Raw genomic sequence first — 55,802 nt, forward strand, 5'->3', positions numbered from 1 at the left:
TCAGGACTTTAATGCGCCATGTCCAGCTCACCACGCCCTTGCGCCAGTTGTCCGCTGGCGCGTTGTTCAGCCGCAGACCGAGGTGATCGAGAATGATCTGCTCACCGTGGCTCTGTTTTGGCGGCTCATCAAACTGTGGGTCAGGGTTCAGTGACAGTTGCAGGACGCCTTCGTTACGGCCGCGAAACATCGCCAGCGCGCGGTGAGAAGGCACGCCGGAAATGGGTTCGTGATGATCGAAATAATCGCGGAATTTCGCGCCTTCCTCTTCCTTGCCGCTGACCACAGTGGCAACCAGATGCGCGTTTTTCCACAGATAATCGCGCACTTTTGCCAGCAGCGCCGCGTCTTCCGCGAACCGTTCCATCAGAATGTAGCGCGCGCCGTCAAGGGCGGCTTTGCTGTCGGCAACGCCTTTGTCGGCGTCGATAAATTTCGCCGCTTCCGTGTCAGGATCGTGCGATGGATCGTTCCACAGCAGATCCGCCAGCGGCTCAAGACCCGCTTCAATGGCGATCTGACCGCGGGTGCGGCGTTTGGGTTTGTAGGGGAGATACAGGTCTTCCAGCTCGGTCTTACTTAACGTGCCGTTGATGGCGTTAGCCAGCTCATCGGTCAGCTTGCCTTGCTCAGAAATGGACTTAAGAATGGCCTGGCGGCGCTCTTCCAGTTCACGCAGATAGCCCAGTCGGGTTTCCAGATTACGCAGTTGTGTATCATCCAGACCGCCGGTGATTTCCTTACGATAACGTGCGATAAACGGCACAGTGTTCCCTTCATCAAGCAGGCGAACGGCAGCTTCAACCTGTTCGGCGCGTGCCTGAATTTCACCCGCAATAATGCGGCAGAAAGAATTGTTCATCATGGATAGGCTTCATCTTTAGGATCAAAAATCAGGGGATAGTTATACGGACTGGCACGATAAAATGCCAGTCGCGGAGGGCGCTCTCGGATTATTTTACGTACTCGATGGCGTTGACGTACCAGCTGGCTTCTCCGCCGGGCGTATTGACCACAGCAAGGTCGCCGATCTCTTTTTTCAGCAACGCGCGCGCCATCGGCGAGTCAATCGAGATGTAATCCTTACGGCCGAAAATTTCATCGTAGCCGACAATACGAAAGCGGCGGATATCGCCGTCGTCATTTTCAATCTCCACCCACGCGCCGAAAAACACTTTGCCTTCCTGCTGCGGTGAATAGTCGACGATTTTTAAATTTTCCATGCATTTCGTAAGATAACGAACCCGACGGTCGATTTCACGCAGGCGCTTTTTATTATACTGGTAGTCGGCATTCTCGCTGCGGTCGCCAAGGCTCGCGGCCCAGGTCACCTTTTTCGTGACTTCCGGGCGCTCTTCACGCCAGAGATAATTCAGCTCTTGTTTCAGTTTCTCGTACCCTTCCCGGGTGATCAGGGGCGTTTTCATCTTATTGAATACCTTTAAGTCTGTGACGATGCGCACAAATCGTATTACGTTACCCTGCTAACAGAATAAATAATGTGCCGCACGTTTCATTGTATACTTAAGCTGCTGTTAAATATGCTTTGTAACAATTTAGCCTGGAATTCATACCAGAATTCGCTGGTGACGAACGTAAGCTTTTTTAAGAATACATACCTTCAATTGTTGCGAACCTTTGGGAGTACAAACAATGCAAGAGAACTATAAAATTCTGGTGGTGGATGACGACATGCGTCTGCGTGCGCTGCTGGAGCGTTATCTTACCGAGCAGGGCTTCCAGGTTCGAAGCGTCGCGAACGCTGAGCAAATGGATCGTCTGCTGACCCGTGAATCTTTTCACCTTATGGTACTGGATCTCATGCTGCCGGGTGAAGATGGTCTGTCAATTTGCCGCCGCCTGCGCAGCCAGAGCAACCCGATGCCGATCATCATGGTGACGGCGAAAGGGGAAGAAGTTGACCGCATCGTCGGCCTGGAAATCGGCGCCGATGATTACATCCCGAAACCGTTTAACCCACGTGAACTGCTGGCGCGTATTCGCGCGGTGCTGCGCCGTCAGGCCAACGAGCTGCCGGGCGCGCCTTCCCAGGAAGAAGCGGTCATTGCCTTTGGTAAGTTCAAACTGAACCTCGGCACCCGCGAAATGTTCCGTGAAGATGAGCCGATGCCGCTCACCAGCGGAGAGTTCGCGGTGCTGAAAGCGCTGGTGAGCCACCCGCGTGAACCGCTTTCCCGCGATAAGCTGATGAACCTGGCGCGTGGTCGCGAGTATTCCGCGATGGAACGTTCCATTGACGTGCAGATTTCCCGTCTGCGCCGCATGGTGGAAGAGGATCCGGCGCATCCGCGCTACATTCAGACCGTGTGGGGTCTGGGCTACGTTTTCGTGCCGGACGGTTCTAAAGCATGAGGCGAATGCGCTTCTCGCCACGAAGTTCATTTGCCCGCACGCTGTTGCTCATCGTCACGTTGCTGTTTGTCAGCCTGGTGACGACCTATCTGGTGGTGCTGAACTTTGCGATTCTGCCGAGCCTCCAGCAGTTTAACAAGGTGCTGGCGTACGAAGTGCGTATGCTGATGACCGACAAGCTGCAACTGGAGGACGGTACGCAACTGGTGGTGCCCCCCGCTTTTCGACGGGAAATTTACCGTGAGCTGGGAATTTCTCTCTATTCCAACGAGGCCGCCGAAGAGGCAGGGCTGCGTTGGGCGCAACATTATGAGTTTTTAAGCCATCAGATGGCGCAGCAGCTGGGCGGCCCGACGGAAGTGCGCGTTGAGGTTAACAAGAGTTCGCCTGTCGTCTGGCTGAAAACCTGGCTGTCACCCAATATCTGGGTGCGCGTACCCTTAACGGAAATTCATCAGGGCGATTTCTCGCCGCTGTTTCGCTATACGCTGGCGATTATGCTGCTGGCGATAGGCGGGGCGTGGCTGTTTATCCGAATCCAGAACCGACCGTTAGTGGATCTTGAACATGCCGCATTACAGGTCGGTAAAGGGATTATTCCGCCGCCGCTGCGTGAGTACGGCGCGTCCGAAGTGCGCTCGGTAACTCGCGCCTTCAACCATATGGCGGCCGGGGTGAAGCAGCTTGCCGACGACCGTACGCTGCTCATGGCTGGCGTCAGCCACGATCTTCGCACCCCGCTGACGCGCATTCGTCTGGCCACGGAGATGATGGGGGAGCAGGATGGTTATCTTGCGGAGTCGATCAACAAAGATATCGAAGAGTGTAACGCGATCATTGAGCAGTTCATCGACTACCTGCGTACCGGCCAGGAGATGCCGATGGAAATGGCCGATCTCAATGCGGTGCTCGGCGAGGTTGTGGCGGCGGAGAGCGGCTACGAGCGTGAAATTGAAACCGCGCTACAGCCAGGCAGCATTCAACTGAAAATGCACCCGCTCTCTATCAAGCGCGCGCTCGCCAATATGGTGGTGAACGCCGCCCGCTACGGAAACGGTTGGATTAAGGTTAGCAGCGGTACGGAACAGCATCGGGCGTGGTTTCAGGTGGAAGACGACGGGCCGGGCATCAAGCCCGAACAGCGGAAATACCTGTTCCAGCCGTTTGTGCGCGGCGACAGCGCGCGCAGCACCAGCGGCACCGGACTCGGATTGGCGATCGTGCAACGCATTGTTGACAACCATAACGGTATGCTGGAAATCGGCACCAGCGAGCGCGGCGGCCTTTCTATCCGCGCCTGGCTGCCCGTTCCCGTGGCGCGTGTCCAGGGAACCACGAAAGAGGCATAAAAAGGGGAGGCATTTAGCCTCCCCTTTGTTGTGGTAACAGCCGGTAACGCTGTACCGTATGCCGTCATCCGGTCATGTCAGTTACAGCTTCGGACCTGCGCTGACCAACGCGGCGCCTGCAGGCGTATCGGTGTACTTCTCGAAGTTCTCAATGAACAGTTTCGCCAGCGCGGTGGCTTTTTCCTGCCACTGTTCCGGCGACGCGTAGGTATTACGCGGGTCGAGAATGCGCGTATCCACCCCCGGCAGTTCGGTCGGGATCGCCAGATCGAACATCGGCAGGCTGAAGGTTTCCGCATCGTCCAGCGAACCGTTCAGGATGGCGTCGATGATGGCGCGGGTATCCTTGATCGAGATACGTTTGCCGGTGCCGTTCCAGCCGGTGTTGACCAGGTACGCCTGCGCGCCTGCGGCCTGCATGCGTTTTACCAGCACTTCCGCATACTGGGTCGGATGCAGCGACAGGAACGCTGCGCCGAAGCAGGCAGAGAAGGTTGGCGTCGGTTCGGTTACGCCGCGTTCGGTACCGGCCAGTTTGGCGGTAAAGCCAGACAGGAAATGGTACTGCGTCTGGTTAGCCGTCAGGCGAGAAACCGGCGGCAGCACGCCAAACGCGTCGGCGGTCAGGAAGATCACCTTCGTGGCATGACCCGCTTTAGAGATCGGTTTGACGATGTTCTCGATGTGATAGATAGGATAAGAAACGCGGGTGTTCTCTGTTTTCGAACCGTCATCAAAATCAATCGAACCGTCGGCACGAACGGTAACGTTCTCCAGCAGCGCATCGCGGCGGATCGCGTTGTAAATCTCGGGTTCAGCCTCTTTCGACAGCTTGATGGTTTTCGCGTAGCAGCCGCCTTCGAAGTTAAACACGCCGTCGTCGTCCCAGCCGTGCTCATCATCGCCAATCAGGCGACGTTTCGGGTCGGTGGAAAGGGTGGTTTTCCCGGTGCCGGACAGGCCGAAGAAGACTGCCACGTCACCTTTCTCGCCGACGTTGGCGGAGCAGTGCATAGACGCGATGCCTTTCAGCGGCAGCAGGTAGTTCATCACCGAGAACATCCCTTTCTTCATTTCGCCGCCGTACCAGGTTCCGCCGATCAGTTGGATCCGCTCGGTCAGGTTGAACGCCACGAAGTTCTCGGAGTTCAGACCCTGCTCTTTCCACTGCGGGTTGGTGCATTTCGCACCGTTCATTACGATAAAGTCAGGCTCGAAGCCTTCCAGTTCTTCATCGCTCGGGCGGATAAACATGTTCTTCACGAAATGTGCCTGCCAGGCCACCTCGGTAATGAAGCGAACGGAAAGACGGGTGTCGGCGTTCGCGCCACAGAAGGCATCAACGATAAACAGGCGTTTACCGGAGAGCTGCTGCGTTACCAGCCCTTTCAGGTGCTGCCAGGTTTCCTGGGAAAGCGGTTTGTTGTCGTTCTTGCCTTTTCCTTTGTCGGACCACCAGAGCGTGTCACGCGTGGTGTCATCACGGACAATGTACTTATCCTTTGGTGAACGTCCGGTGAAAATACCGGTATCAACGGCAACGGCGCCGAGGTCCGTCAGAACGCCACGCTCGTAGCCTTCCAGAGAAGGGTCAAGCTCCTCCTGGTAGAGCGTTTCGTAGCTGGGGTTGTAAACGATATCCTGAACGTCGTTGATACCATAAGCCTTGAGATCTTGCGGGGTTAATCGTTTCACGCGCATATCACTGCTCCTTAGCCAATATGTATTACCTGGAATAGTAAGGTTTTTTGAGGGTCGTTAACCGCGACAAGGCTCATAGATTTACTTATCTGGACAAAATCACGATTGACTGAAAACGCTGTGACTCCTGTCACGAAGCGGCGGTTATTATGGCAGGAAAGGACTTTTTGTTGTGGAAAATGTTCCTAAAACGTTAAAACAGAGTGTTTTTGACGGAAATGTTGTGAGTGTAATCGCATTCACGTAAGAAATTTACGTAAGTCTTACATACGAAATATCGATTCATCACGAAATAAAAAATCAGGCATTTGTCGAAAGGACCGGATGGGGCGTCAGGCCGCCATCCGGTTTTTCAGAAAGGAGGATTAATGCACCTGCGGATCGGCAGGGGAGGCGTTGTTACGGATTTCCGCAATATCCATCGCGTTGAACAGATAATGGCTGCCGCAATAGTCGCAGTGCATGTCGATCTCGCCTTCTTCCGCCAGTATGCTATCCACTTCCGCGTCCGGCAGGGTTTTCAGCGCGCCCGCGCAGCGTTCACGCGAACAGGTGCATTTGAATTCCACGTCCTGCGGATCGTAGAGGGTCACCTCTTCTTCGTGGTACAAACGCCACAGTACATCGTTAGCCGGCAGGGTCAGCAGCTCTTCTGCCTTGATGGTTTCTGTCAGCGTCGCCAGATGATCAAAATCATCCGCCTGAGCGTTTTGCGCAGGCATCACCTGCAGCAGCATACCGCCTGCGGCGGCTTTACCGTCAACATCGCCAGTGCGAATAAACAGGCGGGTCGGTAACTGCTCGGAGCGCAGGAAGTAATCTTCCAGGCAGGCCGCCAGAGTGTCGCCTTCCAGCCCGACCACGCCCTGATAGCGCTCGCCTTCTTCCGGCGTAATCGTGATCACCAGATAGCCGTTCCCCACCAGCGTTTTCAGATCGGCGTTTTCCGGCACATCGCCCTGCACACGCGCGACGCCGCGCATCTGCTGGTTATTGTTGCCGTTGATCACCGCCAGGCTCAGCGGGCCGTCGCCCTGCAGTTGCACGGTGATATCACCGGCAAACTTCAGCGTCGCGGTCAGCAGGCTGGTGGCGACCAGCAGCTCAGCCAGCACCGTTTTTACCGGCTGCGGGTAGCTGTGGTTTTCCAGGATCTGTTGCAGGGTTTCCGATACGGTCACCAGCTCGCCGCGCACGGCAAAGTTTTCGAACAGATAGCGGTGTAATTGGTCATGTTGCGGCATAATCATATCTCTTGCAGACGACAGTCACTCACTGTCGCCGTGTTTAAATCGTAACAGGTTGCGGCGCTCTTTTTTGTCCGGACGTCGGTCCGGATGCGGCATCGTCAGTGCGTTAAGTTTACGCGCCAGCGCCATTTTTTCGCGTTTCTCGACGCTTTCCGTTGTTTCTTCATACAGGGCGACGGCCTCACTGGCCGGCCGACGCTGCTCAGTGATCCCTTTGATCACCACCGTACGTTCGTCATTGCCCTGGCGTAACGTCAGGGTCGCGTTCAGTTCGACTATCTTGCCCGGCTTACTGCGCTGCCCGTTATAGTGAACTTTGCCGCCTTCAATCATTTCGCGAGCCAGCGCGCGGGTTTTGTAAAAACGCGCGGCCCATAGCCATTTGTCCAGTCTGACCTCAGTTGAGGGCTTCTCTTTCATGGCGTCTCCTTCACAACAGTGAGGGGATCAGCCGGCGGTAGTCATTCAATGACGGATGACGGAGATACTGTTTTTCCGCTACGCCAGAATCGGGGTTCGTCACGCCGAGGCAATAACGAATGCCAAACGTCGCCGCTGCGTCGAGAATCGGTTCGCTATCGTCGATAAACAGCGTTTTTTCGGCGTCCAGTCCCGTTTCTTCGGCAACAGCGCGCCATAACCGCTGATCCTCTTTGGGATAACCAAATGTGTGGGTGGAAAGTAATAAATCAAGGTGCGAGGCCAGGCCGGTATGCTCCAGCTTCACCGCCAGATTATGTGGATGCGCGTTGGTCAGCAAAATACGACGCTTGCCGCAGGCTTTTAAAGCCTCTAAAAAAGGCACTGTATCGTCGCGCAGGACGGCGCGTGGCCCCATCGCCGTCGTCATCGCGCAGATATCCAGCCCCAGACGCTCGCTCCAGTAATCAAGACAGTACCAGTTTAGCGTATGCTGAACCGCATGGTACTCCTGACGGATATGGGCCTGCGCTTCCTGCGGCGAGATCCCTTGCTGTGCGCCGTAGGTTTCGGGCACCAGTTTTTGCCAAAAGAAGGTATCAAATGCCAGATCGAGCAGTGTGCCGTCCATGTCTAACAGAACGGTATCGACGTCCTGCCAGGCAATATTCATATGCATGGGAACTCTCCAGAGTGAAACGCGTTGCGCGACAGGGTAGCACATCCCGTCGCGCAGACAGGGTATCAGATGAGGCTATCCGGAGAGGCAATGAGCTTGGGATTCAGACAGCTTTCATAATACGCCTGAATTTCCATCATGCGGGTGCGGTGACGCTGATAGCGACGGAAAGCCTGCACGCCATTATAGACGGCGCTGACCAGCATCGTCAGCATCAGTAACGTGGTGCCGAGATAGCGCCATAGTCCGGAGCGATCCGGAATACGGTGCAGGCCGATGTGTTGCGTGCCGTTGGCGTCAGTATAGATATTGGTGACGATCCCCTCGGCGCTAAACGGCGTTTTCATCAGCATTTGCGCCAGACGCTGGAAGGCGTTCCACTGCTCCTGCGGCGGGTAATCGTACAGCGAAACAGCAGGCCACGGCTGATCGACGAGATCGCTGCCTTCGTCACTGACGATCAGAAATCCGCCCGGCGCGGGGCTGTTCAGCGACTGGGCGGCGCGGGCAGTCTCGCGGGCGATAAAGGGCGCCGTTGAGGTGGCGACCAGATTATCAAGCGACTCCGCGCTGACCGGACGCAGCAGAACGTTTACGCCATCCAGCTTACCGGTGTTGGCCCGTTTAACCAGCGCGCTCCAGTCTTTGCTGTTCCCCAGATTTACCAGCGCGTTTTTCAAACGCACACATTCATCTTCTGCCGCGCACAAATCTGCGGTTTTCAACACGATATCGCCAAAGTCATCAATCAACACCATCCCTGATTTCTGAATCGCCGAACGTAACGCCGCGCTGACGCGGGATTCATCTTCCGGCTTAGGATGCAGTTGACGGTTAACCGCCTGCGACAGCGCCGTGGCCTTGTTGACCAGATCGGACTCCGGTAACGGCAGCGCAGCCGCGTCGTTCCAGATGATTTGCGAGCAGTCGAACGGCATAAACGGCGAATTCGTCTGGGCGCTCCAGGTGCCATTGGCATGAATATTACACATTCCCGTACCGCGAATATTCAGCGTGTCGCCCACGCGCACGCCCGCGTCTGCAAGCTGCTTTACGCTGGTTGCCTCAACGGTTTGCGCGCCTTTCATCCAGGATAGCGTGAACTTGATTGGCATATCCAGCGGGATGCAGAACAGCAGCATGATCAGCACCAGCAAAGAGCCACCGGCGATAACGGTACTGCGCACCCAGTGCTGGAGCGGGAAGTTTTTTACTTCATCGTGCAGGGATAAAAAACGCCCCTGGCGCACGACGTGGCGATCAAGATAAATATCAATATCCGTTTGCTGGCCTAAGTCCTGCGTTATCCACGGCTGCCAGTGCGGTGGATAAACCAGGTCGATAATGCCGAGCGAAATATTGTTAATTTGCTCTTGGTTATTTTCGCCAAACAGTCCCCAGCGACGGGGGGTACCGCGCAGACAGTGAATCTCCCGGAGCGCTGATTTCGACGGCGGGGCGTACAGTCCCCACAAGCCAGCGACCAGCAGCAAAACGGCACCGCCAACCATCCACGGCACAAAAACGTCTGGGGTGATCAGGCAGAAAAAGAACAGCAGGAAAGAGGCGACAATCAGTAGCGCTTCACGGAATCCCGCAGGGCGGCTCAGTGCGTACTCTTCGTGGGTTTCCTGACGAATATTCAGCAGTTCGATCTGCTCGCTTTCTTCGCCACGGATCGACGCTTGCGTTGAACTGGCTGGCTGTAGCGCATAGCCGCGCGCCTCCTGCATATACTCTTGCAGCGTATGGCCGTTCAGGGAGATCACCAGCGGCAAGGTATCGGTATGGATCAGCTCGACGTTATTTTCGTCATTAATGTATTGTTCCCAGAACGGCGGCAGATGGACCTCGACGGAATCGAGGTAATAGCGCCATTTATTGGGATCGTCGGTGGTAATGCCGTAACGGGTGATCGAGTGCGTCAGAATAATGACGTTTTGGCTTTCAGCATTCAGCGTCAGGGAGACCGGCGCCGCGCTGGCGCCTGTCGGGCCGGGAACCCGTTGGATTTGGCTCAGGCTTTCCAGATAGTTTTCCACGGCGCTGCGTTCGTCCGCCGTGAGCTTGCGGGTCGCCGCGTCAGAGAACGCATGGCTCCACGGCAGCTTACGCCGCCTGGCGCGCACAGTGAACCGCCACCAGACCAGCAACAGGCCGACCAGTAACGCCGCTAAAAAAATCAGAATGGTGCTCATGCTTTCCCCATCTTACTTAATCTGTCAGGCGTGGTCAGTCGCACCCTGTCACAATAAACGTGATTCTGTGGTTGGCTATCGGCAAGCATGGAGTTGAACTTGAGCATTTTTCAGCGCATCCCAGTGAATGCTGATGATAGCAAAACCAGCAAAAGCGGAATATCAGCAAATTCCTGGACGTATTTCAACCTATTGACTTTTAATTTGAAATAGGAATTATATTTTTATTAGGTTACAAAGATGTAAATAAACGGCAATTCACATTGCCGAAACCGTGTTGCGTATCGCACAATGACGGTAGATTCCACGGCAAAGATTCTCACGATGAGCAAATCATTACAAAAACCCACCATTCTGCATGTCGAAACAGTCGCGCAATCGCGGCTTTTTAGCGTGGAAAGTGTGGATCTCGAATTCAGTAACGGCGTGCGCCGCGTTTATGAGCGGATGCGTCCTACCAATCGTGAAGCGGTTATGATTGTGCCGATTGTTGACGATCATGTGATTCTGATTCGCGAATACGCAGTGGGAACCGAATCCTACGAGTTGGGTTTTTCCAAAGGGTTGATCGACCCGGGCGAGAGCGTGTTCGAGGCTGCAAACCGGGAGCTTAAAGAAGAAGTCGGTTTTGGCGCGAAGGATCTGACGTTTTTGAAAAAGCTCAGCATGGCCCCCTCCTATTTCTCCAGCAAAATGAACATCGTGGTGGCAGAAGGTCTGTATCCGGAGTCGTTGGAAGGAGATGAGCCGGAACCGCTGCCGCAGGTGCGCTGGCCGCTGGCGCATCTGATGGATCTGCTGGAAGATCCTGATTTTACCGAAGCGCGTAACGTGAGCGCGCTATTTCTGGTGCGTGAATGGCTGAAAGGACAGGGAAGGCTCTGATACGCGCTTTCCCGCAAAAATGGCTAACACGGTGTTCAGAACGGGTCATCGGCAACAATAAAAAAGGCGCCGGAGCGCCTTTTTTGATCAGAACAGTTCGTGCGTTTCGCCATTGTCGATAATGGTGGTGCCCACCTCATGCACCGCCTGTTGCGTTGGCTGGGTGCCTTCAATGAAATATTCCGCCCGGCTGTTGCCGCCGTTAGCCAACTGCCCGGTGCTGCGATCGATATTCACCGTCACAATGCCCGGCGGCGGGGTTAGCGGCTCTTCAGGCACGCCTTCCAGTACCGCTTTCATGTAAGCATCCCACGCCGGTTGCGCGCTCTTTGCGCCGCCTTCGTAGCCGGAGATCTGATCTTTTATCGCGCCGGAAGCGGTGGTACGTCCGAGATCGCGACGGTGGTCATCGAACCCAATCCATACCGACGTCACCACGCCCGGGCCGTAGCCGGAGAACCATGCGTCTTTCGAACTGTTGGTGGTTCCGGTTTTCCCGCCGATATCGTGACGCTTAAGATCGCGGCCCGCGCGCCAGCCGGTCCCCATCCAGCCGGGTTCACCGAAGATATTGGTGTTCAGCGCGCTTTTGATCAGGAAAGCCAGCGGGGTGTTAATGACGTGCGGCGCATATTCCTGCGCGCCCGTCTGCGCCACCAGCGCCTGGTTTGCCTGCTCCAGTTTTGGCATTGGCACAGCGGCATTTTGCTGCTCGCCTGAGACCGCGACATCTTCCACGTTGCTGTTTTCCAGAACGTTCGATTTCTGCGTATCGCCGTAAATCACCGGGATATCACATTCCGGGCAGGCAATTTTGGGCTTCGCCTCAAAAATTACGCCGTTCTGGTCGGTTTCAATCTTGCTGATGAAATACGGATCGACCAGGAAGCCGCCATTCGCCATCACCGCATAGCCGCGCGCCACCTGTAACGGCGTAAAGGAGGCCGAACCCAGCGCCAGCGATTCGGTATGCACAATGTTCTGTGCCGGGAACCCGAAGCGCTGTAAGTATTCTGCCGCGTAATCCACGCCCATCGCACGCATCGCGCGCACCATTACCACGTTTTTCGACTGTCCCAGACCCTGACGCAGACGGATCGGACCGGCATACTGCGGCGGGGAATTTTTCGGACGCCAGTCGGAACCGGCGCCGGCATCCCAGCGAGAAATCGGCACATCGTTCAGCATGCTCGCCAGCGTCAGGCCTTTATCCATCGCCGCAGTATAGAGAAACGGCTTAATGTTGGAACCGACCTGACGCAGTGCCTGAGTCGCGCGGTTGAACTTGCTCTGGTTGAAGTCAAAACCGCCCACCAGCGCCAGTACCGCGCCATCTTTAGGATTGATCGACACCAGCGCCGAGTTCACGTCCGGCACCTGCGCCAGCCACCAGGCATCGCCCATCTTGCGTACCCAGATTTGCTGGCCCGTCTGGATAACGTCGGTGACTTTACGCGGCGTCGGCCCCTGCTGGGTATCCGAACGGTACGGGCGCGCCCAACGAATGCCTTCCATACGTAGCGCAACCGATGAGCCATCCGCCAGCGCCGCAGTGGCTTCCTGCGGATTCGCGCTGGTGACCACGGCGGGGAGCAGCGGGCCGTAGGTTGGCAGGGCTTTCAGCGTGTCGGTGATTTTCTTACTGTCCCACGCCGTTTCGCCCACTTTCCACAGCACGCTCGCCGGACCGCGGTAGCCGTGGCGCATGTCATAGTCCAGCACGTTATTGCGTACCGCCTGCTGGGCGGCCTGCTGCACTTTGCGGGTGATCGTGGTGTAAATGCGATATCCGTCTTCATAGGCGTTTTCGCCGTAACGGGCGTACATTTCCTGACGCACCATTTCGGACAGATACGGGGCGGAGAAGGCGATTTCCGGGGCGTGGTAATTGGCGTCGATCGGCTCATCACGCGCCTGGTCGTACTGCGCCTGGGTGATGTAGCCTTCGCTCAACATGCGTGACAGCACTACGTTGCGGCGCGCTGTCGCGCGATCCATCGAATAGAGCGGGTTGAACGTTGAAGGCGCTTTCGGTAGACCGGCAATCACCGCCATTTCGCTTAAGGTGAGTTGATCGATAGACTTACCAAAGTAAACCTGCGCCGCCGCACCGACGCCGTAGGCGCGGTATCCCAGATAGATCTTGTTCAGATAAAGCTCAAGAATTTCGTCCTTGTTCAGCATTTGCTCAATGCGGATGGCGAGGAACACTTCCTTGATCTTACGTATCAGCGTGCGCTCCGGACTCAGGAAAAAGTTTCTCGCGAGCTGCTGAGTAATGGTACTCGCTCCCTGCGACGCATGGCCGGAAAACAGCGCGACGCTGGCCGCACGGAAGATCCCCACCGGGTCCACTCCGTGATGCTCATAGAAACGACTGTCTTCCGTCGCGATAAACGCTTTCACCATTTCCGGCGGGATCTGGTTCAGCGTGACCGGAATACGACGCTTCTCGCCATATTGGGCGATCAGCTCGCCGTCCGCGCTGTACACCTGCATCGGAATCTGCAGGCGTACATCTTTGAGCGTCGCGACGTCAGGCAATTGCGGCTCAATATAACGATACAGACCATAAATCGAGCCTGCTCCCAGCAGGATGCAACATACTGCAAGGATCAATAAATACTTTACGAACTTCACTGGAGATTTCCCATTTAGTTTCATTTGGGCAGTTTATAAACAACCGCGCGGTAGTATAAAGGCAAGCCTGACGCATTGATATACCCGTAAGAGCGACGGGTGATAAGGAGATCATCAGCGATGGCTTTTAAAATCTGGCAAATTGGCTTGCATATTCAACAACGTGAAGCGCTGGCGGTGGCCGTTGTGCGCGGCGCGTCGGGGTGGTCGCTTCAGCGCTGGTGGCGTATCCCATTGGCGCAATCCACCTTGCAGGAAGGGCACATGCACGACCCGGAACCGCTTGCCGCGGCGCTCCACGCCTGGAGCCGTGAACTGCCGCAGCGACATCAGGTTCATCTCTCGTTTCCCGCCAGCCGTACGCGGCAAAAGACATTTCCCCGACCGTCGATGTCCTTACGCGAACGAGAGCAAACAGCGTGGCTGACGGGCTCGCTGGCGCGCGAACTGGATATGGACCCGGACGCCCTGCGTTTTGACTACAGCGAAGATGCGCTGGCCCCCGCGTTTACGGTAACAGCCGCCCAGGACAAAGAAGTCTCCACCTTGTTAACGCTCGCGCAAACGCTCCGGATCCAGGTCGCGGCTATCACACCAGATGCTTGCGCGCTGCAACGACTGCTGCCTTTTCTTCCTCCCACGCAATCCTGCGTGGCCTGGCGCGATGAGACGCAGTGGCTTTGGGCGACGCGGTACGCCTGGGGGCGCAAAACGGTGGCGGAGGTGGCGTCTGTCGATGGGCTTTCCGCGTCTCTTTCCCTTACGCCAGACGCCGTGGCGCTGTGTGCGAAAGCGCAGTTTGATCCGTGGCAGGCGATTTCAGTTCGCCAGCCTCCTGTCCCTGAAGAAGGCCACGCCTTCGCCGTCGCGCTTGGGCTTGCGCTGGGAGACGCGCGCGCATGACGTCATCTGTCAATTTTCTGCCCTGGCGACAGCGCCGACGCAGGGCCTGCCTGCGTTTCTGGGGCGTCATGTTTGGCGCATCCGCCGCGCTGGCACTCGCGGCAGGCATAATGGGGTATGCCACCCGAAACGTTAACGGGCGGGTGGATGCGCAGTTATTGCAGGCTGAAAACCAACGGATGGCGGCGCTGACTGCCATAAAACCGCATCTGCAACGGCGCCAGATGCAGACGCAGCAGGCCATAGCGCAGGAGAAAGGGCGAAAGGCTACCCGGCGGTGGCAGTCTGCGCTACGCGCGCTGGCGCAGCATCTTCCTGAACAGGCCTGGCTGACAAAGATCGAGTACAGGCAAAGTACGCTGGCGCTGAGTGGTAAAACGCTCACCTATGCGGCATTAAGTGCGCTGGAGACAACGCTGCGGGGCTCCCGGACCTTTGTCATCAGCCACACTGGCGGGACGCATCAGAACGAGCAGGGACACTGGCTCTTTGAATATCGCCTGACAGAGAGAGATACGCATGATAGCGCTCTTTGATTTCTGGTGTGCGTTATCGCCACGGATACGGGCCGTTTGCTGGGCGTGCTGGACATTAGCCCTGAGCGCGCTGGCGGCGTATTGCCTGTTTCTTTCACCCGTGGAAAGCGGCGCATCGCTGGCGCAGCAGCGGGCGGCGAACGCTCAACGTTGGCAAAGCCTGCATCGCCTTGCAGAGTCGGCGGCGCGTATCCCTGCGTTAACGACGGCTAATACCGCGCCATTCTCACCGCTCGCTATCGCGTTGCCGGGATTGCGCCTGCGCCACTGGCAGCCATCGACGCAGGGCGGAGAACTGGCGCTGCGCGCAAAGTGGGAGGCGATTCCTTCGCTATTTGCGTATCTCGCAGAACGCGGAATCTCGGTCAACGGTTTTTCCCTGACGGCGGAGAAAAACGCACTGCTGCTGACGCTTACGCTGGAGTCGCTTCATGACTAACAGGCACTGGCTTCTGGCGGTTATCTCGCTATTGCTCCTGACCGGGATGCGCGATCCCTTTCGCCAGCCAGAGGATCGCTGCCATTCCTCTACACTGGCGCAGTGGCGGTATCAGGGCGTGGTTGGAAAAGGGGAGCGACATATCGGGCTGCTGCGCGACAGCGAACATCGATGGCGGCGGGTTGAGCTGAATACGGTGCTTGATACCGGCTGGACGGTCATTCAGCTCAACGAGCAGACATTAACCGTTCAGACGGGAACAGAATGTGACCCGCCGCAATGGCGATGGCAAAGACAAGGAGACGTTGATGAGGCATTGGATACTGGCGGTACTGTTAGCCATATTGCATCCGGCACAGGCCGGAAAGGCACAGAGCGTCACTCTGGTGGTGGATGATGTGCCGGTAGCCCAGGTGTTACAGGCGCTTGCCGAGCAGGAGCGTAAAAATCTGGTGATCTCGCCGGACGTTAGCGGCGCGGTGTCGCTGCATCTGACGGACGTGCCCTGGCAGCAGGCGTTACAGACGGTGGTAAAAAGCGCGGGTTTAGTGTTGCGTCAGGACGGTTCGATTATGCATATCCATTCCGCCGACTGGCGGAGCGCAGAGGCGGCGCGTCGGGAAGCGGAAAACGCGAGGCGACAGGCCAGCCTGCCGCTGGAAAATCGCCCTATCCCGCTGCACTATGCCGACGCCGGTGAGTTAGCGAAAGCGGGGAGTGCGCTGCTGAGCCCCCGGGGCAGCATCACGGTGGATAAACGCACCAACCGGCTGCTGGTCAGAGACACCCGACCGGCGCTGTCATTGCTTGAACACTGGGCAGGACAGATGGATCTTCCGGTCGGGCAGGTCGAACTGGCGGCGCATATCGTGACCATAAACGAGAAAAGCCTGCGCGAACTGGGCGTCAAATGGACGCTGGCCGACGCTCAGCAGGCGGGCAGCGTAGGGCAGGTGACAGCCCTGGCGGGCGACCTGTCCGTTGCCGCGGCGACAGCGCGCGTGGGGTTTAATATCGGGCGAATAGATGGGCGCATGTTGGATCTGGAGCTTTCCGCACTGGAGCAAAAACAGCAACTTGATATCATTGCCAGCCCGCGCCTGTTGGCCTCGCATTTACAACCCGCCAGCATAAAGCAGGGAAGCGAGATCCCCTACCAGGTTTCCAGCGGCGAAAGCGGCGCCACGTCAGTCGAGTTCAAAGAAGCGGTGCTGGGAATGGAAGTGACGCCTACGGTGCTGGCAAAGGGGCGGATTCGCCTTAAACTGCATATCAGCCAGAACATGCCGGGGCAGGTGCTGCAACAGGCCGACGGCGAAGTGCTGGCTATCGACAAACAGGAGATCGAAACGCAGGTTGAGGTGAAAAGCGGCGAAACGCTGGCGCTGGGCGGCATTTTCTCGCGTAAGAATAAATCCGGTAAAGACAGCGTGCCGTTGCTAGGCGACATTCCCTGGCTTGGGCAGCTTTTTCGCCATGACGGGAAAGAAAATGAGCGCCGTGAACTGGTGGTCTTCATTACCCCCAGATTGGTCTCGACAGAATGATTTATGCATGAAACACCGGTGTTTTTGCACTTAACTCGTTTCAGGGGTTTGACGTGCGCAACTATTTAGCATACAAGGAGTACCGATTTGAGAGTCGGTACTTCTCATCGCCGTCCGGCAACGCTGACTCGGGTTGTCTACAATCTGGTTTGGTGATTTATTCAGTTGCCAAACCCGCTTGAGTATTGAGATAATTTTCAGTCTGACTCTCGCAATATCTTATGAGGTTTCAGTTCATGTCCTGCTGCGCTCAGTGTCGGCGAAGCGGGTTTATCATTAACGATCAGTCTTAGTAGTACCGAAAAAATGGCAGAGAAACGCAATATCTTTCTGGTTGGGCCTATGGGTGCCGGAAAAAGCACCATTGGGCGCCAGTTAGCTCAACAACTCAATATGGAATTTTACGATTCTGATCAAGAGATTGAGAAACGCACCGGAGCTGATGTGGGCTGGGTCTTCGACGTAGAAGGTGAAGACGGCTTCCGCGATCGTGAAGAGAAAGTCATTAACGAATTGACGGAAAAACAGGGTATTGTGCTGGCAACCGGCGGTGGCTCTGTTAAATCACGTGAAACCCGTAATCGTCTTTCCGCACGTGGCGTCGTGGTTTACCTCGAAACGACCATCGAAAAACAACTTGCGCGTACGCAGCGCGATAAAAAACGTCCGCTGTTGCAGGTGGAAGCGCCGCCTCGCGAAGTTCTGGAAGCGTTGGCCGACGAACGCAATCCACTGTATGAGGAGATTGCTGACGTCACCATTCGTACCGACGATCAGAGCGCGAAAGTCGTTGCAAATCAGATCATTCATATGCTGGAAAACAACTGATTCCGGCTTGAGCCTGGCCCATTAGGCTCTTAATACACACTCGGTAAGCGGGTATTAGCTATTAAGGTGGATGTCGCGTCATGGAGAGGATCACCGTCACTCTCGGGGAACGTAGTTACCCTATCACCATCGCGGCTGGTTTGTTTGACGAACCGGCTTCTTTCTTACCGCTGAAATCGGGCGATCAGGTTATGTTGGTCACCAACGAAACCCTGGCTCCCCTCTATCTTGATAAGATTCGCAGCGTACTTGAACATGCGGGTGTCAACGTTGATAGCGTCATCCTGCCTGACGGCGAGCAGTATAAAAGCCTGACGGTGCTGGATACCGTGTTTACCGCCTTGCTGCAAAAACCGCACGGTCGTGATACGACACTGGTCGCCCTTGGCGGCGGCGTGATTGGCGATCTGACCGGTTTCGCCGCCGCCAGCTATCAGCGCGGCGTGCGCTTCATTCAGGTTCCAACGACGCTTCTGTCGCAGGTTGACTCCTCCGTTGGCGGTAAAACCGCCGTCAACCACCCTCTCGGCAAGAATATGATCGGCGCGTTTTATCAGCCCGCCTCCGTGGTCGTGGATCTCGACTGCCTGAAAACGCTGCCCGCGCGCGAGCTGGCGTCTGGCCTTGCGGAAGTGATCAAATACGGCATCATCCTTGATGGTGAATTTTTCCACTGGCTGGAAGAAAACCTGGATGCGTTGCTGCGTCTCGACGGCCCGGCGATGGCGTACTGTATTCGTCGTTGTTGTGAGCTGAAAGCCGAAGTTGTCGCAGCAGACGAGCGCGAAACCGGCTTACGTGCTTTACTCAATCTGGGACACACCTACGGCCATGCTATTGAAGCTGAAATGGGTTATGGCAATTGGTTACACGGTGAAGCGGTCGCAGCAGGTATGGTAATGGCGGCGCGCACTTCGGAACGGCTCGGGCAGTTTACGCCAGCAGAGACGCAGCGCATTATCACCTTACTTGAGCGCGCCGGATTGCCGGTTCACGGTCCGCGAGACATGTCCGCGCAGGCTTACCTGCCGCACATGCTGCGTGATAAAAAAGTGTTAGCGGGAGAAATACGCTTAGTGCTTCCGCTGGCGATAGGGAAAAGTGAAGTCCGCGGCGGAGTGTCGCATGAGGTGGTTCTTAACGCTATCGCTGATTGCCAGCAGGCGTAACAACAAGAAAGGTCGGACTGATACGGCACACGTATCGGCCATTTAAATTCAGGTTTGGTGCAACGTAGTAAGCATTAACCTTTGAGTGGGGTGTTAAATGGATGAATTCAAACCAGAAGACGAGCTGAAACCCGATCCCAGCGATCGTCGCCCTGGTCGTTCTCGTCAATCTTCTGAACGCGGTGAGCCGCAGATCAACTTTGATGATGTTGATCTGGACGCGGACGATCGTCGTCCCACTCGCGGACGCAAAGAGCGTCTTGATGAGCCGGAACCAGAAGAATACGAATCCGATGACGAAAGTGTGGATGAAGAACGCGTTGAGCGTCGTCCACGTAAGCGTAAAAAAGCGGCCAGTAAACCCGCTTCCCGTCAGTACATGATGATGGGCGTAGGGGTGCTGGTGCTGTTGCTACTGATCATCGGAATTGGCTCCGCGCTGAAAGCGCCATCCACGCCTTCTTCCAACGCACAAACGGCCTCAGGCGAAAAGAGCATCGATCTTTCCGGCAATGCCGCAGACCAGGCTAACGGGGCGCAGCCTGCGCCAGGCGCTACATCCGCCGAGCAGACCGCAGGGAATTCCCCGCAGGACGTCTCTTTGCCGCCGATCTCCTCAACGCCAACGCAGGGGCAGGCTCCAGCCACGGCAGAAGGCCAGCAGCGTGTTGAAGTTCAGGGTGACCTGAATAATGCGCTGACCCAGCCGCAGGGTCAGGAACAGATGAACAATGTGGTAGTGAACTCGACGCTGCCGACTGAACCCGCTACCGTGGCGCCGGTTCGTAACGGCAACGCGCCGCGTCAGACGGCAACCGCGCCGACAGCGGAACGTCCGACGCCGTCCCGTCCGGAGCGGAAGCAGGCGGTGATTGAGCCGAAGAAACCGCAGACAACCGCGAAAGCGACACCAGCAGAACCAAAGCCGGTGACCCAGCCGAAGCGTGCCGAACCGACAGCAACGTCTAAACCGGCAACGTCCGCGCCAGCCGCGACGACAGCGCCTAAGGCCACGGCGAGCGCCACGCCTGTGCAGAAAGCCGCCCCGGCTCAGACCACGCCAGTGGCAACGACAGGGAGCGCCGGTGGAACGAAAAGCACCGGTAACGTCGGTTCTCTCAAGTCAGCGCCGTCCGGTCATTACACGCTGCAGTTGAGCAGTTCTTCTAACTACGACAACCTGAACGGTTGGGCGAAGAAAGAGAATCTGAAAAACTATGTGGTATATCAGACGACGCGTAATGGTCAGCCGTGGTATGTTCTTGTAACGGGCGTCTATGCCTCGAAGGACGAGGCAAAACGCGCAGTGTCTACGCTGCCAGCCGATGTGCAGGCAAAAAATCCGTGGGCTAAACCGTTGCATCAGGTTCAAGCCGATCTCAAGTAATGTTAAGCGCAGGATGCTGTCGGAGCTTTCTCCACAGCCGGAGAAGGTGTAATTAGTTAGTCAGCATGAAAAAAAATCGCGCTTTTCTGAAGTGGGCAGGGGGAAAGTACCCCCTGCTGGATGATATTAAAAGGCATTTACCAAAGGGCGAATGTCTGGTCGAACCCTTCGTTGGGGCCGGGTCGGTGTTTCTCAACACCGACTTTTCGCGTTATATCCTTTCCGATATTAACAGTGACCTTATCAGCCTCTACAACATTGTGAAAACACGTACCGACGAGTACGTGCAGGCTTCCCGCGAGCTGTTTACGCCCGAAACAAATCTCGCTGAGGTTTACTACCAACTGCGCGAGGAGTTCAATTCCAGTGAAGATCCCTTCCGTCGCGCGGTGCTGTTTCTGTATCTGAACCGCTATGGCTACAATGGCCTGTGTCGTTACAATCTGCGCGGTGAATTTAACGTCCCTTTTGGCCGTTATAAAAAACCTTACTTCCCGGAAGCTGAGCTGTATCACTTTGCCCAAAAAGCGCAGAATGCAGAGTTTCATTGCCTCTCTTATGAAGAGTGCATGAATCGCGCGGATAGCAATTCGGTTGTCTATTGCGATCCGCCTTATGCGCCGCTGTCGGCGACGGCGAATTTTACCGCTTACCACACCAATAGCTTCAGTCCCAAAGAGCAGGCGCACCTGGCTCAGATGGCGGAAAAGCTGGTCAGTAAGCGGATCCCGGTGCTAATTTCGAACCACGACACGCCCGATACGCGTGAGTGGTATAAAGCGGCAAAACATTTTCAGGTCAAAGTGCGACGCAGTATAAGCAGCAACGGCGGCACACGTAAAAAGGTGGACGAACTGCTGGCTCTGTACAAACCAGGAGTCGTTTCACCCGCGAAAAAATAATTCTCAAGGAGAAGCGGATGAAACAGTATTTGATTGCCCCCTCAGTTCTGTCGGCTGATTTTGCCCGCCTGGGTGAGGACACCGCACAAGCACTGGCTGCCGGTGCGGATGTCGTGCATTTCGATGTGATGGACAACCACTACGTCCCCAACCTGACTATCGGCCCGATGGTGCTGAAGTCTCTGCGCAAATACGGCATTACCGCACCCATTGACGTGCATCTGATGGTGAAGCCGGTTGATCGCATTGTCCCGGACTTTGCCGCCGCAGGCGCCAGCATTATTACTTTTCATCCGGAAGCCTCTGAACACGTTGACCGCACGCTGCAACTGATTAAAGAACATGGCTGTAAGGCGGGTCTGGTCTTCAACCCGGCAACGCCGCTGAGTTATCTCGATTACGTGATGGATAAGCTGGATGTGATCCTGCTGATGTCCGTAAACCCGGGTTTTGGCGGCCAGTCGTTTATTCCGCAAACGCTGGACAAGCTGCGTGAAGTGCGTCGCCGTATCGATGAGTCCGGCTACGACATTCGTCTCGAAGTTGACGGTGGTGTGAAGGTAAACAACATCGGTGAAATCGCGGCGGCGGGAGCAGATATGTTCGTTGCAGGCTCCGCTATTTTCGATCAGCCTGACTACAAAAAAGTCATTGATGAAATGCGCCGTGAACTGGCAAAGGTAAGTCATGGATAAATTGCAGGATATTCGGGGCGTCGCCTTCGACCTCGACGGCACGCTGGTCGACAGCGCGCCGGGATTAACCGCCGCGGTGGATATGGCGCTGTACGCGCTGGAACTGCCGACGGCAGGCGAAGAACGCGTGATCGCCTGGATAGGTAACGGCGCGGACGTATTAATGGCGCGTGCGCTTGCCTGGGCCCGTCAGGAGCGCGCCACGTTACGTCAGTCCCAGGGCAAACCCCCCGTCGATGATGATATCCCCGCCGAAGAACAGGTCCGCATTCTGCGCAAGCTGTTCGACAGATACTATGGCGATGTGGCTGAAGAAGGGACGTTTTTATTCCCTGATGTCGCCGACACGCTGGGCGCGCTGCACGCGAAAGGGCTGCCGTTAGGTCTGGTGACCAACAAACCGACGCCGTTTGTCGCGCCGCTGCTGGACGCGCTGGATATCAGCAAATATTTCAGCGTGGTTATCGGCGGTGACGACGTGAAAAACAAAAAACCGCATCCGGATCCGCTGCTGATGGTGGCAAGTAAGCTCGGTATTTCGCCTGAGCAATTGCTCTTTGTCGGGGATTCGCGTAATGATATTCAGGCTGCAAAAGCGGCAGGTTGCCCGTCAGCAGGACTCACCTACGGCTATAACTACGGCGAGCCGATCTCTCTGAGCCAGCCTGACCTCATGTACGACCGCATAAATGAACTTCTGCCCGCTCTCGGGCTTCCGCATAGCGAAAATCAGGAATCGAAAAATGACTAAGCCCATCGTTTTTAGTGGCGCACAGCCCTCAGGTGAATTGACCATTGGCAACTACATGGGTGCGCTGCGTCAGTGGGTGAACATGCAGGATGACTACCACTGTATCTACTGCATCGTTGACCAGCATGCCATCACCGTGCGTCAGGATGCACAGCAACTGCGCAAAGCGACGCTGGACACCCTGGCGCTGTACCTTGCGTGCGGTATCGATCCTGAGAAAAGCACCATCTTTGTTCAGTCTCACGTGCCGGAGCACGCGCAGCTGGCCTGGGCGCTGAACTGCTACACCTATTTCGGTGAATTGAGCCGCATGACCCAGTTTAAAGACAAGTCTGCGCGCTACGCCGAAAACATCAACGCCGGTCTGTTTGATTATCCGGTGCTGATGGCTGCCGATATTTTGCTGTATCAGACTAACCAGGTCCCGGTCGGCGAAGACCAGAAACAGCACCTCGAACTGAGCCGCGATATTGCGCAGCGTTTCAACGCGCTGTATGGCGAGATCTTCAAAGTGCCTGAGCCGTTTATTCCGAAGTCAGGCGCGCGCGTGATGTCGCTGTTGGAGCCGACCAGGAAGATGTCCAAGTCAGACGACAACCGCAACAACGTGATTGGTCTGCTGGAAGATCCGAAATCGGTGGTTAAGAAAATCAAACGCGCGGTGACCGACTCCGACGAGCCGCCGGTCGTGCGTTACGATACTCAGAATAAAGCGGGCGTATCTAACCTGCTGGACATCCTTTCAGCCGTCACCGGTCAGAGCATCCCTGAGCTGGAAAAACACTTTGAAGGCAAAATGTATGGCCATCTGAAAGGCGAAGTGGCGGAAGCCGTTTCCGGCATGCTGACCGAGCTTCAGGAACGTTATCACCGCTTCCGCAACGACGAAGCGTTCCTGCAGAAAGTGATGAAAGAAGGGGCGGAAAAAGCCAGCGCGAGGGCTTCTGAAACGCTAAAAGCGGTGTACGAAGCGATTGGGTTTGTCGCCAAACCGTAATAACACGCGAAAAACGAAAAAACCGGGAAGCCCCGGTTTTTTTGTATCTGCGCAATTTTTCAGAGTCTATTACTCTGCGGTTGGACCACAGCCGCCAATAATTTTGGAAATAGAAATGGCCGGGTGCAGCAGGTAGTCATAAGAGCAGGTTTTATTGCGGTTTTCAACGTGACCCGTACATGCCGTCAGGGTAGCCAGCGCTGCGCCCACCAGTGCCATTTTAATAAACTTGTTCATTTACATTTCCTATGTAAAAAATATAATTTTTAACTAATGATAGGGGTGGTGAATATATTTTCCCCACCCGGATTCGACGATAGCGTAATCTATTTTTTGCGTCAGTAAGGGAATGGAGAAATAAACCGGGGTAAGATGCTTATGTCTTTAAATTCATGCGGTTATAAGAAGGTATGATTCCGGACGTTTATTCCGGACGGCAATAAAAAAGGCCAGACAGTGCTGGCCTTCGTGTTCAGACAGTATTAATGGTTGGAGAACCAGTTTAGCTTTTCGCGTAATCCGACGACGCGACCCACGATAATTAATGCAGGACTTTCTACCTGCGTCGCCAGCTCGCCTAATTGTGCGAGTTCGCCTTTCACCACTCGCTGTTTTACTGCGGTGCCGTTTTCTACCAGTGCGACGGGCATATCCGCCTGCATACCGAATTCGATCAATTTCTGTTGAATAGTAGCGGCTTGATTCAGGCCCATGTAAAACACCAGCGTCTGTTTTTCTGCCGCCAGGTTTTCCCAGTCCAGCTCGCCGCCGGTCTTCAGGTGGCCGGTGACCAGACGGACGCTCTGCGCGTAATCGCGATGGGTCAGCGGGATCCCGGAGTATGCAGAGCACCCGGAGGCGGCGGTAATTCCCGGCACCACCGAGAACGGAATGCCCGCATGGCAGAGGGTTTCCAGCTCTTCGCCACCGCGACCAAAGATAAACGGATCGCCGCCTTTCAGACGCACCACGCGTTTGCCTTTTTGCGCTTCGCGCAGCAGGATCTGATTAATTTCCTCCTGCGGTACGCAGTGGTAGCCCGCGCGTTTGCCGACGAATACGCGATCCGCGTCGCGACGCACAAGGTTCATGATGTCGTCTGACACCAGACGGTCGTACACCACCACGTCGGCCTGCTGGATCTGTTGCAGTCCTTTCAGGGTCAGAAGGCCGGCATCGCCCGGCCCTGCTCCCACCAGCACCACTTCACCGCGATGATCCAACGGCTCGTTAAGTAACTGCTCGGTGACGTCCGCCACTGCTTTTTCGTCGGTGTTAGCCAGCGACTGCGCCAGACGATCGTTAACGAAGAATTTTTCCCAGAAGCGACGGCGTTCGCCCATGGTGGTGAACTGCTGCTTCACGCGTGAGCGCAGTGTTCCGGCGTAATGTGCGACCTGACCGAGATGCTGAGGCAGCAGGGATTCCAGCTTTTCGCGCAGCAGGCGGGCAAGCACCGGTGAGGTGCCGCCCGAGGAGACCGCCACCATCAGCGGCGAACGGTCGATAATTGACGGCATGATGAAGCTGGCGGCTTTCGGCGCGTCCACCACGTTACAGAAGATTCGGCGCAATTCTGCCGCATCGCTGACGCGCTGGTTAACCGCATCATCATCCGTGGCGGCAATCACCAGCCAGCAGGGGTCAAGAAGGGTTTCATCAAAGGGCCCTTCAACCAGGGTTAACATGCCCTCATTTGCCCATACGGTGAACTGCGGATCAAACGCCAGCGCATTCACCGTTAAACGCGCGCCCGCGTCCAGCAGCAGCCGCGCTTTGCGTTCTGCGACATCACCACCGCCGACAAGCAAACAGTCGCGGTCACGGAGTTGACAAAATATAGGCAAATGGTCCACGACATTACCCCTTAATCACTGATCAGATTCTCAGTTTGGTTAATTTTCGCCGGAACGGGACGCTCCGATTTTGGCGTAGCATACCAATAACCTAATCCCATGAATACGACACCGGACAAAGTATTGCCAAGAGTCACCCACAGCAGATTATGCCCTATTCCTGCCAGAGTGTAGGCTTCGCTATGGTGACCGAACCAGGAGAGGGCAAATAGCGTCATGTTCGCCACGGAGTGCTCGTAGCCGGAGGCGATAAACGCCAGCAGGCACCACCAGATCGCCATAAATTTGGCGGCGCCTTCGGTGCGAATCGCCATCCAGATCGCCAGACATACCAGCCAGTTGCACAGCGCGCCTTTAAAGAACAGAACCGTGGCTGGCGCGGTGGTTTTCGCCAGCGCCACGGAGTGCACAATGCTGGTATCAACCGGCAGCAGGCTGCCGCCGCCCCAACTGTACATCAGTGCGACAAACACGGAGCCGACCAGATTGCCGAGCCAGGTTTGCGGCAGAATCGCCCACATCTGACCGTGGGTGATGGTGCCTGCCTTGACGCCGAGCGTCAGGAACAGAGTATGCCCGGTAAAAAGTTCAGAACCGGCGATGATCACCAGCGTTAAGGCGATGCCAAAGGTAGCGCCCATCACCAGTGGTCGTACAGAAGGATCAAGAAGGTTGCCCAGCGTGAAGATCAAGATGATGCCAAGGCCAACGTAGGCTCCCGCCATTGCAGAGCTTACCCAGAATCCCAGCGGGTTTTTTGCCGACAGGCGTGCGATACGCGCAGCGTTAGCCGCGCATTTATTGATAGTGTCAGTAAACATAGTATTGATTATCCCTTTTCACTTCAGCCTCTGCGCTGCCGCACAAATGACGTTGTGAACACAATTAACAATGAAAAAAACGTCAAAAAAGGGAGGCGTTGCGCCTCCCGAAAAAATTAACCGCGTAACTGCACAATGCCGTCTTTCACCCGCGCGTCGTAATGCGCGACGGAATGACTTTCGTCTTCCATGCACAACCCGTCGCTCAGGCGGAAGCGTTGTTTCTTCAGCGGGCTGGCGACCCACAGTTCGCCCTGATGCTCTGCTATCAGTCCGCGAGAAAGTACGCTGGACTCAAAGAACGGGTCGATGTTGCTAATCGCGAACACCTGATCGCTGTGATACGGGCGGAATATGGCGACCTGTTCCTCGCCTAACAGCGCGCAGACGCCGGTTTCCGGCAGGATGTCATCGATGTGGCAAATATCTTTCCACTGGCTCATGCGTTTTCCTCCACCAGAGTGACCGGGATGCGTTCATACGGCGTGGCCGGACGATGCTGTTCACGTTCAGGCACGACCTGGACGTTCGGATCGCGTTTATCGCTGTTGATGAAGTGCTTAAAGCGAACCTGCGCAGAGGGTGTATTGACGGTTTCAGTCCACTCACACACCACGGCTTCGCGCAGACGCGCCATCTCTTCTTCGAGATGGGCGTTCAGGCCCAGCTTGTCGTCAATAATGACGGACTTCAGATAGTCGATGCCGCCTTCCAGGTTATCCAGCCACGGCGCGGTACGGGTCAGTTTGTCCGCTGTGCGGATGTAGAACATCATGAAGCGGTCGAGATATTTGAGCAGCGTTTCACGGTCAATATCCGCCGCCAGCAAATCCGCATGGCGCGGTTTCATCCCGCCGTTACCGCATACGTACAGGTTCCAGCCTTTTTCTGTGGCGATAATGCCCACGTCTTTCCCCTGGGCTTCGGCGCATTCACGAGTACAACCGGAGACGCCGAACTTCATTTTGTGCGGGGTGCGAATACCTTTGTAGCGGTTTTCCAGCTCAACGCCGAAGCCCACGCTGTCACCGACGCCGTAGCGGCACCAGGTGCTGCCGACGCAGGTTTTCGCCATACGTAGCGCTTTGGCATAGGCGTGACCGGTTTCGAAACCGGCTTCGATCAACTGACGCCAGATTTCCGGGAGATCGTCTTTCTGCGCGCCGAACAGGCCGATACGCTGAGAACCGGTGATTTTGGTGTAAAGGTTAAATTCTCGGGCGATACGGCCCACCGCCACCAGTCCTTCCGGAGTGATTTCGCCACCAGCAGAACGGGGAATAACGGAATAAGTGCCATCTTTCTGGATGTTCGCCAGGAAGTTGTCGTTAGTATCCTGCAGCGGGGTGTGCTGCGGCTTCAGAATGTATTCGTTCCAGCAGGAGGCCAGCAGGGAACCGACGGTGGGTTTACACACTTCACAGCCGTAACCTTTTCCGTGTTTTGCCAGCAGCTCTTCGAACGTTTTGATGCCTTCGACGCGAATCAGGTGGAACAGCTCCTGGCGTGAATAGGCAAAGTGCTCGCACAGGTTGTTGTTCACTTCAATGCCCTGTTTCGCCAGTTCGGCGTTCAACACCTGGGTGACCAGCGGGATACAGCCGCCGCAGCCTGTACCGGCTTTGGTTTCGGCTTTCAGCGCGGCGACGGTGTGACAACCTTTGTTGATGGCGGCGACCAACATGCCTTTAGTGACGTCGAAGCAAGAGCAAATTTGCGCGCTGTCCGGCAGCTTGTCCACACCAATCGAGGGCTTACCGCTACCTGCGTGGGCAGGCAGGATCAGGGAGTCCGGGTTTTCCGGCAGTTCGATAGCATTCAGCACCAGTTGCAGCAGGTTGCCGTAGTCGCTGGTGTCGCCCACCAGCACCGCTCCGAGCAGGGTTTTGTTATCTTCGCTGACAATAAGGCGCTTATAGACCTCTTTGCTTTCGTCGAGGTAAACATAGCTACGCGCGCCCGGCGTGCGGCCATGCGCGTCGCCAATGCCGCCCACGTCAACGCCCAGCAGCTTCAGCTTGGCGCTCAGATCCGCGCCTTCAAAAACGTTTTCGTTGCCAAGGATATGATCAACGGCGACCTGCGCCATTTTGTAGCCTGGCGCCACCAGGCCGTAAACGCGATTGTTCCAGCTTGCGCATTCGCCGATGGCGTAAATGTCCGGGTCAGAAGTTTGACAGGCGTCGTTAATCACGATCCCGCCGCGCGTAGCGACATCAAGGCCGCACTGGGTCGCCAGCTTATCGCGCGGACGAATACCGGTGGAGAACACGATAAAATCGACTTCCAGTTCGCTACCATCGGCAAAACGCATGGTCTTACGCGCCTCGGTCCCTGTCTGGACGATCTCTTTGGTATTTTTGCTGGTGTGGACGCGCACGCCCATGCTTTCGATTTTGCGGCGTAGCTGTTCGCCGCCCATCTGATCCAGCTGTTCCGCCATCAGCATTGGCGCGAATTCGATGACGTGGGTTTCCACGCCGAGGTTTTTCAGCGCGCCGGCCGCTTCCAGGCCTAACAGTCCACCGCCGACTACCGCGCCACGTTTGCTGCGACGGGCGCAGGACTCAATGGCATTGAGATCTTCAATGGTGCGATAGACAAAGCAGTCCTGCGTTTCGGAGCCTTTAATCGGCGGGATCCACGGATAGGAGCCGGTGGCCATGATCAGCTTGTCATAGTAAACCGTGCGGCCCGCGCTGGAGTGAATCACCTTTTCCTGACGGTTGATGGTGATAGCGCGTTCGCCGACCAGCACTTTCACGCCATGCTTCTCGTAAAAGCCTTCACGCACCAGAGAGAGTTCTTCGGCAGTGTGATGGGAGAAGTAAGATGACAGGTGCACACGGTCATACGCTTTGCGGGGTTCTTCGCAGAAAACAGTAATATCAAAATTGGCAGCGTCGGATTTATCAAGAAGATCCTCAATAAAGCGATGGCCGACCATACCATTACCGATAATAGCGAGTCTGACTTTGCTCATTTTTGCCTCGATTTCTTTTCTATTACTGCCTACCTTAACGATTCAGCAACCCCACTTATTGATGCAAATCAAATTCACCTTTATATACTCCTTAAGGGGTATATCGCTGATTTGTCAGGATTTTTATAAGTCACGGAAATGTCAGACTTTTCGCGATTGTATAAATAACATACAAAATGAGGGGTTTTTCAGCATCTCCAGCTACTCCCGGCGAAGCGAGGCGCTAAGACCTTAGAGGGAGGGGGACCGGACGACAACACGTTACGTTTTATCCGGCTCAGGAAAGATCAGGATGCCCGGTAACCCTGCGTTACCGGGCAACTGAATTAATGCATCGCGGACGCCTCGTGACGGCGATGGCGGGTGACAAAACCGAGGATAAAGCACATCACAAACACGACGGCATACAGAGCGTTAGCGGTGAACAGCGCCGCCTGCGGGCCGCTGTGCGCCACGATAGGACCGGTGACCACGAAGGTCAACATGGTGCCAATGGTGCCGCAAGTCAGCACAAAGTTAACCAGCTTTGGCGACGCCACTTTCGTCTGCTGGGAGCCCAGCGTAATAATCGTGGTGTAAATGGCGCTTGAGAAAAAGCCCAGCGCGAGGATAAACCACGGCATATGCGCTGGCGTGCCGGTGATAAACAGATACATCAGAACCGCAGCCAGACCGGCGAGCACTGTCAGGATGCGCTGCAAGTCAAAGAAACGCAGGATGACGCTGAATGCCCACATACCGAACATATAAGACATCCAGAAGTTGCTGACCAGCGTACCGGCATCGTTCAGACTCATTCCCAGTCCCTTCGCGTATTCCGGTACCCATGAGATAAAGCCCAACTGGCCCAGGATATAGCACAGCGCGGCAATGGAGAGAAACAGTACGCCGATGCCCCATTTTTCTTTTACTGCCGGTGTATCGCTTTTCGGTGCATGTTTGCCCAGCGCGGGGAATTCACAGCCAAAGGTCAGCAGGAAAATCGCCACATAGACCAGGCCGATGCAGGCATATACCCAGTACCACTCGATGCTGCGGGCCAGCAAAAAGGCGGCAACCATTGGAAAAATCATCCCCGCCATGCTGAAGAAGGAATCGGTAAAAAGCAGGCGCGAGCCGCGCTGACGGCCTTCGTACATCTGGGTGATCAGGAAAGTCCCGATCGACATGGTGATACCGCTTACCACGCCGAGCACGAACATCGCAGCGGAGAACAGCGCCAGACTGTGGCTGAACATCAGTCCGGCCACCGCCAGTACCATCAGGATAAAGCCAAAACGCAGCTGCGTTTTTAGCGGGACGATTTCCATCAGCCAGGCGTTAAGAAAAATGGAGATCAAAATACCGGCGTTCAGGAAGGTGAAGGTATTACTCATACTGGAAACCGGCAGGTTGAAATACTCTGCGATGTTTCCCATCACCATCCCGGTGACAATAACCAGCGCCCCGGTCAGGGCGTAGGAAAGAAAGCTAATCCATGTGAGCTTGATGCGGTTGCTGTTAGTCATGACTGGCCTGTGTTGATACGCACCTGAAAACTGTGTGTATAAGAAAGTAAAGCGCATTGACTGCGCCACGAGCGGGCAGATTTTAGGCGCTTTAGTGATTCATTTAAACTTTTATTGGCAATTAATAAGTGCGTTACATTTTTTATTGTGATCAAAATCACGCATAGCCTGGCGGTCAGTAAGTTACAGATGTTTCTGGTAAGTAAAAATAGGTAAAGGGATGGCCTTGTCTCTGAAGCCTCTTTAGAATCAAAGCACTTGCTTTTTGTTACCGCTCTCGTTAAGGAATTCTCATGCTCAAATCGACCCTGGCGGCTGTCGCAGCTGTTTTCGCCCTTTCTGCTCTCTCTCCTGCAGCGTTGGCGGCGAAAGGGGATCCGCACGTTCTGCTGACAACCTCTGCCGGTAATATTGAACTGGAACTGAACAGCCAGAAAGCGCCAGTATCAGTGCAGAACTTTGTCGATTACGTGAACAGCGGGTTCTATAACAACACCACGTTCCACCGCGTGATCCCAGGCTTTATGATTCAGGGCGGTGGGTTCAACGAGCAGATGCAGCAGAAGAAGCCGAATCCGCCGATCAAAAACGAAGCCGACAACGGTCTGCGTAATACCCGAGGCACCATTGCGATGGCGCGTACCGCAGACAAAGACAGCGCCACCAGCCAGTTCTTCATCAATGTCGCCGACAACGCCTTTCTCGATCACGGCCAGCGCGACTTCGGATACGCCGTCTTTGGTAAAGTTGTGAAAGGGATGGACGTTGCCGATAAGATCTCTCAGGTTCAGACCAAAGATGTGGGCCCATACCAGAATGTGCCGACAAAACCGGTCGTTATCCTCTCCGCAAAAGTCCTGCCGTAATCCCTTTCGGCGCGGGTGTTTCATGCCCGCGCCTGTTTCCCCTTCCTGCGTAACCGCGTTTTGCCGCTTATACTTGGCAGACACGAGACTATCAGGGAGGCGTAAAGTGAAAAAACTCACCGACAGACAGAAATCCCGGCTCTGGGAGCAGCAGCGCAATACCAATTTTCAGGCCAGCCGCCGCCTTGAGGGCGTCGACAGCCCGCTAGTCACGTTAACCGCGCCAGAGGCGCTGGCACGCCTTGACGAACTCCGGAGGCACTATGAGCGCTAAAATCGGCGACGATCGCGATCCGTATCTTTACCCCGGTCTGAACGTCATGCGTAACCGACTGGGGATCCGCCAGGCGGAGCGGCTGACGCAGGCGGCATGGGAGCTGACGGCGCTGCGGGCGGCAACCATTGAGCTTGGCCCGCTGAAGCGAGGGCTACCGCATTTATGCGCCCTCCATCGCCAGCTGTACCAGGATGTTTTCGACTGGGCAGGGCAATTGCGCGAGGTCGATATTTATCAGGGCGATACCCGCTTTTGCCATTTCGCGTATATCGAGAAAGAAGGCAACGCCCTGATGCAGGATCTGGAAGAAGAAGGGTATCTGGTTGGGTTGCCCAAAGAGAAGTTTGTGAATCGCCTGGCGCATTACTATTGTGAGATCAACGTACTGCACCCGTTCCGCATCGGCAGTGGTATGGCGCAGCGTATTTTCTTTGAACAGTTGGCCATCCACGCGGGCTATTTACTGCACTGGCGGGATATTCCGGTCGATCGCTGGAACCAGGCGAATCAGGAAGGGGCGATGGGCGACCTTAGCGCGCTGGAGGCGATATTTCGGAAAGGGGTAAGCGAAGTCGAGGAAACTGAGTAGAATAGCGCGGTTTTCTTGTACCGGAGCCGCCATGATCCTGCTTATCGACAACTACGATTCGTTTACCTGGAATCTTTACCAGTACTTTTGCGAGCTGGGCGCGGATGTGCTGGTTAAGCGCAATGATGAGCTGACGCTGCCGCAGATTGACGCGCTTGGCCCGCAAAAAATCGTCATCTCCCCCGGCCCTTGTACGCCTGATGACGCTGGCATTTCGCTGGCGGCGATTCGCCATTACGCCGGGCGACTGCCAATGCTTGGCGTCTGTCTTGGGCATCAGGCGATGGCGCAGGCCTTCGGCGCAACGATTGTCCGCGCGGCGAAGGTGATGCATGGCAAAACCTCGCCTGTCCGCCATAACGGGCAGGGGGTGTTTCAGGCATTAGCCAACCCGTTAAGGGTAACCCGTTACCATTCGCTGATTGTTGATCCTGCCACGCTGCCCGCTTGCTTCGAGGTCACCGCCTGGAGCGAGGCGCAGGAGATCATGGGGATTCGCCATACGACCTGGGATCTGGAGGGCGTTCAGTTCCATCCGGAGAGTATTCTCAGCGAGCAGGGGCATCAACTGTTGGCTAATTTCCTTAACCGATGATTTATGGTTGCCATTTAGTGATTTTTTATGCATATTTTGTGATTATTATTTCACATTGTTTTTTGCATAAGTGGATGGGCATGAGATGGCAACTGAACAAACGGCAGTAACTCGCGCAACTTTCGATGAAGTCATTCTGCCAGTTTATGCACCGGCGGACTTTATCCCGGTGAAAGGTAAAGGCAGCCGGGTCTGGGACCAGCAGGGCAAAGACTATGTCGATTTTGCCGGAGGGATTGCGGTTACCGCGCTCGGTCATTGCCACCCGTCGCTGGTGGAAGCGCTGAAAGCGCAGGGCGAAACGCTCTGGCATACCAGTAACGTATTCACCAACGAACCGGCGCTGCGTCTGGGACGGAAACTTATCGCCGCCACCTTTGCCGAGCGCGTGCTGTTCATGAACTCCGGGACGGAAGCCAACGAAACGGCGTTTAAACTGGCGCGTCATTATGCATGCGTCCGCCATAGCCCCTTCAAAACCAAAATTATCGCCTTCCATAATGCGTTCCACGGTCGTTCGTTGTTTACCGTTTCCGTGGGCGGTCAGCCGAAGTATTCCGATGGTTTCGGCCCAAAACCGGCGGATATCATTCACGTGCCCTTTAACGATCTCCATGCCGTCAGCGCGGTGATGGACGATCACACCTGCGCAGTAGTGGTCGAGCCGGTACAGGGCGAAGGCGGCGTGCTGGCGGCGACGCCGGAATTCCTGCAAGGCCTGCGCAAGCTGTGCGACGAGCATCAGGCGCTGCTGGTGTTTGATGAAGTACAAAGCGGCATGGGGCGCACCGGCGATCTGTTCGCTTATATGCACTATGGCGTGACGCCGGACATTCTGACCAGCGCGAAGGCGTTGGGCGGCGGTTTTCCGGTAAGTGCGGTACTGACAACCCAGGATATCGCTTCGGCATTTCACGTGGGCTCGCATGGTTCTACCTATGGCGGTAACCCATTGGCCTGTGCGGTTGCGGAGGCGGCGTTCGATATCATCAGTACGCCAGCCGTGTTAAGTGGGGTGCAGACGAAGCGGCAGAGATTTGTGCAGCATCTGCAACAGATCGATGAACGCTTTGACGTTTTCAGCGACATTCGCGGCATGGGCCTGTTGATTGGCGCCGAACTGAAGCCGCAGTATAAGGGGCGCGCGCGTGATTTCCTGTATGCGGCAGCGGAGGCGGGGGTGATGGTGCTCAACGCTGGCCCTGAAGTGATGCGTTTTGCTCCCTCGCTGGTGGTGGAAGAGGCGGATATCGACGAAGGAATGCAGCGTTTCGCGCAAGCCGTCGCGAAAGTCGTAAGCGAATAGGCCGCATAGAGCGTCAGCCTTTCATATCGCGCAACCGGCGGCTGAGCCAGATCCCGTGGTGCGGTCGCTGGCGCCAGGCCACCGACGAAATGGTATGCATGGTATTTAAATGCCCCAGCACACGCTGGAGATGCTGTTCCAGCGTGCTCAATGGCCCGTGGGAGAGCATCTCTGGCGCCTCAAGAATATTCACATCCCCAGAGCTGCCCGGCCCGTCATATTCCAGCCGCTGCTGACAACGCTGGAGCGCAATTTCACACGATTGCAGATATCGTTGGGCCAGATCAGGCGTCAACATTGTATGTTCTCGCGCCAGGGTGGTCATCGCGTTGATATGCTCGACAATGAACTGGCTGTGGGTGACCCACAGCTTCATATCTTCCAGATAGTGCGTATTAAATCCCGGTTCCTGCATGGCCTGATTCAGCGAGTTAAACAGCGTGTTGTGGGCCTGGTTGACGCGCATTCGTTGGTATGCCAGCGGCGTCGCCTGCGGATCGTCGCTGAGGATCAGGCGGATCGCCTCCTGGTCCGCCTCCAGCGCGTCGTGGGCATTTTTGCGCAACAGACCGCTTTGCCACTGCGGCCACAGCCAGACGGTGCCGCCGAAGGCGATCAGACAGCCGATGATCGTATCGACAAACCGCGGAATGATAAATTGTTCGCCGTTCAGGGTTAACAGTTGCAGGGTGTACACCGCCGTGACGGTAAACCCCACCGTCGCCCAGCCGTAGTTTTTGCGGATAATCAGATAGCTCACCAGGGTGACGAAGAGCATTAAAAGCAGCGTATACCCTTCGGGGATATGAAAGTGCAGCGTCACGCCCGCGACGATAAGTCCCGCCAGCGTTCCGGCCGAACGGTGCAGAATGCGTACGCGCGTTGCGCCGTAGCCATTTTGCGTCACGAACAGTACCGTCATCAGGATCCAGTACGGCTTCGGCAGGTGCAGCGCGGTACCCATCAGGCTGGCGATACTCAGCATGACGCTAATGCGTCCGGCGTTGCGCAGCGCCGGAGACTTCAGCGACAGATAGCTTTTCAGCGCCGGTAGCAGCGGAAGCCGCCGCTGTTTATCCGCCATCAGATCGCGCGCATAGAGCGGACGCTGGGTGCGAAGCACGCGGGCTATACGGCTGAAATGCCAGTAGCAAAACTGCCCGACGGGGTTATCCGGATGTTGATTGGCGATCTTTTCCAGCGCGCCGATTTGCTTCTGCATGGTGAAGCGCGTGGGCAGGCGATGGTACAGAATGTCATCCGCCAACACCCTCAGACGCGTGGCGACGGTTTGCGCGTTCCAGCGGATCACCTGTTCGGCGTGGCTGCGCTCGACCAGTTTTTGCACCTCTTCCGGCTGGTGCAGGCTGACCGAGATATGTTCTTGCAGATCCAGCGCTTCCTGGAAGGCGCGCAGCATCCGTTTGTAATCGTTATTGTGATGCGCCGACAGCATATGCATTTGCTGGTAGCACTGGGTGATCAGGTCAACCGCTTTCTGCTGGCGCACCAACAGCGGCGGTAGGGCTTTTTCCGGATCGGTGTGCTGGGTCAGCATGCTGTATTTCGCTTCGCAGTAATCTGCCAGTTCGCGATACAGCAGGCTTAGCGATTCGCGCAGCGGCTGTTCGCGCCACAACCAGAACCAGAACCAGTTAAACAGTCCATACCACAATGTCCCCAGCGCATAGATCAGCAGCGGCTCCCACACTGGCATATTTCCCGCCAGACTGAGGGTAAAAATTGCGGCGATCAGCGAAGCGGGAAGCAGACGGGCGTGAAGCGAGCTTAACTCCGCGGTGACGCCGAGGAGCAGCGTCAACCCGGTCAGAATCAGCGGTAACGGTACCGCCTGCGCCAACAACAGTTGCATCGCCAGGCTACACCCGGCAAACAGCGAGGCGCCAATGACCAGACGCTTGAAGAAGCGCTTGTGCGGCGTATCAAGCCCGGCAATGTTACAGCAGGCGGGAACGAGGGAGAAAAGCAGGCCCAGATGCAGTTGGCCTATCAGCAGGCCGACGGCCACGGGCAAACAGAGCACCAGCGTCTGACGTAGTGCGTAGTTGATCTCAGGGTGATAAATCAGTCTGCGCCACATCGGGAAAACAAAAATAGCGCGCTACCAGGTAACGCGCCATTTCCGACGGGATTAACGAGTGCCGTAAACGACGATGGTCTTACCGTGCGCGGAGATCAGGTTTTGATCTTCCAGCATCTTCAGGATACGACCAACGGTTTCGCGAGAGCAGCCAACGATCTGGCCAATCTCCTGGCGGGTAATTTTGATCTGCATACCGTCCGGGTGGGTCATTGCATCGGGTTGTTTCGCCAGGTTCAACAGCGTCTGGGCGATACGACCGGTCACGTCAAGGAAGGCCAGGTTACCGACTTTCTCTGATGTGACCTGCAGGCGGCGAGCCATCTGGGAAGAGAGACGCATCAGAATATCCGGGTTCACCTGGATCAACTGGCGGAATTTCTTGTAGGAAATTTCAGCCACTTCACATGCAGTTTTAGCACGTACCCATGCGCTACGTTCCTGGCCTTCTTCAAACAGGCCCAGTTCGCCAATAAAATCACCCTGATTCAGATAAGAAAGGATCATTTCTTTACCTTCCTCATCTTTAATCAACACTGCCACAGAGCCTTTAACGATGTAGTACAACGTTTCTGCTTTTTCACCCTGGTGAATTAGCGTGCTCTTCGACGGGTACTTATGAATGTGGCAATGAGACAAGAACCATTCGAGAGTCGGGTCTGTTTGCGGTTTGCCAAGCACCATGCGCGATTATCCTCTGTTATAAGCTGTCTCCAGAGCCAGAAAACGGCGCTGTCTCTGGGGTTGCAAAAATGTGCTTCCCGCTTCCTGGGAAGAGGCTGTCAATAACGGACAGCAGCCTTTAATGTGAAGTCCTCTGCATACATGCAGTACGTCAATGTATTACTGTAGCATCCTGACTGTTTTAGCATAGCTTTAGCCGTGTGTCTCCTGGTGTCTCGCTTCAGCATGACGCAGGTCGCCTTCCGTTGCGAGAATTGTTATGTACGCGTAATCTGTCAGGAAAATTGACGCACTGGAGTAAAAAAATATGCAAGCGCGTGTGAAATGGGTTGAAGGGTTAACCTTCCTGGGCGAGTCGGCTTCCGGACACCAGATCCTGATGGACGGCAATTCGGGAGATAAAGCGCCCAGCCCGATGGAAATGGTGTTAATGGCCGCGGGCGGCTGTAGCGCTATCGACGTGGTCTCCATCCTGCAAAAAGGACGACAGGATGTGACCAATTGCGAAGTAAAACTGACCTCCGAGCGTCGTGAAGAAGCGCCGCGCCTGTTTACCCACATCAATCTGCATTTCATCGTGACGGGGCATGATTTAAAAGACGCCGCGGTGGCGCGGGCGGTAGATCTTTCCGCCGAAAAGTATTGTTCCGTGGCGCTGATGCTGGAAAAAGCGGTGAATATTACCCACTCGTATGAAGTCATTGCCGCCTGATAATTTTTACCTGATGCCGCTGCGCTCGACTGCCTTATGGCACAAACGGGCCAGCCGCCATTGAGGCTTATTCGATCTTCTTGCCTTCCATCAGGCGCTGTACCAGCGGCAGCATGATCAGTTCCATCGCCAGGCCCATTTTGCCGCCCGGCACCACCAGCGTATTGATGTGAGAAATAAACGAACCTTGCAGCATCGCCAGCAGCCAGGGGAAATCGATGCCTTCGAGATTGCGGAAATGTATCACCACAAAACTCTCATCAAGCGAGGGAATGCCGCGTGCGGCGAATGGGTTTGAGGTATCCACCGTCGGGACCCGCTGGAAGTTGATGTGGGTACGGGAAAACTGTGGCGTGATGTAGTTGATGTAATCGTCCATTGAGCGCACCACGGAGTCCATCACCGCCTCGCGGGAATGTCCACGCTCGCTGGTGTCGCGGATCAGTTTCTGAATCCACTCCAGGTTGACGATGGGCACAACCCCCACCAGCAAATCCACATGGCGCGCCACCTCATGCTGTGGCGTCACCACGCCGCCGTGCAGCCCTTCATAAAACAGGACGTCGGTCGGCTCCGGCAGCGGCTGCCAGGGCGTGAAGGTGCCAGGCACCTGATTCCAGGGTACGGCTTCGTCGTAGGTATGCAGATATTTGCGCGACTGGCCTTTGCCCGTCTGCCCGTATTCAATGAAGGTCTGTTCCAGCAGGCCGAAGTCATTGGCTTCGGGGCCGAAATAGCTGATATGCCGTCCGGCATCGCGCGCCTTGCGGATCGCCATGTCCATTTCCGGGCGGGTATAACGATGAAAACTGTCGCCTTCCACCTCGGCCGCGCGCAGGTTGAGCTGGGCAAAAATTTTACGGAACGCGAGGCTGGTGGTGGTGGTCCCCGCGCCGCTGGATCCTGTTACCGCAATCACCGGATGTTTGGCAGACATAACAACTCCATGAGTAGGTTAGGTTTTTTATTATAGTCGGCCGAGGATACAGGCTTATTCGCGGAACTGTTTACGCGGCATGATGTTGACTGTTTCGTGCAATTCAGACCAGACCAGAACCGCTTCTCCGCACTGCAACTGACGTTTAACGTCGGCGACCTTTTGCTCAAGTGAACGTTCATGTTCACCATAATCGGTGCCTTCGCGCAACACAAAGCTTTCGATTAAGTTGTCCAGCGTCTCGGGAGAGAGCTCCTGCCAGGGGATCATCATCTTGTTACCTCCAGATACGTTGTCAGCCAGTCGGGAATACGCGCCTCCAGCCACATCTCAGGGCGACGCAGCGTGCCGCCGATAAACCCAACGTGCCCGCCATGTTCCGTTAGCTGATACTCCACCTGAGGCGGCAAATCGTCGGCTTTGGGGATCACGTGATGATCCATAAACGGATCGTCTTTGGCGTGGATGATCAGCGTCGGGATGGCGATCCGGTTGAGTAACGGCATCGCGCTACACTGACGATAATAGTCGATAGCGTCGGCAAAACCGTGAATTTTGGCGGTGATGAGATCGTCAAACTCGCGAATGCGGCGCAGGGATTTCAACTGCGCAAGATCGACTGGCAGGGAGCCCGGATACGCCGCCAGTTTGCGCGACGCGTTCGCCTTCAGCAAATTGAGCAGATAACGCTGATAAACGCGGGAAAAGCCTTTATCCATATGGTAACTGCACGCTTCCAGCACGAAGGGGGCGGAAACAATCACCGCAGCCTCTATCGGGATGTTTTTCCCTTCTTTTGCCAGCAGGCAGGCCAGCATATTACCCCCCAGCGAATAGCCCACCGCCGCGGTTGGCGCGTGGCCAAATTCGCGACGCAGCCAGTGTAGAAACCAGGCGCCGTCTTCGGTTTCGCCAGAGTGATAAATACGGTTCATGCGGTTTGGCTCGCCGCTGCAGCCGCGAAAATGCATCACCACCCCAAGCCAGCCGCGTTTTTGCGCCGCTTCAATCAGGCCATGGGCATACGGGCTGTTCAGACTGCCTTCCAGACCGTGAAAGACGACCAGACGAGGTTTGTGTTTCGCGGACGCCGGATCTTCACTCCAGGCCAGATCGACAAAGTCACCGTCAGGTAACTCCAGCCGCTGCCAGTGGGGGGCAAAATTCACTTTGCGGCGGATCAGGCGCGGCAGCATGGTCTGCAAATGGCGGTTACGAATACCACGCATTGGGCGAAATTCACGCGAGTTTACGGCGGTGAGTTGAAGGTCTGACGAAGTTATTTGGCTCATAACGGCTGCGATGGTCTCTCATTATCAGCCGTCTACTATACCGCCACTTGCCTGTTGTGTTTATGAAAAATGCGTAGCTCAGGATGGCGTCTGGAATGGAGTAGTTGATCCTCATCACAAATTGTTACTTCAATTATTACTCTCAGGCTAACGATCCCTCTCTACGCTTAATTGATGACTTTCTCACCAGAGCGCACACTCATTAGCGTGTTAAGCAATCAAAATGATTAGCTGAATCAGGAGGTTAATAATGTTATCTGGGCAAACACCCGCACGCGTCTGGAATACCCGCCGCACCGAGAAGCAGCGGCGTCTGGCTTCCATACCGGTGCAGGGCAAGGTACTGCCTACTGCAGACCTGACCGCGATGCTGGAAAAACTGATCGCGCCGGGTGACCGCGTGGTATTAGAAGGCAATAACCAGAAGCAGGCAGATTTCCTGTCCCGCATGCTGGCTGAAGTGAATCCCGAAAAAATGCACGACCTGCACATGATTATGCCAAGCGTGGGCCGCAGCGAACATCTGGATATCTTTGAGAAAGGCATCGCCCGTAAGCTGGACTTTTCCTTCTCCGGTACGCAAAGCCTGCGCATTTCGCAGCTGCTGGAAGATGGCCAGCTCGAAATCGGTGCGATTCACACCTACATCGAACTTTACTCCCGCCTGTATGTTGACCTGGCGCCAAACGTGGCGCTGATTGCCGGGTTTAAAGCGGACCGTAAAGGTAACCTCTACACCGGGGCGAGTACCGAAGATACCCCGGCGCTGGTGGAAGCCGCCGCGTTCCACGACGGCATCGTCATCGCACAGGTGAACGAGCTGGTGGACGACGAATGCGACCTGCCGCGCGTCGATATTCCGGGCTCCTGGATCGATTACGTGGTGGTGGCCGACAAGCCGTTCTTCATTGAGCCGCTCTTCACACGCGACCCGCGCCTGATTAAACAGGAACACATCCTGATGGCGATGATGGCGATTAAAGGCATCTACGCTGAACACCAGGTGCAGTCCCTTAACCACGGGATTGGCTTTAACACCGCGGCGATTGAGCTGCTGCTGCCCACCTACGGCGAACAGCTCGGCCTGAAGGGCAAAATCTGTAAACACTGGACGCTGAACCCGCATCCGACGCTGATCCCGGCAATCGAAAGCGGCTGGGTGGAGAGCGTGCACTGCTTCGGCGGCGAGTTGGGGATGGAAGAGTACATTCGCGCCCGTCCGGACGTGTTCTTTACCGGTGCCGACGGCTCCATGCGGTCTAACCGCGCCTTCTGCCAGCTGGCAGGCCAGTACGCGGTCGATATGTTTATCGGCTCTACGCTGCAGGTTGATGGCTACGCTAACTCCTCAACCGTCACCCGCGGTCGCCTCTCCGGCTTCGGCGGCGCGCCAAACATGGGCCACGATCCGCACGGTCGCCGCCACGCCACGCCGGCCTGGCTGAACATGATCACCGAACCTGACCCAATGCAGCGCGGTAAAAAACTGGTCGTGCAGATGGTGGAAACCTTCCAGGCGGGCGTTAAACCCACCTTCGTGGAAAAACTCGACGCCGTTGACGTCGCGAAAGCCTCCGGCATGCCGCTGGCGCCGGTCATGATTTACGGCGATGACGTGACCCACGTGCTGACGGAAGAGGGGATTGCTTACCTCTACCGGGCGAAAGATCTGGAAGAGCGTCGCGCCATGGTCGCCGCCGTGGCGGGTATCACCGATATCGGTCTGGGCGTGGATGCCAGACGCGTGGCGGAACTGCGCCAGAGCGGCAAAGTGGTCTATCCGGAAGATATGGGGATTCGCCGCACCGATGCCACCCGCTCTCTGCTGGCGGCGGGCAGCGTGGCCGACCTCGTTGAGTGGTCCGGCGGCCTGTACAACCCACCTGCGAAATTCCGGAGCTGGTAATGAAACTTCTGCCCCGGATCCAGGTTGAAGGCGGTGCCGAATGGCTGGCGCGAACCGCCACGCAGTGTCTGATTGACGAAGCACGTTTAAGCCCGAAACCCGGTCTGGTGGACAGTCGGGGGAACGGCGCGCACCACGATTTATCGCTTGCGCTGATGGAGCGCTCCGCGCACAGCCTGACTCCCACGTTTCAGGCGCTGGCGCAGCAAAGCTGGCAGCGTCCGGCGGATATTGCCCTCAGGCAAACCATAGGGCGACTCGGTCGCGACGGAGAGCGGCAGATGATGGCCGCTACCGACGGCGTGAACACCCACCGTGGCGCGATCTGGGCGCTGGGGCTGCTGGTGAGCGCGGTGGCGATGCTGGGCGGTGATGCCAGCGCGCAGGCCGTCGCTAACACCGCCGCCCGGCTGGCAAAACTCCCGGACGACGCGGCGCCGAAGGTGTTCAGCAAGGGGTTACGCGCCACGCACCGCTACCGCGTGCCCGGCGCGCGTGAAGAGGCGCAGCAGGCGTTTCCGCACATCATGCAGCGCGCGCTACCGCAGCTTCGCCTGAGCCGTCTTAACGGCAGCAGCGAAACGCACGCCAGACTCGACGCGCTGATGGCAATCATGACCTCGCTCACCGATACCTGCGTGCTGTCGCGCGCCGGAATGGAGGGGCTGGACGCCATGCAGAACGGCGCCCGGGCGGTGCTGAACGCCGGAGGATGCGCAACCCTCGCGGGGCAGCAGGCGCTGGCGCAGTTAGACCGCCAGATGCTGACGCTAAACGCCTCACCGGGCGGCGCCGCAGACCTGCTTGCGGCCACGCTGTTTCTCGATCGCGTTGAAACGCCATATTCAAAGCATTAAGAGGAAGTTATGGAAAAAATTACATTGACCGTGCCCGCCCGCCGCGAAGTCAGCGGCAGGGCGCTGGCAGGCGTCGTCGGCTCCGGGGATATGGAGGTGCTCTTCACCGCCGAACCGGGCCAGACCTTGACCGTTGATATCACCACCTCCGTCGACAACAGCCGCGGACGCTGGGAGGCGTTGTTCAGCCGCCTGGAAACCGTCAGCAGCCTGCCCGCAGGCAAACTGACCATCCACGACTTCGGCGCGACGCCGGGCGTGGCGCGCATTCGTATTGAACAGGTGTTTGAAGGGGTGAGCCATGCGTGATGACAGCAGCTTTATCGAATTAAAAGCGCGCCAGCGTGCGCAGGCGCTGCTCGACGAGGGCAGCTACCGCGAACTGCTGGATCCGTTTGAAGGCATTATCTCTCCGTGGCTTGGGCCACAGGGCATTGTGCCGCAGGCCGATGACGGCATGGTGGTCGCGAAAGGGACCATCAACGGCCAGCCAGCGGTAGTCGTGGCGATTGAAGGGACCTTCCAGGGCGGCAGCATGGGCGAAGTCTCCGGCGCCAAAATGGCGGCGGCGCTGGAGCTGGCGGCGGAAGATAACCGCAACGGCATACCCACGCAGGCGGTACTGTGCCTCGAAACCGGCGGCGTGCGCCTGCAGGAAGCGAACCTTGGCCTGGCGGCGATTGCCGATATCCACGCCGCGATCGTTGACCTGCGTCGTTATACCCCGGTCGTCGGGATCGTGGCCGGAACCGTGGGCTGCTTCGGCGGGATGTCTATCGCCGCGGCGCTGTGCAGCTACCTGATTGTGACCCGCGAAGCGCGTCTCGGCCTCAACGGCCCGCAGGTTATCGAGCAGGAAGCGGGCATTGAAGAGTACGACTCGCGCGACCGTCCGTTTATCTGGAGCATGACCGGCGGCGAAGTACGCTATGAAAGCGGGCTGGTGGATGCGCTGGTAGGCGACGGCGTGAACGCGGTGAAAGCCGCGATGAACGAGGCCATCGCGAAAGGCGTACCGGCGAAACATCGCACCGATAACTATGACGATTACCTGAACCGTCTGACGAATTTCGACACCCGCAAACAGGCCGATGCCGAACAGATTAACGCGCTTTTTGCCCGGGAGGTGAAATGATGAATAACGCAATAAGCCGTGGCGAACGCTGGCTGGAAACGCTCGCCCCGAACGCCAAACGTATTGAGGGGCTGTGCCCGTCCGTGCAGGCGGCAGACGGTGAGCTGAACGGTGAAACGGTGCGTTTTGTCGCCGTGGTGCCGGATGCCAACAACCACTTCCCGCGCGCGGCGAAAGGGGAAGTCGGTCTGCTGGAAGGCTGGACGCTGGCGAAAGTGGTCAGCGAAACCGTCGCGGCGGATGCTGATAAAGCCGTGAAGCGCCCGATAGTGGCGGTGATCGACGTCCCAAGCCAAGCCTATGGCCGTCGCGAAGAGGCGTTTGGTATCCACCAGGCGCTGGCGGGAGCCGCTGCCGCCTACGCCAACGCGCGTCTGGCGGGTCATCCGGTGATTGGTCTTATCGTCGGTAAGGCAATGTCCGGCGCGTTTCTGGCGCACGGCTACCAGGCTAACCGTCTGATTGCCTTTAACGATAAAGGCGTACTGATCCACGCGATGGGCAAAGAGTCTGCGGCGCGCATTACGCTGCGTACCGTCGACGCGCTGGAAAAACTGGCGGCAACCATTCCGCCCATGGCGTATGACATCAGCAACTACGCCACGCTGGGGCTGCTTTCCGACCTGCTGGACATCAGCAACCCGGATGCCCCATCCGATAACGATCTGACGCGGGTGAAAACCACCCTGCAACAGGCCATCAGTGACGCGCGTCAGGACACCACGCTGAAAAGCCGCCTGGGTGCTGACAACCGCCGCAGCTCGGCGCTCGTACGCGAACGTATGCGAGCCAGCTGGTAAGTAAAAAGAGACCTGCCAGATGCACCACCCCGTGGGCGCGCACGCTGTGCCCGCGTGGGTGCCTGCATCCTGAAAATAATAAACATCGCGTCAGTGCTTAAACTTTTTTACTACAGGTGATTTATGACTTACGTAATTGTTCATGCTCTTGCACCGATATTCATCATCATGTTGCTGGGGTTCTGGGCCGGGAAGGCCAAAATGGTTGATAACAAGAATGTTTCCCTGCTCAACATCTTCGTCATGGATTTCGCATTACCTGCGGCGCTGTTCAGCGCGACGGTACAGACGCCCTGGGCGGGCATCGTGGCGCAGTCGCCGCTGATTGTGGTGCTGACGCTGGCGATGTGGATCACCTACGCGGCGATCTATTTCCTTGCTACCGGCGTATTCAAAAAATCGCCGCAGGATGCGGCCGTGTTGACGCTCACCGTCGCCCTGCCAAACTATGCGGCGCTTGGCCTGCCGATTCTGGGCAGCGTGCTGGGCGAAAGTTCTTCCACCTCACTGTCCGTGGCGGTCTCTATCGCCTGTGGTTCCGTGCTGATGACCCCGTTCTGCCTGCTGATTCTGGAGCGTGAAAAAGCGCGCGCCGAGGGCAATAACTCCGGTTCAACGCTCTCCATGCTGCCGGTGCTGATGTGGCGCTCCATTAAAAAACCGATCGTGATGGGCCCGCTGCTGGGTGTGATCCTGTCCGCTATCGGCATCAAAATGCCGGAACTGGTGCTGGCGGCGATTAAACCGCTGGGGCTGTCCGCGACCGCTGCGGCGCTGTTCCTGACCGGCGTGATCCTCTCTGCCCGTAAGCTCCAGATCAACACCATGGTGATCACCTCCACCGTCGCCAAACTGCTGATCCAGCCGGCGATTGCCTGGGGTATCGTTTTAATCTTCGGTCTGCACGGCTCCGTGGCGATCACCGCTATCCTGATGATTGCGCTGTCCGCGGGCTTCTTCGGCGTGGTGTTCGGTAACCGCTTTGGCGTGCAGTCGCCGGATGCAGAAGCCGTGCTGCTGTTAAGCTCCGTACTGTGTATCCTGTCGCTGCCGCTGTTTATCTCGCTGACGTCAGGAATGTAATTATGACCACAACATTACGCCCCCACGACCTTATCTGGCTTACCTCGCGCGACGCGCTGGAAGGTATTACCGAATCCTGGGTTGAATCAGCCTGGCATATCGGCCTGCCGGTGGTGGTACGGCGTGATGTGGATAACGAAGGCCGAATTCCCGTTGGCGTGCGCGGACTGCGCCGCGACCAGCGGGCGGCCGGATGGGTGAAGCCCGGGAACGTGCTGCGCGTGGTGTCACCTGAAGAGCTGTGCGCCACCGCCGAACTACTGCGTTCGCCGTTTGTCACCCAGCCGCCGGTACAGGTGGCGCTTCAGCTTGCTCAGCAGTCGTGGCCGTGGACGTGGGGCATCACCGGCAGCACCGGCTACGCGCTGGCGACCGGTATTCCGGTGATCCATGCCGACAGCGATCTCGACCTGCTGATCCGCGCTCCGCACGCCGTTGCCCCTGACGCATTTGCTGGCTGGCAGCTTCAGCTCAGCCGCGCGCTATGCCGGGCGGATACGCAGGTGGATACGCCGGAAGGCGGATTCGCGCTGGCGGAGTGGCTGCGCGACGGTAAAACGCTGCTGAAAACCCGCCGTGGGCCACGCCTGGTGGCAGATCCATGGCGCAGGGAGGAGTGATGAAAATACTGTTTACCTTTCCGGGTCAGGGCACGCAGCATGAAGGTATGCTGCAACACCTGCCGGGAACGGAGCTGGAACAGGCACGTCAGGTGCTGGGGAAGGAAGTTGATACGCTGGACAGCGCAGCCTCGTTAACCCACACCCGCGCGGTGCAGCTTTCGCTGTTAATTGCCGGCGTGTCCTGGGCGCGCGAGCTGGAGCGACGCGGCGTGTCGGCTGACATCGTTAGCGGTTTATCGATTGGCGCTTATCCCGCGGCGGTGGTGGCGGGCGCGCTGGAATTTACGGACGCGCTGACGCTGGTGGCGCTGCGCGGCGATCTGATGGAACAGGCCTGGCCGCACGGCTACGGCCTGACGGCAATCATGGGCTTAACCCTGCCGCAGGTGGAACAGCTTATCGCGGGGAGCGGAACATACATTGCCAACCTGAATGCCGAAACGCAGATTGTCATTGCCGGATCCGATGAAGGGATGGCGCAGGTGGCAAAACGCGCCCTGGAAAAAGGCGCGAGCAAAGCAAAGCGGCTGGCCGTGAGCGTGCCGTCGCACTGCGAGCTGCTGGCGGAACCGGCGCAGAAGCTGGCGGCGGCGTTTAATTCGGTCACGCTTTCACGCCCGCGCTGCGCGTATCTGAGCGGCAGCACCGGGCGCGTGCTCTGGCAGCCGGAAAAAATTGCCGACGATCTGGCGATGAACATGGCGCGCACCGTGCGCTGGCAGGAAGCGGTAATTTCGGCTAACGAGCGTGATGCAAGGCTGGCGATTGAAATGCCGCCCGGCGGCGTGCTGACCTGCCTGACGCGTCAGGCGGCGTGGGAAGGGGAGTCGATTTCCCTGGAACGTAGCGGCGTGGACGTGGCGGTGCATCTGGCGCGGCGGGTACAGTTGTTGTGATTGTTGCCCGCTGGCGCGATGCTTCTCCTGCTTACAGGATGTATTGGCTTCAGGCTAACCGGCAATCAAACGCCAGCCTGCAGACTGCGCGCGTACATCCGACCTTCAGCGGCGAGCGCCAGCAGATTCGGGTCGCGCTCGCGGTTGCGGGCGAAGACAATCGCAATAAGCTGCTGCATCTGGTAGGGCTGCGCCAGCTTCAGTAGCTGTACGGAATTCTCATACATCTTCTTCATGCGTCCCGGCATCAGGGTAAAGCCGACGCCCGCCTGCACCAGACTGAGCATCGAGAAAATGTCATTCACGCGGGTCACGATCTCCGGCTCGAATCCGGCGATGTGAAAGGCTTCCTGAAAGCCGGCATAGGTGGCGAAGCCTTCGGCCAGCGAGACAAACTTCTGCTCCCGGTAATCGCGCAGATCGGCAGGCGAGGAGCTGTCCAGCGTCGCCGTTGACGGCGCGGCGAGATAGATGTCGTCATGAAACAGCGGCAGCACTTCCAGACTGTTGCGATCGATTTCACTTTCCGAAATAGAAATCAGGATCGCATCCAGCGTACCTTCTTCCAGCATCGCAAGCAGCGTTTCGTTCGACCCCATCGTCAGATCCAGTTCGAGGTCGGGACGCCGTAGCTTCATGCCCATGATCAGATGCGGGACGGTCTCCAGCGTCAGCGAGTAAAGTGTGCCGACGCGTAAGCGCCCCTGGCCGACACCCGCCGTTTTACGCGCTTCCTCCAGCCCTCGCGCCATAAGCTGAGTGACTTCCTGACAATATTCCAGCAGTGTCCAGGCCGCCGGTTGCGGGATCAGGTTGCGACCTTTATGCACAAACAGCGGACAACGGACATTTTCTTCCAGCGTATGTAACGCGCGATGCACGCTCACCCCACTGATATCCAGCGCTTCCGCCGTGCGGGCAATATTCCCTTTCTCCATAAACGTCATGAAGATGCTGAGCTTGCGGAAAGTAATATCGTTGGTGATGAGCGGCGTCATGGTGGTTTCCTGTGGTTAGTCGGCCAGCATTTGCTCAAGCTGCTCTTGCGCGTCCAGCCAGGCTATTTCGCACGCTTCCAGCCCGGCTTTGGCGCTGGCCTGTTGTTGCAGGCACTCGGTCAGCTCTGCTTTACGGCTCTGGTCGTACAGTTCACTGTCGCCCAGCTTTTCTTCCGCCTGCGCTAACTGCGCGTTCAGTTTTTCCATCTCTTTTTCGAGACGGGCGATCTCTTTGCGCAGCGGCTGGGTCTGCGTACGCAGCTCGGCTTCACGACGCTTCTGATCTTTACGCGCTTGCGCACTGTTCGCGTTCTCTTTTGGCGCTTCAGCAGGCTGGTTTTCCTGTTTCTGTACCTCGCTCAGCCACTGCTGATAATCTTCCAGGTCGCCGTCAAACGGTTCGACTTTACGGTCGTGGACCAGGTAGAGATCGTCGGTGGTAGAGCGCAACAGGTGACGGTCGTGCGACACGACGACCAGCGCGCCTTCGAATTCGATCAATGCTTCGGTCAACGCCTGACGCATGTCGAGATCGAGATGGTTGGTCGGTTCATCAAGCAGCAACAGGTTCGGGCGCTGCCAGACAATCAATGCCAACACCAGACGGGCTTTTTCGCCGCCGGAGAAACGCCGCGTCTCTTCCGTGACCTTATCGCCCTGGAAGCCAAAGCCGCCGAGATAGTCGCGCAGCTTCTGCTCCAGTTCCTGCGGCGCCAGGCGCGACAGGTGTTGCAGCGGTGACTCGTCAGCGCGCAGGTACTCCAGCTGATGCTGGGCGAAATAGCCAAGCTTAATGCCTTTCGCCAGGCCGATTTCACCACTGACCGGCGCGAGCTCGCCCGCCAGCAACTTGATAAGCGTAGACTTCCCGGCGCCGTTGCGGCCAAGCAGGCCAATGCGCGAGCCAGGCACCAGATTCAGCTTAATGGAGTCGAGTATGATGCGCTCGCCGTAACCCGCGCTCACTTTTTCCATTTTCAGCAATGGGTTTGGCAGGCTTTCCGGCGCGCGGAAGCTAAAGTGGAAGGGGTTATCCACGTGCGCAGGGGCGATCAGCTCCATGCGCTCCAGCATTTTGATTCGGCTTTGCGCCTGCTTGGCTTTGGTCGCCTTGGCGCGGAAGCGGTCAATATAGCTTTGCAGATGCGCCACGCGTTCCTGCTGGCTTTCGTACATCGCTTGCTGCTGGGCCAGACGGGTGGCGCGCTGGATTTCAAACGCACTGTAATTGCCGGTGTACTCGAACAGGTTTTGCTGTTCGATGTGGATAATTTTGTCCACTACCGGGTCGAGAAAATCACGGTCGTGGGAGATCAGAATCAGAGTGCCCTGATAGCCTTTCAGCCATTTTTCCAGCCAGATAACCGCATCAAGATCGAGGTGGTTAGTCGGTTCGTCGAGCAGCAGCAGATCGGAGCGGCAGATCAGCGCCTGCGCCAGGTTGAGGCGCATACGCCAGCCGCCCGAGAAGTCGCTGACCGGACGTTCAAGCTGTTCGTTGCTGAACCCCAGCCCATGCAGCAGACTGGCGGCGCGTGAGCGGACGGTCCAGGCGTCAATGGCGTCCAGCTTGCCGTGTACGGTGGCGATAGCGTGTCCGTCGTTACGTTCGTTAGCGTCATGCAACTGGGCTTCCAGTTGACGGTATTCGCGGTCGCCGTCAATGACGTACTCCAGCGCTGGCTGGGCCAGGGCGGGGGTTTCCTGATTCACCCACGCCAGCTGCCAGGATAGCTAAAACTTCCGGCGTCGGCGCTGATTTCATTTTTCAGCAACGCCAGCAGGGTAGATTTCCCGCAGCCGTTCTTGCCCACCAGGCCGACCTTCTGGCCCGGATTGATAGTGGCAGCGGCATTGTCCAGCAAGACGCGCACGCCGCGACGAATTTGTAACGAGGAGAAAACAATCATAAGGCGCCGTATGTTCTGACTATGTTAATTTATCATTATGATAATGTAGTGTGCTGGCATTCTGCCGCACTGGGGCGCAATGGTAGCCCAAAACAACAACGCGACACAAAAACAGAAATAAAACCGGGAGGGGGATGATGTCTCAGCCAGCAAAGGTGTTGCTGCTGTATGCCCATCCGGAATCTCAGGACTCGGTGGCGAACCGGGTGCTGCTTAAGCCGGCTATGCAGCTCAGTAACGTAACGGTGCACGATCTCTACGCGCACTATCCTGATTTTTTTATTGATATTCCGCATGAGCAGGCTCTTTTGCGTGAGCATGATGTGATTGTGTTTCAGCATCCGCTGTATACCTATAGCTGTCCGGCGCTGTTGAAAGAGTGGCTGGATCGGGTGTTAAGCCGCGGCTTTGCCAGCGGTCCGGGGGGGAACCAGCTCGCGGGAAAGTACTGGCGCAGCGTGATTACCACTGGCGAACCGGAGAGCGCCTATCGCTATGACGCTCTGAATCGTTACCCGATGAGCGACGTCCTGCGGCCCTTTGAGCTGACGGCGGGTATGTGCCGGATGCACTGGATGAGTCCGATTATTGTCTACTGGGCGCGACGTCAGCAGCCACAAGAGCTGGCGAGCCACGCCAGAGCCTATGGTGAATGGCTGGCCTCACCGATTCCGACAGGAGGTCGCTGATGGAAGGATCGAATTTGCTCCTCGCCGGGGTGCTGTTTTTATTTGCAGCGGTCGTGGCTGTGCCGCTGGCCGCGCGTATCGGTATCGGCGCCGTGCTGGGCTATCTGTTAGCCGGGATTGCGATTGGTCCGTGGGGGCTGGGGTTTATCAGCGATGTGGATGAGATCCTCCACTTCTCGGAGCTTGGCGTTGTCTTCCTGATGTTCATCATCGGCCTGGAGCTCAACCCGTCCAAACTGTGGCAGCTTCGCCGCTCTATCTTCGGCGTGGGGGCGGCACAGGTGCTGTTCAGCGCCGCGATTCTGGCCGGGCTGCTCATGCTGACGCAGTTTTCATGGCAGGCGGCAATCATCGGCGGGATTGGCCTTGCGATGTCCTCTACGGCGATGGCCCTGCAGCTGATGCGCGATAAAGGCATGAACCGTAACGAAGCCGGACAGCTGGGCTTTTCGGTACTGCTGTTCCAGGATTTGGCCGTCATCCCGGCGCTGGCCCTGGTGCCGTTGTTAGCCGGATCCGGTGACGATCATTTCGACTGGGTAAAAGTCTCCATGAAGGTGATGGCCTTTGCGGGGATGCTGATTGGCGGACGTTATTTACTGCGTCCGGTGTTCCGCTTTATTGCCGCTTCGGGCGTACGCGAGGTCTTTACCGCCGCGACGCTGCTGCTGGTGCTCGGCTCTGCGCTGTTCATGGACGCGCTGGGGCTGTCAATGGCGCTCGGTACGTTTATCGCCGGGGTGCTGCTGGCGGAGAGCGAGTACCGGCACGAGCTGGAGACCGCCATCGATCCGTTCAAGGGGCTGCTGTTAGGGCTGTTCTTTATCTCGGTGGGCATGGCGCTCAACCTTGGCGTGCTCTATACCCATCTGCTGTGGGTCGCGATGAGCGTGGCGGTGCTGGTGGCGGTGAAAGCGCTGGTGCTGTATGTCCTGGCGCGGATTTATGGTCTGCGCAGTTCGGAAAGAATGCAGTTCGCCAGCGTGTTAAGCCAGGGCGGAGAGTTTGCGTTTGTGCTGTTTTCTACCGCGTCGTCACAAAAGCTGTTCAAGGATGACCAGATGGCGCTGCTGCTGGTGACGGTGACCCTGTCGATGATGACCACGCCGCTGCTGATGAAGCTGGTGGACAAACTGCTGTCGCGCCGCCTGAATCCGGCAGACGACGAAGACGAAGCGCCGTGGGTAGAAGACGATAAACCGCAGGTGATCGTCGTGGGCTTTGGCCGCTTCGGACAGGTGATCGGGCGCCTGCTGATGGCGAACAAAATGCGCATCACGGTGCTGGAACGCGATATCAGCGCGGTCAACCTGATGCGCAAATATGGGTATAAGGTGTATTACGGCGATGCGACGCAGCTCGAACTGCTGCGCTCGGCGGGCGCGGAGGCCGCGGAGTCTATCGTCATCACCTGTAACGACCCGGAAGACACGATGAAGCTGGTGGAGCTGTGCCAGCAGCATTTCCCGCATCTGCATATTCTGGCGCGGGCACGCGGACGTGTTGAAGCTCACGAACTTTTACAGGCGGGTGTGAAACACTTCTCCCGTGAGACATTTTCCAGCGCGCTGGAGCTGGGGCGCAAAGCGCTGGTTTCGTTGGGCATGCATCCTCATCAGGCGCAGCGCGCCCAGATGCATTTCCGCCGGCTGGATATGCGAATGCTGCGTGAGCTGATGCCGGTGCACAGCGACACGGCGCAGATCTCCCGCGTGCGGGAAGCGCGCCGCGAACTGGAGGAGATCTTCCAGCGTGAAATGCAGCAGGAACGACGCCAGCTCGATGGCTGGGATGAATTTGAATAAAGGGTAACGAAAAATGGCTGTACGTAAACGCTTTATCGCGGGCGCAAAATGCCCGTCCTGCCAGGCACAGGATACGCTGGCCATGTGGCGCGAAAATAATATCGATATAGTTGAATGTGTTAAGTGCGGACACCAGATGCGTGAGGCCGACAAAGAAGCCCGCGATCACGTTCGTAAAGAAGAGCAAGTGATCGGCATTTTTCATCCCGACTAGCGATATGCGCTGAGTTTTTTTAAGCTTAAGGGTACACGGGTGCAGATTTCCGCTACAATCTGCGCCAGCAATTTTCCCACGCTCAGGAGATATCATGAAAGTAGCAAAAGACCTGGTGGTCAGCCTGGCCTATCAGGTACGTACAGAAGACGGTGTGTTGGTTGATGAGTCTCCGGTGAGTGCGCCGCTGGACTACCTGCATGGTCACGGCTCCCTGATTTCTGGCCTGGAAACGGCGCTGGAAGGTCATGAAGTTGGCGATAAATTTGACGTGGCTGTAGGCGCGAACGACGCTTACGGTCAGTATGATGACAACCTGGTTCAGCGCGTGCCTAAAGACGTGTTCATGGGCGTTGACGAACTGCAGGTTGGCATGCGCTTCCTGGCGGAAACTGACCAGGGCCCAGTGCCGGTTGAAATCACTGAAGTTGAAGACGACCACGTTGTGGTTGACGGCAACCACATGCTGGCTGGCCAGAATCTGAAGTTCAACGTTGAAGTGGTAGCGATCCGCGAAGCGACGGAAGAAGAACTGGCTCATGGTCACGTTCACGGCGCACACGGTCACGACCACGATCATGACCACGGTCACGACGGCTGCTGCGGCGGTCACGGCCATGACCACGGTCACGAGCACGGTGGCGAAGGCTGCTGCGGTGGCGGCGGTAAAGGTCACGGCGGCTGCGGTTGCCACTAATCCCGTCGTCTTTCAAGCCACGCAGGGTCTGCTGGATCTTGCTGTGACGAGAAATTCATAGGGTATTTAGCGCGCTGTACATGAACGGAGCGCAAAAAAAAGCGGGTATAGAATATAACCCGCTTTTTTTACGTCTCAATAATGAGGCGGTGGCGTCTCTTCCGCCTGGGAGGCGATATTGGACGGCTGGCTGGCCTTCAGTTTCTCGGTCAGCAGACGCAGATGATCGCGCAATTTGGCCATTTCCATTTCGTGGGCGGTGACCGTCACGTTGAGCTCTTCAATGGTGATTTCCTGAAAAGCCAGGCGACTTTCCAGTTCGGCCAGACGAGTTTCCAGCGTGGTATCCTGCATGATTCACCTCATTGATTATCCCGGGTTGCGGCGGATTCTACTGAATTCTGTCGATGAGCGCAGCCCTGATTGCGCCGCGCCGAAACTAATTTAAACAAAAAGAGTCTGAAAAGAAGTGAGAATAAGGCATGTCCTTATGTTGATTTGTTCAACAACGCTTTATAGTACGCTTCTTAAATGAAGCTAACCTCGGGGTGAGATGCCCCGGCCCTGGAGATATGGATGAAATCATTGTTTAAAGCCACGCTGCTGGCAACCACGATGGCCGTTGCGCTGCATGCCCCGATGACCTTCGCTGCTGAAGCGGCAAAACCGGCTGCGGCTGCTGATAGCAAAGCGGCGTTTAAAAATGACGATCAGAAATCAGCGTATGCGCTGGGCGCTTCGCTGGGTCGTTATATGGAAAACTCCCTGAAAGAACAGGAAAAACTGGGCATTAAACTGGATAAAGAGCAACTGATCGCGGGCGTCCAGGACGCGTTTGCCGATAAGAGCAAGCTGACTGACCAGGAAATCGAACAAACGCTGCAGGCGTTTGAAGCCCGCGTGAAATCTTCCGCTCAGGCGAAGATGGAAAAAGACGCGACTGAAAACGAAGCCAAGGGCAAAGAGTATCGTAACAAGTTTGCGAAAGAGAAAGGTGTGAAAACGTCCTCTACCGGCTTGCTTTATAAAGTCGAGAAAGCGGGTACCGGCGAAGCGCCGAAAGACAGCGACACCGTCGTTGTTAACTACAAAGGCACGCTGATCGACGGTAAAGAGTTCGACAACTCCTACACCCGTGGCGAGCCGCTCTCCTTCCGTCTGGATGGCGTGATCCCAGGCTGGACCGAAGGCCTGAAAAACATCAAGAAAGGCGGTAAGATCAAGCTGGTCATTCCACCGGAGCTGGCATACGGCAAAACTGGCGTCCCGGGTATTCCGGCTAACTCCACGCTGGTATTCGACGTAGAGCTGCTGGATATCAAACCAGCGCCGAAGGCGGATGCGAAGCCAGAAGCCGCAGCAGAAGCTGACGCAAAAGCCGCAGATGCTGCTAAAAAATAAAAACTGAGAACCGCCGCCGAACAGAGCGGCGGTTTTTTTATTGCAGGCCGGATATAATTAGTTGTGGAAAGTGGAACCTCCACTGTATTAATTTAACCATCCACATAATTAATGAGCCTGCCCTGAAAACATAACGACAGGCTCCTGAAAAGGAGTGTTTTTTTTCATGTCCAGGTCGCTTTTAACCAACGAAACCAGTGAGCTTGATTTACTGGATCAACGTCCTTTCGATCAAACCGACTTTGATATTCTGAAATCCTACGAAGCGGTGGTGGACGGGTTAGCGATGCTCATTGGTTCCCACTGTGAAATCGTTTTGCACTCTTTGCAGGATTTGAAATGCTCCGCTATTCGCATCGCCAACGGCGAGCACACGGGGCGTAAAATCGGTTCGCCGATTACCGACCTTGCGTTACGTATGCTGCACGATATGACCGGTGCGGACAGCAGCGTGTCGAAGTGCTACTTTACCCGTGCGAAAAGCGGCGTCCTGATGAAGTCCGTGACCATTGCTATTCGCAATCGCGAGCATCGCGTGATTGGCCTGCTGTGCATCAACATGAACCTTGATGTACCGTTCTCGCAAATCATGAATACCTTTATTCCGCCTGA

At 56.5% G+C, this 55,802-nt stretch carries 56 protein-coding genes and 1 pseudogene (2 of these 57 cut by a window edge); 35 read left to right on the forward strand and 22 right to left on the reverse strand.

Going from position 1 to position 55,802, the window contains the following annotated elements; all coding sequences use genetic code 11:
- Together APU02_RS21455 and greB are read right to left on the reverse strand one after the other, a co-directional pair.
- Positions 1–865: the beginning of a Tex family protein gene (locus APU02_RS21455; RefSeq protein ID WP_060571181.1), read on the reverse strand. 1,457 nt of this gene lie to the left of the window's left edge; the window shows 865 of its 2,322 coding nt (coding positions 1–865); it begins with the start codon at positions 863–865; its stop codon lies off the left edge, out of view.
- A gap of 88 nt (positions 866–953) precedes the next feature.
- Positions 954–1,427 carry a transcription elongation factor GreB gene (greB, locus tag APU02_RS21460; RefSeq protein WP_042286394.1) on the reverse strand — a complete coding sequence of 158 codons (474 nt, stop codon included), beginning with the start codon at positions 1,425–1,427 and terminating at the stop codon, positions 954–956.
- 226 nt (positions 1,428–1,653) lie between these two features.
- Here greB and ompR point away from each other — a divergent pair, with 226 nt between their 5' ends.
- A complete protein-coding gene (gene ompR, locus APU02_RS21465; protein WP_001157751.1) occupies positions 1,654–2,373 on the forward strand; it encodes a two-component system response regulator OmpR in 720 nt (239 codons plus the stop codon).
- A complete protein-coding gene (gene envZ, locus APU02_RS21470) occupies positions 2,370–3,722 on the forward strand; it encodes a two-component system sensor histidine kinase EnvZ (protein WP_042286390.1) in 1,353 nt (450 codons plus the stop codon). The genes ompR and envZ overlap by 4 nt, the downstream gene beginning before the upstream one ends.
- An 81-nt stretch (positions 3,723–3,803) precedes the next feature.
- On the opposite strand, the gene pckA is transcribed toward envZ, so the two are convergent.
- The 5 genes from pckA to igaA all read right to left on the reverse strand — a co-directional run bounded on the left by pckA (position 3,804) and on the right by igaA (position 9,970).
- Entirely contained in the window at positions 3,804–5,423 is a 1,620-nt protein-coding gene (gene pckA, locus APU02_RS21475) for a phosphoenolpyruvate carboxykinase (ATP) (RefSeq protein ID WP_060571182.1), read from the reverse strand.
- A 365-nt stretch (positions 5,424–5,788) separates the two neighbouring features.
- Positions 5,789–6,667: an Hsp33 family molecular chaperone HslO gene (gene hslO, locus APU02_RS21480; RefSeq protein WP_042286939.1), complete on the reverse strand. Its 879-nt coding sequence runs from the start codon at positions 6,665–6,667 to the stop codon at positions 5,789–5,791.
- Between the two features lie 24 nt (positions 6,668–6,691).
- Positions 6,692–7,093 carry a ribosome-associated heat shock protein Hsp15 gene (hslR, locus tag APU02_RS21485; RefSeq protein ID WP_042286386.1) on the reverse strand — a complete coding sequence of 134 codons (402 nt, stop codon included), beginning with the start codon at positions 7,091–7,093 and terminating at the stop codon, positions 6,692–6,694.
- 10 nt (positions 7,094–7,103) lie between these two features.
- The gene (yrfG, locus tag APU02_RS21490) at positions 7,104–7,772 is read right to left on the reverse strand and encodes a GMP/IMP nucleotidase (RefSeq protein WP_042286384.1); all 669 of its coding nucleotides are present in this window, start codon (positions 7,770–7,772) and stop codon (positions 7,104–7,106) included.
- A gap of 65 nt (positions 7,773–7,837) precedes the next feature.
- Complete coding sequence (gene igaA, locus APU02_RS21495) at positions 7,838–9,970, reverse strand: intracellular growth attenuator protein IgaA (RefSeq protein WP_042286382.1); 2,133 nt, start codon at positions 9,968–9,970, stop codon at positions 7,838–7,840.
- 324 nt (positions 9,971–10,294) lie between these two features.
- On the opposite strand from igaA, the gene nudE reads away from it, so the two are divergent.
- Positions 10,295–10,855 carry an ADP compounds hydrolase NudE gene (gene nudE / locus APU02_RS21500; RefSeq protein WP_060571183.1) on the forward strand — a complete coding sequence of 187 codons (561 nt, stop codon included), beginning with the start codon at positions 10,295–10,297 and terminating at the stop codon, positions 10,853–10,855.
- A gap of 87 nt (positions 10,856–10,942) precedes the next feature.
- On the opposite strand, the gene mrcA is transcribed toward nudE, so the two are convergent.
- Entirely contained in the window at positions 10,943–13,495 is a 2,553-nt protein-coding gene (gene mrcA / locus APU02_RS21505) for a peptidoglycan glycosyltransferase/peptidoglycan DD-transpeptidase MrcA (protein ID WP_042286376.1), read from the reverse strand.
- 120 nt (positions 13,496–13,615) lie between these two features.
- On the opposite strand from mrcA, the gene APU02_RS21510 reads away from it, so the two are divergent.
- The 12 genes from APU02_RS21510 to trpS all read left to right on the forward strand — a co-directional run bounded on the left by APU02_RS21510 (position 13,616) and on the right by trpS (position 23,649).
- On the forward strand, positions 13,616–14,398 hold the full coding sequence (locus tag APU02_RS21510) for a hypothetical protein (protein ID WP_060571184.1): 783 nt from the start codon (positions 13,616–13,618) through the stop codon (positions 14,396–14,398).
- Positions 14,395–14,934 carry a PilN domain-containing protein gene (locus tag APU02_RS21515; RefSeq protein WP_060571185.1) on the forward strand — a complete coding sequence of 180 codons (540 nt, stop codon included), beginning with the start codon at positions 14,395–14,397 and terminating at the stop codon, positions 14,932–14,934. Before APU02_RS21510 ends, APU02_RS21515 begins: the two co-directional genes overlap by 4 nt.
- On the forward strand, positions 14,918–15,373 hold the full coding sequence (locus tag APU02_RS21520; protein ID WP_072197173.1) for a hypothetical protein: 456 nt from the start codon (positions 14,918–14,920) through the stop codon (positions 15,371–15,373). Before APU02_RS21515 ends, APU02_RS21520 begins: the two co-directional genes overlap by 17 nt.
- Positions 15,366–15,770, forward strand: coding sequence for a HofP DNA utilization family protein (locus APU02_RS21525; RefSeq protein ID WP_060571187.1), 405 nt, complete (start codon positions 15,366–15,368; stop codon positions 15,768–15,770). Before APU02_RS21520 ends, APU02_RS21525 begins: the two co-directional genes overlap by 8 nt.
- Complete coding sequence (hofQ, locus tag APU02_RS21530) at positions 15,682–16,920, forward strand: DNA uptake porin HofQ (protein WP_060571188.1); 1,239 nt, start codon at positions 15,682–15,684, stop codon at positions 16,918–16,920. The genes APU02_RS21525 and hofQ overlap by 89 nt, the downstream gene beginning before the upstream one ends.
- Before the next feature lie 306 nt (positions 16,921–17,226).
- Positions 17,227–17,748, forward strand: coding sequence for a shikimate kinase AroK (gene aroK / locus APU02_RS21535; RefSeq protein WP_042286358.1), 522 nt, complete (start codon positions 17,227–17,229; stop codon positions 17,746–17,748).
- Positions 17,749–17,828: 80 nt separating this feature from the next.
- Positions 17,829–18,917: a 3-dehydroquinate synthase gene (gene aroB, locus APU02_RS21540; protein WP_060571189.1), complete on the forward strand. Its 1,089-nt coding sequence runs from the start codon at positions 17,829–17,831 to the stop codon at positions 18,915–18,917.
- A gap of 97 nt (positions 18,918–19,014) precedes the next feature.
- Positions 19,015–20,304: a cell division protein DamX gene (damX, locus tag APU02_RS21545; RefSeq protein ID WP_060571190.1), complete on the forward strand. Its 1,290-nt coding sequence runs from the start codon at positions 19,015–19,017 to the stop codon at positions 20,302–20,304.
- Between the two features lie 65 nt (positions 20,305–20,369).
- Positions 20,370–21,206: an adenine-specific DNA-methyltransferase gene (gene dam, locus APU02_RS21550; RefSeq protein ID WP_042286349.1), complete on the forward strand. Its 837-nt coding sequence runs from the start codon at positions 20,370–20,372 to the stop codon at positions 21,204–21,206.
- 17 nt (positions 21,207–21,223) lie between these two features.
- Positions 21,224–21,901, forward strand: a complete 678-nt coding sequence (rpe, locus tag APU02_RS21555; RefSeq protein WP_060571191.1) for a ribulose-phosphate 3-epimerase — start codon at positions 21,224–21,226, stop codon at positions 21,899–21,901.
- Positions 21,894–22,652, forward strand: coding sequence for a phosphoglycolate phosphatase (gph, locus tag APU02_RS21560; protein ID WP_060571192.1), 759 nt, complete (start codon positions 21,894–21,896; stop codon positions 22,650–22,652). The genes rpe and gph overlap by 8 nt, the downstream gene beginning before the upstream one ends.
- Positions 22,645–23,649 carry a tryptophan--tRNA ligase gene (trpS, locus tag APU02_RS21565; RefSeq protein ID WP_042286340.1) on the forward strand — a complete coding sequence of 335 codons (1,005 nt, stop codon included), beginning with the start codon at positions 22,645–22,647 and terminating at the stop codon, positions 23,647–23,649. The genes gph and trpS overlap by 8 nt, the downstream gene beginning before the upstream one ends.
- A 69-nt stretch (positions 23,650–23,718) precedes the next feature.
- Here the strand turns inward: trpS and APU02_RS21570 are convergent, their stop codons facing one another.
- From APU02_RS21570 to tsgA, 6 genes are all read right to left on the reverse strand, one after another.
- On the reverse strand, positions 23,719–23,886 hold the full coding sequence (locus APU02_RS21570) for a YhfL family protein (RefSeq protein WP_042286337.1): 168 nt from the start codon (positions 23,884–23,886) through the stop codon (positions 23,719–23,721).
- Between the two features lie 245 nt (positions 23,887–24,131).
- Complete coding sequence (gene cysG / locus APU02_RS21575) at positions 24,132–25,505, reverse strand: siroheme synthase CysG (protein ID WP_060571193.1); 1,374 nt, start codon at positions 25,503–25,505, stop codon at positions 24,132–24,134.
- A gap of 11 nt (positions 25,506–25,516) precedes the next feature.
- Complete coding sequence (nirC, locus tag APU02_RS21580; RefSeq protein WP_042286332.1) at positions 25,517–26,326, reverse strand: nitrite transporter NirC; 810 nt, start codon at positions 26,324–26,326, stop codon at positions 25,517–25,519.
- A 116-nt stretch (positions 26,327–26,442) separates the two neighbouring features.
- Complete coding sequence (gene nirD, locus APU02_RS21585; RefSeq protein WP_042286330.1) at positions 26,443–26,769, reverse strand: nitrite reductase small subunit NirD; 327 nt, start codon at positions 26,767–26,769, stop codon at positions 26,443–26,445.
- Entirely contained in the window at positions 26,766–29,309 is a 2,544-nt protein-coding gene (nirB, locus tag APU02_RS21590; protein ID WP_060571194.1) for an NADPH-nitrite reductase large subunit, read from the reverse strand. Before nirB ends, nirD begins: the two co-directional genes overlap by 4 nt.
- 326 nt (positions 29,310–29,635) lie before the next feature.
- A complete protein-coding gene (gene tsgA / locus APU02_RS21595) occupies positions 29,636–30,817 on the reverse strand; it encodes an MFS transporter TsgA (protein WP_060571195.1) in 1,182 nt (393 codons plus the stop codon).
- Positions 30,818–31,110: 293 nt separating this feature from the next.
- Here tsgA and ppiA point away from each other — a divergent pair, with 293 nt between their 5' ends.
- The 5 genes from ppiA to APU02_RS21620 all read left to right on the forward strand — a co-directional run bounded on the left by ppiA (position 31,111) and on the right by APU02_RS21620 (position 34,450).
- A complete protein-coding gene (gene ppiA / locus APU02_RS21600) occupies positions 31,111–31,683 on the forward strand; it encodes a peptidylprolyl isomerase A (protein ID WP_042286322.1) in 573 nt (190 codons plus the stop codon).
- A 106-nt stretch (positions 31,684–31,789) separates the two neighbouring features.
- Positions 31,790–31,957, forward strand: a complete 168-nt coding sequence (locus APU02_RS21605; protein ID WP_060571196.1) for a YhfG family protein — start codon at positions 31,790–31,792, stop codon at positions 31,955–31,957.
- Positions 31,947–32,549 (forward strand): putative adenosine monophosphate-protein transferase Fic, encoded by a 603-nt coding sequence (locus APU02_RS21610; RefSeq protein WP_042286314.1) that lies wholly within the window; start codon positions 31,947–31,949, stop codon positions 32,547–32,549. The genes APU02_RS21605 and APU02_RS21610 overlap by 11 nt, the downstream gene beginning before the upstream one ends.
- Before the next feature lie 31 nt (positions 32,550–32,580).
- Complete coding sequence (pabA, locus tag APU02_RS21615) at positions 32,581–33,144, forward strand: aminodeoxychorismate synthase component 2 (protein ID WP_060571197.1); 564 nt, start codon at positions 32,581–32,583, stop codon at positions 33,142–33,144.
- An 85-nt stretch (positions 33,145–33,229) separates the two neighbouring features.
- Positions 33,230–34,450, forward strand: a complete 1,221-nt coding sequence (locus APU02_RS21620; RefSeq protein ID WP_060571198.1) for an aspartate aminotransferase family protein — start codon at positions 33,230–33,232, stop codon at positions 34,448–34,450.
- 13 nt (positions 34,451–34,463) lie between these two features.
- On the opposite strand, the gene APU02_RS21625 is transcribed toward APU02_RS21620, so the two are convergent.
- Together APU02_RS21625 and crp are read right to left on the reverse strand one after the other, a co-directional pair.
- A complete protein-coding gene (locus APU02_RS21625) occupies positions 34,464–36,551 on the reverse strand; it encodes a YccS/YhfK family putative transporter (RefSeq protein ID WP_042286307.1) in 2,088 nt (695 codons plus the stop codon).
- A gap of 51 nt (positions 36,552–36,602) precedes the next feature.
- Complete coding sequence (gene crp / locus APU02_RS21630) at positions 36,603–37,235, reverse strand: cAMP-activated global transcriptional regulator CRP (protein WP_000242758.1); 633 nt, start codon at positions 37,233–37,235, stop codon at positions 36,603–36,605.
- Between the two features lie 307 nt (positions 37,236–37,542).
- Between crp and APU02_RS21635 the strand changes: the two genes are divergently transcribed.
- Positions 37,543–37,947, forward strand: a complete 405-nt coding sequence (locus APU02_RS21635) for an OsmC family protein (RefSeq protein WP_042286302.1) — start codon at positions 37,543–37,545, stop codon at positions 37,945–37,947.
- Positions 37,948–38,014: 67 nt separating this feature from the next.
- On the opposite strand, the gene APU02_RS21640 is transcribed toward APU02_RS21635, so the two are convergent.
- Genes APU02_RS21640 through APU02_RS21650 form a run of 3 tightly spaced genes read right to left on the reverse strand, consistent with a single transcriptional unit; the run spans position 38,015 to position 40,176 of the window.
- The gene (locus tag APU02_RS21640) at positions 38,015–38,884 is read right to left on the reverse strand and encodes a phosphoribulokinase (protein WP_042286299.1); all 870 of its coding nucleotides are present in this window, start codon (positions 38,882–38,884) and stop codon (positions 38,015–38,017) included.
- A gap of 54 nt (positions 38,885–38,938) precedes the next feature.
- Positions 38,939–39,157, reverse strand: a complete 219-nt coding sequence (locus APU02_RS21645) for a YheU family protein (protein ID WP_042286296.1) — start codon at positions 39,155–39,157, stop codon at positions 38,939–38,941.
- On the reverse strand, positions 39,154–40,176 hold the full coding sequence (locus APU02_RS21650) for a hydrolase (protein ID WP_060571199.1): 1,023 nt from the start codon (positions 40,174–40,176) through the stop codon (positions 39,154–39,156). The genes APU02_RS21645 and APU02_RS21650 overlap by 4 nt, the downstream gene beginning before the upstream one ends.
- Before the next feature lie 250 nt (positions 40,177–40,426).
- Here APU02_RS21650 and mdcA point away from each other — a divergent pair, with 250 nt between their 5' ends.
- The 8 genes from mdcA (at position 40,427) to mdcH (ending at position 47,476) form a co-directional block, all read left to right on the forward strand.
- A complete protein-coding gene (gene mdcA / locus APU02_RS21655) occupies positions 40,427–42,082 on the forward strand; it encodes a malonate decarboxylase subunit alpha (RefSeq protein WP_060571200.1) in 1,656 nt (551 codons plus the stop codon).
- Positions 42,082–42,939: a triphosphoribosyl-dephospho-CoA synthase gene (locus APU02_RS21660; protein ID WP_060571201.1), complete on the forward strand. Its 858-nt coding sequence runs from the start codon at positions 42,082–42,084 to the stop codon at positions 42,937–42,939. Before mdcA ends, APU02_RS21660 begins: the two co-directional genes overlap by 1 nt.
- Before the next feature lie 9 nt (positions 42,940–42,948).
- A complete protein-coding gene (gene mdcC / locus APU02_RS21665; protein WP_042286285.1) occupies positions 42,949–43,248 on the forward strand; it encodes a malonate decarboxylase acyl carrier protein in 300 nt (99 codons plus the stop codon).
- Entirely contained in the window at positions 43,241–44,074 is an 834-nt protein-coding gene (locus APU02_RS21670; RefSeq protein ID WP_042286283.1) for a biotin-independent malonate decarboxylase subunit beta, read from the forward strand. The genes mdcC and APU02_RS21670 overlap by 8 nt, the downstream gene beginning before the upstream one ends.
- Positions 44,074–44,874, forward strand: a complete 801-nt coding sequence (gene mdcE, locus APU02_RS21675) for a biotin-independent malonate decarboxylase subunit gamma (protein WP_060571209.1) — start codon at positions 44,074–44,076, stop codon at positions 44,872–44,874. Before APU02_RS21670 ends, mdcE begins: the two co-directional genes overlap by 1 nt.
- Before the next feature lie 123 nt (positions 44,875–44,997).
- Positions 44,998–45,957: an AEC family transporter gene (locus APU02_RS21680; RefSeq protein WP_060571202.1), complete on the forward strand. Its 960-nt coding sequence runs from the start codon at positions 44,998–45,000 to the stop codon at positions 45,955–45,957.
- 2 nt (positions 45,958–45,959) lie between these two features.
- Positions 45,960–46,577 carry a malonate decarboxylase holo-ACP synthase gene (locus APU02_RS21685; protein WP_060571203.1) on the forward strand — a complete coding sequence of 206 codons (618 nt, stop codon included), beginning with the start codon at positions 45,960–45,962 and terminating at the stop codon, positions 46,575–46,577.
- Positions 46,577–47,476 (forward strand): malonate decarboxylase subunit epsilon, encoded by a 900-nt coding sequence (gene mdcH / locus APU02_RS21690; protein WP_060571204.1) that lies wholly within the window; start codon positions 46,577–46,579, stop codon positions 47,474–47,476. Before APU02_RS21685 ends, mdcH begins: the two co-directional genes overlap by 1 nt.
- Positions 47,477–47,541: 65 nt before the next feature.
- Here mdcH and APU02_RS21695 read toward each other — a convergent pair whose 3' ends face one another.
- Positions 47,542–48,474: a LysR family transcriptional regulator gene (locus APU02_RS21695; RefSeq protein ID WP_060571205.1), complete on the reverse strand. Its 933-nt coding sequence runs from the start codon at positions 48,472–48,474 to the stop codon at positions 47,542–47,544.
- Between the two features lie 15 nt (positions 48,475–48,489).
- Positions 48,490–50,384 (reverse strand): annotated as a pseudogene (locus APU02_RS21700) (ABC transporter ATP-binding protein).
- A 137-nt stretch (positions 50,385–50,521) separates the two neighbouring features.
- Between APU02_RS21700 and kefG the strand changes: the two are divergent.
- From kefG to slyD, 4 genes are all read left to right on the forward strand, one after another.
- Positions 50,522–51,073, forward strand: a complete 552-nt coding sequence (gene kefG, locus APU02_RS21705; protein ID WP_060571210.1) for a glutathione-regulated potassium-efflux system ancillary protein KefG — start codon at positions 50,522–50,524, stop codon at positions 51,071–51,073.
- On the forward strand, positions 51,073–52,878 hold the full coding sequence (gene kefB / locus APU02_RS21710; RefSeq protein ID WP_060571206.1) for a glutathione-regulated potassium-efflux system protein KefB: 1,806 nt from the start codon (positions 51,073–51,075) through the stop codon (positions 52,876–52,878). Before kefG ends, kefB begins: the two co-directional genes overlap by 1 nt.
- Before the next feature lie 13 nt (positions 52,879–52,891).
- A complete protein-coding gene (locus tag APU02_RS21715) occupies positions 52,892–53,092 on the forward strand; it encodes a YheV family putative zinc ribbon protein (RefSeq protein ID WP_003861689.1) in 201 nt (66 codons plus the stop codon).
- 94 nt (positions 53,093–53,186) lie between these two features.
- A complete protein-coding gene (gene slyD, locus APU02_RS21720) occupies positions 53,187–53,789 on the forward strand; it encodes a peptidylprolyl isomerase (RefSeq protein ID WP_060571207.1) in 603 nt (200 codons plus the stop codon).
- A 135-nt stretch (positions 53,790–53,924) separates the two neighbouring features.
- On the opposite strand, the gene APU02_RS21725 is transcribed toward slyD, so the two are convergent.
- Positions 53,925–54,143, reverse strand: a complete 219-nt coding sequence (locus tag APU02_RS21725) for a protein SlyX (RefSeq protein ID WP_042286253.1) — start codon at positions 54,141–54,143, stop codon at positions 53,925–53,927.
- Positions 54,144–54,365: 222 nt separating this feature from the next.
- On the opposite strand from APU02_RS21725, the gene fkpA reads away from it, so the two are divergent.
- Together fkpA and APU02_RS21735 are read left to right on the forward strand one after the other, a co-directional pair.
- Positions 54,366–55,190 carry an FKBP-type peptidyl-prolyl cis-trans isomerase gene (gene fkpA / locus APU02_RS21730; RefSeq protein ID WP_042286250.1) on the forward strand — a complete coding sequence of 275 codons (825 nt, stop codon included), beginning with the start codon at positions 54,366–54,368 and terminating at the stop codon, positions 55,188–55,190.
- 166 nt (positions 55,191–55,356) lie between these two features.
- Positions 55,357–55,802, forward strand: the 5' portion of a protein-coding gene (locus APU02_RS21735; protein WP_042286247.1) for a transcriptional regulator. The gene runs 277 nt beyond the window's last position; only the first 446 of its 723 coding nucleotides appear in the window; it begins with the start codon at positions 55,357–55,359; the stop codon falls past the right edge of the window.

This window comes from Citrobacter sp. 50677481 (assembly GCF_001463265.1).
Taxonomy (GTDB): Bacteria; Pseudomonadota; Gammaproteobacteria; order Enterobacterales; family Enterobacteriaceae; genus Citrobacter_A; species Citrobacter_A sedlakii.

Excerpts from the sequence above, each read along its gene's own strand:
- greB (WP_042286394.1), bottom strand. The coding sequence starts at position 1,427 with ATGAAAACGCCCCTGATCACCCGGGAAGGGTACGAGAAACTGAAACAA.
- ompR (WP_001157751.1), top strand. The coding sequence starts at position 1,654 with ATGCAAGAGAACTATAAAATTCTGGTGGTGGATGACGACATGCGTCTG.
- envZ (WP_042286390.1), top strand. The coding sequence starts at position 2,370 with ATGAGGCGAATGCGCTTCTCGCCACGAAGTTCATTTGCCCGCACGCTG.
- pckA (WP_060571182.1), bottom strand. The coding sequence starts at position 5,423 with ATGCGCGTGAAACGATTAACCCCGCAAGATCTCAAGGCTTATGGTATC.
- hslO (WP_042286939.1), bottom strand. The coding sequence starts at position 6,667 with ATGCCGCAACATGACCAATTACACCGCTATCTGTTCGAAAACTTTGCC.
- hslR (WP_042286386.1), bottom strand. The coding sequence starts at position 7,093 with ATGAAAGAGAAGCCCTCAACTGAGGTCAGACTGGACAAATGGCTATGG.
- yrfG (WP_042286384.1), bottom strand. The coding sequence starts at position 7,772 with ATGCATATGAATATTGCCTGGCAGGACGTCGATACCGTTCTGTTAGAC.
- igaA (WP_042286382.1), bottom strand. The coding sequence starts at position 9,970 with ATGAGCACCATTCTGATTTTTTTAGCGGCGTTACTGGTCGGCCTGTTG.
- nudE (WP_060571183.1), top strand. The coding sequence starts at position 10,295 with ATGAGCAAATCATTACAAAAACCCACCATTCTGCATGTCGAAACAGTC.
- APU02_RS21510 (WP_060571184.1), top strand. The coding sequence starts at position 13,616 with ATGGCTTTTAAAATCTGGCAAATTGGCTTGCATATTCAACAACGTGAA.
- APU02_RS21515 (WP_060571185.1), top strand. The coding sequence starts at position 14,395 with ATGACGTCATCTGTCAATTTTCTGCCCTGGCGACAGCGCCGACGCAGG.
- APU02_RS21520 (WP_072197173.1), top strand. The coding sequence starts at position 14,918 with ATGATAGCGCTCTTTGATTTCTGGTGTGCGTTATCGCCACGGATACGG.
- APU02_RS21525 (WP_060571187.1), top strand. The coding sequence starts at position 15,366 with ATGACTAACAGGCACTGGCTTCTGGCGGTTATCTCGCTATTGCTCCTG.
- hofQ (WP_060571188.1), top strand. The coding sequence starts at position 15,682 with ATGAGGCATTGGATACTGGCGGTACTGTTAGCCATATTGCATCCGGCA.
- aroK (WP_042286358.1), top strand. The coding sequence starts at position 17,227 with ATGGCAGAGAAACGCAATATCTTTCTGGTTGGGCCTATGGGTGCCGGA.
- aroB (WP_060571189.1), top strand. The coding sequence starts at position 17,829 with ATGGAGAGGATCACCGTCACTCTCGGGGAACGTAGTTACCCTATCACC.
- damX (WP_060571190.1), top strand. The coding sequence starts at position 19,015 with ATGGATGAATTCAAACCAGAAGACGAGCTGAAACCCGATCCCAGCGAT.
- dam (WP_042286349.1), top strand. The coding sequence starts at position 20,370 with ATGAAAAAAAATCGCGCTTTTCTGAAGTGGGCAGGGGGAAAGTACCCC.
- rpe (WP_060571191.1), top strand. The coding sequence starts at position 21,224 with ATGAAACAGTATTTGATTGCCCCCTCAGTTCTGTCGGCTGATTTTGCC.
- gph (WP_060571192.1), top strand. The coding sequence starts at position 21,894 with ATGGATAAATTGCAGGATATTCGGGGCGTCGCCTTCGACCTCGACGGC.
- trpS (WP_042286340.1), top strand. The coding sequence starts at position 22,645 with ATGACTAAGCCCATCGTTTTTAGTGGCGCACAGCCCTCAGGTGAATTG.
- APU02_RS21570 (WP_042286337.1), bottom strand. The coding sequence starts at position 23,886 with ATGAACAAGTTTATTAAAATGGCACTGGTGGGCGCAGCGCTGGCTACC.
- nirC (WP_042286332.1), bottom strand. The coding sequence starts at position 26,326 with ATGTTTACTGACACTATCAATAAATGCGCGGCTAACGCTGCGCGTATC.
- nirD (WP_042286330.1), bottom strand. The coding sequence starts at position 26,769 with ATGAGCCAGTGGAAAGATATTTGCCACATCGATGACATCCTGCCGGAA.
- nirB (WP_060571194.1), bottom strand. The coding sequence starts at position 29,309 with ATGAGCAAAGTCAGACTCGCTATTATCGGTAATGGTATGGTCGGCCAT.
- tsgA (WP_060571195.1), bottom strand. The coding sequence starts at position 30,817 with ATGACTAACAGCAACCGCATCAAGCTCACATGGATTAGCTTTCTTTCC.
- ppiA (WP_042286322.1), top strand. The coding sequence starts at position 31,111 with ATGCTCAAATCGACCCTGGCGGCTGTCGCAGCTGTTTTCGCCCTTTCT.
- APU02_RS21610 (WP_042286314.1), top strand. The coding sequence starts at position 31,947 with ATGAGCGCTAAAATCGGCGACGATCGCGATCCGTATCTTTACCCCGGT.
- pabA (WP_060571197.1), top strand. The coding sequence starts at position 32,581 with ATGATCCTGCTTATCGACAACTACGATTCGTTTACCTGGAATCTTTAC.
- APU02_RS21620 (WP_060571198.1), top strand. The coding sequence starts at position 33,230 with ATGGCAACTGAACAAACGGCAGTAACTCGCGCAACTTTCGATGAAGTC.
- APU02_RS21625 (WP_042286307.1), bottom strand. The coding sequence starts at position 36,551 with ATGTGGCGCAGACTGATTTATCACCCTGAGATCAACTACGCACTACGT.
- crp (WP_000242758.1), bottom strand. The coding sequence starts at position 37,235 with ATGGTGCTTGGCAAACCGCAAACAGACCCGACTCTCGAATGGTTCTTG.
- APU02_RS21635 (WP_042286302.1), top strand. The coding sequence starts at position 37,543 with ATGCAAGCGCGTGTGAAATGGGTTGAAGGGTTAACCTTCCTGGGCGAG.
- APU02_RS21640 (WP_042286299.1), bottom strand. The coding sequence starts at position 38,884 with ATGTCTGCCAAACATCCGGTGATTGCGGTAACAGGATCCAGCGGCGCG.
- APU02_RS21645 (WP_042286296.1), bottom strand. The coding sequence starts at position 39,157 with ATGATGATCCCCTGGCAGGAGCTCTCTCCCGAGACGCTGGACAACTTA.
- APU02_RS21650 (WP_060571199.1), bottom strand. The coding sequence starts at position 40,176 with ATGAGCCAAATAACTTCGTCAGACCTTCAACTCACCGCCGTAAACTCG.
- mdcA (WP_060571200.1), top strand. The coding sequence starts at position 40,427 with ATGTTATCTGGGCAAACACCCGCACGCGTCTGGAATACCCGCCGCACC.
- APU02_RS21660 (WP_060571201.1), top strand. The coding sequence starts at position 42,082 with ATGAAACTTCTGCCCCGGATCCAGGTTGAAGGCGGTGCCGAATGGCTG.
- mdcC (WP_042286285.1), top strand. The coding sequence starts at position 42,949 with ATGGAAAAAATTACATTGACCGTGCCCGCCCGCCGCGAAGTCAGCGGC.
- APU02_RS21670 (WP_042286283.1), top strand. The coding sequence starts at position 43,241 with ATGCGTGATGACAGCAGCTTTATCGAATTAAAAGCGCGCCAGCGTGCG.
- mdcE (WP_060571209.1), top strand. The coding sequence starts at position 44,074 with ATGAATAACGCAATAAGCCGTGGCGAACGCTGGCTGGAAACGCTCGCC.
- APU02_RS21680 (WP_060571202.1), top strand. The coding sequence starts at position 44,998 with ATGACTTACGTAATTGTTCATGCTCTTGCACCGATATTCATCATCATG.
- APU02_RS21685 (WP_060571203.1), top strand. The coding sequence starts at position 45,960 with ATGACCACAACATTACGCCCCCACGACCTTATCTGGCTTACCTCGCGC.
- mdcH (WP_060571204.1), top strand. The coding sequence starts at position 46,577 with ATGAAAATACTGTTTACCTTTCCGGGTCAGGGCACGCAGCATGAAGGT.
- APU02_RS21695 (WP_060571205.1), bottom strand. The coding sequence starts at position 48,474 with ATGACGCCGCTCATCACCAACGATATTACTTTCCGCAAGCTCAGCATC.
- kefG (WP_060571210.1), top strand. The coding sequence starts at position 50,522 with ATGTCTCAGCCAGCAAAGGTGTTGCTGCTGTATGCCCATCCGGAATCT.
- kefB (WP_060571206.1), top strand. The coding sequence starts at position 51,073 with ATGGAAGGATCGAATTTGCTCCTCGCCGGGGTGCTGTTTTTATTTGCA.
- APU02_RS21715 (WP_003861689.1), top strand. The coding sequence starts at position 52,892 with ATGGCTGTACGTAAACGCTTTATCGCGGGCGCAAAATGCCCGTCCTGC.
- slyD (WP_060571207.1), top strand. The coding sequence starts at position 53,187 with ATGAAAGTAGCAAAAGACCTGGTGGTCAGCCTGGCCTATCAGGTACGT.
- APU02_RS21725 (WP_042286253.1), bottom strand. The coding sequence starts at position 54,143 with ATGCAGGATACCACGCTGGAAACTCGTCTGGCCGAACTGGAAAGTCGC.
- fkpA (WP_042286250.1), top strand. The coding sequence starts at position 54,366 with ATGAAATCATTGTTTAAAGCCACGCTGCTGGCAACCACGATGGCCGTT.